The sequence below is a fragment of the Desulfonauticus sp. genome, from assembly GCF_055126295.1.
In genome coordinates this window covers 57,672-104,635 of record NZ_JBSRHE010000007.1, presented here as the reverse complement: position 1 = coordinate 104,635, position 46,964 = coordinate 57,672, and the positions used below count along the sequence as shown (strand labels likewise).

General features: G+C 39.7%; 49 protein-coding genes and 1 tRNA gene (1 of these 50 only partly in view). 19 read left to right on the top strand and 31 right to left on the bottom strand.

Annotated features, from left to right (window positions below):
* The 8 genes from ACTCIM_RS06325 to ACTCIM_RS06290 all read right to left on the bottom strand — a co-directional run.
* Positions 1 to 507 (bottom strand): AAA family ATPase (locus ACTCIM_RS06325; protein WP_472314528.1); only part of this gene is annotated, 507 nt, incomplete at its 3' end.
* Between the two features lie 830 nt (positions 508 to 1,337).
* Positions 1,338 to 2,096: a GAS domain-containing protein gene (locus ACTCIM_RS06320; RefSeq protein WP_464278944.1), complete on the bottom strand. Its 759-nt coding sequence runs from the start codon at positions 2,094 to 2,096 to the stop codon at positions 1,338 to 1,340.
* 20 nt (positions 2,097 to 2,116) lie between these two features.
* Complete coding sequence (locus ACTCIM_RS06315; RefSeq protein WP_464278945.1) at positions 2,117 to 2,974, bottom strand: hypothetical protein; 858 nt, start codon at positions 2,972 to 2,974, stop codon at positions 2,117 to 2,119.
* On the bottom strand, positions 2,959 to 6,477 hold the full coding sequence (locus ACTCIM_RS06310) for a carboxypeptidase-like regulatory domain-containing protein (protein WP_464278946.1): 3,519 nt from the start codon (positions 6,475 to 6,477) through the stop codon (positions 2,959 to 2,961). Before ACTCIM_RS06310 ends, ACTCIM_RS06315 begins: the two co-directional genes overlap by 16 nt.
* A gap of 312 nt (positions 6,478 to 6,789) precedes the next feature.
* Positions 6,790 to 7,299 (bottom strand): 2-thiouracil desulfurase family protein, encoded by a 510-nt coding sequence (locus ACTCIM_RS06305; protein ID WP_472314525.1) that lies wholly within the window; start codon positions 7,297 to 7,299, stop codon positions 6,790 to 6,792.
* Positions 7,296 to 8,363, bottom strand: coding sequence for a nicotinate-nucleotide--dimethylbenzimidazole phosphoribosyltransferase (gene cobT, locus ACTCIM_RS06300; RefSeq protein WP_464278949.1), 1,068 nt, complete (start codon positions 8,361 to 8,363; stop codon positions 7,296 to 7,298). The genes ACTCIM_RS06305 and cobT overlap by 4 nt, the downstream gene beginning before the upstream one ends.
* Positions 8,364 to 8,375: 12 nt before the next feature.
* Positions 8,376 to 10,214, bottom strand: coding sequence for a UbiD family decarboxylase (locus tag ACTCIM_RS06295; protein WP_464278950.1), 1,839 nt, complete (start codon positions 10,212 to 10,214; stop codon positions 8,376 to 8,378).
* 9 nt (positions 10,215 to 10,223) lie between these two features.
* Positions 10,224 to 11,621, bottom strand: a complete 1,398-nt coding sequence (locus ACTCIM_RS06290; RefSeq protein ID WP_464278951.1) for an MATE family efflux transporter — start codon at positions 11,619 to 11,621, stop codon at positions 10,224 to 10,226.
* Positions 11,622 to 11,842: 221 nt separating this feature from the next.
* Between ACTCIM_RS06290 and ACTCIM_RS06285 the strand changes: the two genes are divergently transcribed.
* Positions 11,843 to 12,700, top strand: a complete 858-nt coding sequence (locus ACTCIM_RS06285) for a DNA-methyltransferase (protein ID WP_464278952.1) — start codon at positions 11,843 to 11,845, stop codon at positions 12,698 to 12,700.
* Between the two features lie 13 nt (positions 12,701 to 12,713).
* Complete coding sequence (locus ACTCIM_RS06280; protein ID WP_464278953.1) at positions 12,714 to 13,319, top strand: MvaI/BcnI family restriction endonuclease; 606 nt, start codon at positions 12,714 to 12,716, stop codon at positions 13,317 to 13,319.
* Between the two features lies 1 nt (position 13,320).
* Here ACTCIM_RS06280 and ACTCIM_RS06275 read toward each other — a convergent pair whose 3' ends face one another.
* Positions 13,321 to 14,187, bottom strand: coding sequence for a rhomboid family intramembrane serine protease (locus ACTCIM_RS06275; RefSeq protein WP_472314522.1), 867 nt, complete (start codon positions 14,185 to 14,187; stop codon positions 13,321 to 13,323).
* A gap of 62 nt (positions 14,188 to 14,249) precedes the next feature.
* Here ACTCIM_RS06275 and ACTCIM_RS06270 point away from each other — a divergent pair, with 62 nt between their 5' ends.
* Positions 14,250 to 14,801 (top strand): HDIG domain-containing metalloprotein, encoded by a 552-nt coding sequence (locus ACTCIM_RS06270; RefSeq protein WP_472314519.1) that lies wholly within the window; start codon positions 14,250 to 14,252, stop codon positions 14,799 to 14,801.
* Here ACTCIM_RS06270 and rlmB read toward each other — a convergent pair.
* On the bottom strand, positions 14,798 to 15,517 hold the full coding sequence (gene rlmB / locus ACTCIM_RS06265) for a 23S rRNA (guanosine(2251)-2'-O)-methyltransferase RlmB (RefSeq protein WP_472314517.1): 720 nt from the start codon (positions 15,515 to 15,517) through the stop codon (positions 14,798 to 14,800). The two genes, ACTCIM_RS06270 and rlmB, sit on opposite strands and share 4 nt — an antisense overlap.
* Positions 15,518 to 15,620: 103 nt before the next feature.
* Between rlmB and ACTCIM_RS06260 the strand changes: the two genes are divergently transcribed.
* Positions 15,621 to 17,243, top strand: coding sequence for a lytic transglycosylase domain-containing protein (locus tag ACTCIM_RS06260; protein WP_472314514.1), 1,623 nt, complete (start codon positions 15,621 to 15,623; stop codon positions 17,241 to 17,243).
* On the opposite strand, the gene aroE is transcribed toward ACTCIM_RS06260, so the two are convergent.
* The 16 genes from aroE to ACTCIM_RS06180 all read right to left on the bottom strand — a co-directional run bounded on the left by aroE (position 17,240) and on the right by ACTCIM_RS06180 (position 30,498).
* Positions 17,240 to 18,040, bottom strand: a complete 801-nt coding sequence (aroE, locus tag ACTCIM_RS06255) for a shikimate dehydrogenase (protein WP_472314511.1) — start codon at positions 18,038 to 18,040, stop codon at positions 17,240 to 17,242. The genes ACTCIM_RS06260 and aroE overlap by 4 nt on opposite strands.
* Complete coding sequence (locus ACTCIM_RS06250) at positions 18,041 to 18,601, bottom strand: 2-oxoacid:acceptor oxidoreductase family protein (RefSeq protein WP_029966175.1); 561 nt, start codon at positions 18,599 to 18,601, stop codon at positions 18,041 to 18,043.
* Positions 18,602 to 18,604: 3 nt separating this feature from the next.
* A complete protein-coding gene (locus tag ACTCIM_RS06245; RefSeq protein ID WP_029966185.1) occupies positions 18,605 to 19,354 on the bottom strand; it encodes a thiamine pyrophosphate-dependent enzyme in 750 nt (249 codons plus the stop codon).
* A gap of 1 nt (position 19,355) precedes the next feature.
* Positions 19,356 to 20,411 (bottom strand): 3-methyl-2-oxobutanoate dehydrogenase subunit VorB, encoded by a 1,056-nt coding sequence (locus ACTCIM_RS06240; protein ID WP_472314508.1) that lies wholly within the window; start codon positions 20,409 to 20,411, stop codon positions 19,356 to 19,358.
* The gene (locus tag ACTCIM_RS06235; protein ID WP_464278963.1) at positions 20,404 to 20,643 is read right to left on the bottom strand and encodes a 4Fe-4S dicluster domain-containing protein; all 240 of its coding nucleotides are present in this window, start codon (positions 20,641 to 20,643) and stop codon (positions 20,404 to 20,406) included. The genes ACTCIM_RS06240 and ACTCIM_RS06235 overlap by 8 nt, the downstream gene beginning before the upstream one ends.
* Positions 20,644 to 20,654: 11 nt before the next feature.
* On the bottom strand, positions 20,655 to 21,770 hold the full coding sequence (gene queA / locus ACTCIM_RS06230) for a tRNA preQ1(34) S-adenosylmethionine ribosyltransferase-isomerase QueA (RefSeq protein WP_472314506.1): 1,116 nt from the start codon (positions 21,768 to 21,770) through the stop codon (positions 20,655 to 20,657).
* The gene (locus ACTCIM_RS06225; protein ID WP_472314503.1) at positions 21,748 to 23,100 is read right to left on the bottom strand and encodes a sigma-54-dependent transcriptional regulator; all 1,353 of its coding nucleotides are present in this window, start codon (positions 23,098 to 23,100) and stop codon (positions 21,748 to 21,750) included. The genes queA and ACTCIM_RS06225 overlap by 23 nt, the downstream gene beginning before the upstream one ends.
* A complete protein-coding gene (locus ACTCIM_RS06220) occupies positions 23,093 to 24,757 on the bottom strand; it encodes a two-component system sensor histidine kinase NtrB (protein WP_472314500.1) in 1,665 nt (554 codons plus the stop codon). The genes ACTCIM_RS06225 and ACTCIM_RS06220 overlap by 8 nt, the downstream gene beginning before the upstream one ends.
* 4 nt (positions 24,758 to 24,761) lie before the next feature.
* The gene (gltX, locus tag ACTCIM_RS06215) at positions 24,762 to 26,153 is read right to left on the bottom strand and encodes a glutamate--tRNA ligase (protein WP_464278966.1); all 1,392 of its coding nucleotides are present in this window, start codon (positions 26,151 to 26,153) and stop codon (positions 24,762 to 24,764) included.
* Between the two features lie 82 nt (positions 26,154 to 26,235).
* Positions 26,236 to 26,460, bottom strand: a complete 225-nt coding sequence (locus ACTCIM_RS06210) for a NifU family protein (RefSeq protein WP_029966495.1) — start codon at positions 26,458 to 26,460, stop codon at positions 26,236 to 26,238.
* A gap of 14 nt (positions 26,461 to 26,474) precedes the next feature.
* Positions 26,475 to 26,822, bottom strand: coding sequence for a ferredoxin-thioredoxin reductase catalytic domain-containing protein (locus tag ACTCIM_RS06205; RefSeq protein WP_464278967.1), 348 nt, complete (start codon positions 26,820 to 26,822; stop codon positions 26,475 to 26,477).
* Between the two features lies 1 nt (position 26,823).
* The gene (locus ACTCIM_RS06200) at positions 26,824 to 27,084 is read right to left on the bottom strand and encodes a glutaredoxin family protein (protein ID WP_464278968.1); all 261 of its coding nucleotides are present in this window, start codon (positions 27,082 to 27,084) and stop codon (positions 26,824 to 26,826) included.
* A gap of 18 nt (positions 27,085 to 27,102) precedes the next feature.
* On the bottom strand, positions 27,103 to 27,870 hold the full coding sequence (locus tag ACTCIM_RS06195; RefSeq protein WP_472314498.1) for a sugar phosphate isomerase/epimerase family protein: 768 nt from the start codon (positions 27,868 to 27,870) through the stop codon (positions 27,103 to 27,105).
* Positions 27,871 to 27,914: 44 nt separating this feature from the next.
* Positions 27,915 to 28,580, bottom strand: coding sequence for a CBS and ACT domain-containing protein (locus tag ACTCIM_RS06190; protein ID WP_029966503.1), 666 nt, complete (start codon positions 28,578 to 28,580; stop codon positions 27,915 to 27,917).
* A 77-nt stretch (positions 28,581 to 28,657) separates the two neighbouring features.
* Positions 28,658 to 30,232 carry a cation acetate symporter gene (locus ACTCIM_RS06185; RefSeq protein WP_029966505.1) on the bottom strand — a complete coding sequence of 525 codons (1,575 nt, stop codon included), beginning with the start codon at positions 30,230 to 30,232 and terminating at the stop codon, positions 28,658 to 28,660.
* The gene (locus ACTCIM_RS06180) at positions 30,232 to 30,498 is read right to left on the bottom strand and encodes a hypothetical protein (protein ID WP_029966507.1); all 267 of its coding nucleotides are present in this window, start codon (positions 30,496 to 30,498) and stop codon (positions 30,232 to 30,234) included. The genes ACTCIM_RS06185 and ACTCIM_RS06180 overlap by 1 nt, the downstream gene beginning before the upstream one ends.
* A 184-nt stretch (positions 30,499 to 30,682) precedes the next feature.
* Here ACTCIM_RS06180 and ACTCIM_RS06175 point away from each other — a divergent pair, with 184 nt between their 5' ends.
* A complete protein-coding gene (locus ACTCIM_RS06175; RefSeq protein ID WP_035259978.1) occupies positions 30,683 to 31,693 on the top strand; it encodes a DUF294 nucleotidyltransferase-like domain-containing protein in 1,011 nt (336 codons plus the stop codon).
* Positions 31,683 to 32,867 carry a nickel pincer cofactor biosynthesis protein LarC gene (gene larC, locus ACTCIM_RS06170; RefSeq protein ID WP_472314495.1) on the top strand — a complete coding sequence of 395 codons (1,185 nt, stop codon included), beginning with the start codon at positions 31,683 to 31,685 and terminating at the stop codon, positions 32,865 to 32,867. Before ACTCIM_RS06175 ends, larC begins: the two co-directional genes overlap by 11 nt.
* On the opposite strand, the gene ACTCIM_RS06165 is transcribed toward larC, so the two are convergent.
* From ACTCIM_RS06165 to ACTCIM_RS06145, 5 genes are all read right to left on the bottom strand, one after another.
* On the bottom strand, positions 32,835 to 34,031 hold the full coding sequence (locus ACTCIM_RS06165; RefSeq protein WP_472314492.1) for a peptidase U32 family protein: 1,197 nt from the start codon (positions 34,029 to 34,031) through the stop codon (positions 32,835 to 32,837). The two genes, larC and ACTCIM_RS06165, sit on opposite strands and share 33 nt — an antisense overlap.
* Entirely contained in the window at positions 34,031 to 34,885 is an 855-nt protein-coding gene (locus ACTCIM_RS06160; RefSeq protein ID WP_472314490.1) for a PHP domain-containing protein, read from the bottom strand. Before ACTCIM_RS06160 ends, ACTCIM_RS06165 begins: the two co-directional genes overlap by 1 nt.
* On the bottom strand, positions 34,886 to 35,104 hold the full coding sequence (infA, locus tag ACTCIM_RS06155; RefSeq protein ID WP_029966523.1) for a translation initiation factor IF-1: 219 nt from the start codon (positions 35,102 to 35,104) through the stop codon (positions 34,886 to 34,888).
* 65 nt (positions 35,105 to 35,169) lie between these two features.
* A complete protein-coding gene (locus ACTCIM_RS06150; RefSeq protein WP_472314487.1) occupies positions 35,170 to 38,055 on the bottom strand; it encodes an ATP-binding protein in 2,886 nt (961 codons plus the stop codon).
* A gap of 6 nt (positions 38,056 to 38,061) precedes the next feature.
* Positions 38,062 to 38,391: an Hpt domain-containing protein gene (locus ACTCIM_RS06145; protein ID WP_029966527.1), complete on the bottom strand. Its 330-nt coding sequence runs from the start codon at positions 38,389 to 38,391 to the stop codon at positions 38,062 to 38,064.
* Positions 38,392 to 38,565: 174 nt separating this feature from the next.
* Here ACTCIM_RS06145 and ACTCIM_RS06140 point away from each other — a divergent pair.
* The 13 genes from ACTCIM_RS06140 to dnaG form a co-directional block, all read left to right on the top strand.
* Positions 38,566 to 38,652: transfer RNA gene (locus tag ACTCIM_RS06140), tRNA-Leu, on the top strand.
* A 128-nt stretch (positions 38,653 to 38,780) separates the two neighbouring features.
* Positions 38,781 to 39,284, top strand: coding sequence for a thiol peroxidase (gene tpx / locus ACTCIM_RS06135; RefSeq protein WP_472314484.1), 504 nt, complete (start codon positions 38,781 to 38,783; stop codon positions 39,282 to 39,284).
* A 20-nt stretch (positions 39,285 to 39,304) separates the two neighbouring features.
* A complete protein-coding gene (locus ACTCIM_RS06130) occupies positions 39,305 to 39,823 on the top strand; it encodes a ferritin family protein (RefSeq protein ID WP_464278979.1) in 519 nt (172 codons plus the stop codon).
* On the top strand, positions 39,813 to 40,331 hold the full coding sequence (locus ACTCIM_RS06125) for a TlpA family protein disulfide reductase (RefSeq protein WP_464278980.1): 519 nt from the start codon (positions 39,813 to 39,815) through the stop codon (positions 40,329 to 40,331). The genes ACTCIM_RS06130 and ACTCIM_RS06125 overlap by 11 nt, the downstream gene beginning before the upstream one ends.
* Entirely contained in the window at positions 40,303 to 40,878 is a 576-nt protein-coding gene (locus tag ACTCIM_RS06120; protein ID WP_464278981.1) for a peroxiredoxin, read from the top strand. The genes ACTCIM_RS06125 and ACTCIM_RS06120 overlap by 29 nt, the downstream gene beginning before the upstream one ends.
* Positions 40,879 to 40,942: 64 nt before the next feature.
* A complete protein-coding gene (locus ACTCIM_RS06115; protein WP_464278982.1) occupies positions 40,943 to 41,425 on the top strand; it encodes a DUF2062 domain-containing protein in 483 nt (160 codons plus the stop codon).
* Complete coding sequence (rsmA, locus tag ACTCIM_RS06110; protein WP_472314481.1) at positions 41,412 to 42,191, top strand: 16S rRNA (adenine(1518)-N(6)/adenine(1519)-N(6))-dimethyltransferase RsmA; 780 nt, start codon at positions 41,412 to 41,414, stop codon at positions 42,189 to 42,191. Before ACTCIM_RS06115 ends, rsmA begins: the two co-directional genes overlap by 14 nt.
* 151 nt (positions 42,192 to 42,342) lie before the next feature.
* The gene (locus ACTCIM_RS06105) at positions 42,343 to 42,615 is read left to right on the top strand and encodes an HU family DNA-binding protein (RefSeq protein WP_029966564.1); all 273 of its coding nucleotides are present in this window, start codon (positions 42,343 to 42,345) and stop codon (positions 42,613 to 42,615) included.
* Positions 42,616 to 42,636: 21 nt separating this feature from the next.
* Positions 42,637 to 42,819, top strand: a complete 183-nt coding sequence (locus tag ACTCIM_RS06100; protein ID WP_464278985.1) for a hypothetical protein — start codon at positions 42,637 to 42,639, stop codon at positions 42,817 to 42,819.
* A 108-nt stretch (positions 42,820 to 42,927) separates the two neighbouring features.
* On the top strand, positions 42,928 to 43,128 hold the full coding sequence (gene rpsU, locus ACTCIM_RS06095; protein WP_029966568.1) for a 30S ribosomal protein S21: 201 nt from the start codon (positions 42,928 to 42,930) through the stop codon (positions 43,126 to 43,128).
* On the top strand, positions 43,128 to 43,574 hold the full coding sequence (locus tag ACTCIM_RS06090) for a GatB/YqeY domain-containing protein (protein ID WP_464278986.1): 447 nt from the start codon (positions 43,128 to 43,130) through the stop codon (positions 43,572 to 43,574). The genes rpsU and ACTCIM_RS06090 overlap by 1 nt, the downstream gene beginning before the upstream one ends.
* 12 nt (positions 43,575 to 43,586) lie before the next feature.
* Entirely contained in the window at positions 43,587 to 45,875 is a 2,289-nt protein-coding gene (locus tag ACTCIM_RS06085; RefSeq protein ID WP_472314478.1) for an endonuclease MutS2, read from the top strand.
* A protein-coding gene (dnaG, locus tag ACTCIM_RS06080) for a DNA primase (protein WP_472314475.1) crosses the window boundary here: on the top strand, positions 45,856 to 46,964 show its 5' portion. Its footprint extends 589 nt past the window's final position; 1,109 of the gene's 1,698 nt are visible here — the first part of the coding sequence; its start codon is at positions 45,856 to 45,858; its stop codon lies off the right edge, out of view. The genes ACTCIM_RS06085 and dnaG overlap by 20 nt, the downstream gene beginning before the upstream one ends.

The following is a 46,964-nucleotide window of genomic DNA, read 5'->3' as shown; positions in this document are numbered from 1 at the left end:
AAATTCTCTATTTATCCTGGCCTGCTCCATATCTTCTATAACATCCAGTATGGGTTTATCATACTCATCGATTAAGATTACAACCTTTTGATTGTATTTTTCATAGGTTTTTTGTATAAGATCATTAAAGCATGAAGATGGATTACCTATATTTTCACATTCAATACCAAGTCTTTTCTGATTTTTTTTAAAAATATCTATTGCTCTTTCTTCAACTTTTTGCAGGGTACTTAAATTCCCTGCCCAGCTTATTTTAATTACAGGGTATTTTTCTTCCCACATCCATTTGTCATAGATATATAACCCCTCAAAAAGCCTTTTATTCCCCTCAAAAAGCTCCTTTAAGGTATCCAGAAAAAGAGATTTTCCAAACCTGCGGGGACGGGAAAGAAAAACATACTTATAGTTTATTGCAAGCTCATAGGCTTCAAAGGTCTTATCTACATATACATAATTGCCCTCTATAATCTCACTAAAGGTCTGTATTCCTATGGGTAGTTTTTTCATCTTCTTGCTCCTGAATTTGGTTGAGTAGCATATTGGATGAGTGGATAAGTTGTTGAGTGGAATAGTAGAATAGTGCTTAATTCTTCCTGGTTACTCCTTGCATTCAATCCACTTATCTAATCAACCACTCAACTACTCATCTACTTAACTACTCAACTAATCCTCAACAGCTCATCCCGTCAATCTCTTCCTGGAATAGACTCCACAAGCTTTGATTACAGGGATAAATTCTATCTTTTTTAGCTTTTATAAGGTTTTACTTCTTAAATATACTTTTAACAAAAGATCTACTTCCCAATACCCTAGCATCTGTGAAATATCTACATCTATATCTAAACAAATCCACATTTGTTAATTTAAAAACCTTTTTACGCTCTTCTTTTAATATATCTTTATCTAAAGCTGCTTTTTACTAGCTTTTAAGGATCTTTTTTCAGTTTTTTACAAAATTAAGCTAACTCTATTTTATTCGTTGAGGTACTTTGAAAAAAGAAGGTTAAGTTTTTTTTGCTGTAAATTTTTTGTGCATATGGTATCTTTTCTGAGTTTTGATCTTTCCATGTTATAACTATAATATATGGGATTAAATATCAGCAATAATATTTGATGGTGCAAAAAATCTGTTTGAGTACACTTTTTTACATTATCAGGATAAATCATAAAAACTCTAAAAATTCTCCTCTCGCCTAGGTTGAATTTTACCCTTTTCCCTAGAGAGGAATGGGAACAAGATAAGAAGATTAACACACCCTTATCTTAAACTAGCCTAGGCGACATCTTTTTTGACTTAGTGGATTCTTACCTTTGTATTATCCTAGTTTCTGATTATCCTAAGAGACTGGCTTTTTATCTTTTGGTTCGTTGTTATTTGGCAACTCATCAAAGTATCCCAGAAATCTCAAAGAAATGGAATAGGTTGATTTTTCTAATTTAATTTTTTCTCCTATGTTAATTATATTGTCTTTGGTATAAAAACCACCATCTTTTTGGTCATAATAAAAATTAGCTTTTTCTAAAAATGTAATACCAATTATGTCATTGTCATCTAAAACTATTTTATTTTCAAGCATTAAATAGTTTGGCCCTTCTTTTGCAGTTAGTTCTTTTGACTCTCCTACGCAAAGGTAAGAATCATCTTCCATTTTTCTAAATATTTTTATCTTAAATACTGTTGGTCCAGCAAAGTATCCAGCAATTCCTCTGATTTCATCACCATTTTTAAAATTTTTTCCCAAATAAATTACAGTGGAACTTTTAGAGTAGACCTTACTCCTTTTAATTAATTCTCCTCCTGCATAATCCATAAGGGCTTTTTCATTTGAAAGAGTATCTATCTTTACTAATAGTTCTCTTAAAAAGATTCTAAACTTTACCCTAAGGCTTGAGAGTTCTTGAGAACCAAACTCCTTCTCTTTTGATAATATTTCATTTAATTTTTGGCATTGGTCCAGTTTTTTGTGCAGCTCTTGGTTTTTATGAGTCGCTTGAGTAAGCTCATTTTGTAATCTTTTATTTTCTTTTTTTAGGATTTGCATGTTTTGGGAGCAACCCAAACAAAAGATAATAAGTATTACAAATAGATTTCTCATAAAAAGCTCCTTTAATATATTTATTTTATATTAAAGTTAATTTCTTTGATTTGATTATTTTTGTGGTCTATAATTTTAGCTGTGTATTTACCAGGTTGAAATGGATTTATCTCAGATCTTATCTTGACTTTCTTTTCCTTTAATCCTTCTAAGAATAGTGGAATTTTTCTTAGCTCGTCATGGTTAGATATGTTTGTAACTATTAAATAGCCAATAAAATTATCTTTATTTTTATTTTTAATTAAAAAATTAATATTTATATCTAGATGGTTAACTTCATTTACTATCTTCTCATTTTTTAAAATGTATAGCTCTAAATTATTTGTTAAGGATAAATTTTCATTATCTTTAGACTCATTTTTATCCTCTTCTGGGATTATATCTTTTGAGACTAGATCGTTTAAAACTTTTAAATAGAGCAAGTTTTTTAACATTAAATTGTAATTTACATAATTTGTGATCTGGACAATTTTTGGAGATTCCATATTGGTTAAAATAAATACATAATCCCCTTTCTTTTCAAATTGTTCCTGGTTGTCTTTACTTTTTATCTCGGAATGTACACTTACAGTTGCAAAAATGTAACTTTTATTGTTTTTAATTTCTTTTATTTCTATGTCCTTGTAATGTACATCTATACTCTCAAAAATGAGTTGATGAAGTCTAAGTAGCTTGTTGTATTTTTCTTGGTTTGACTTACTCAAAATCTCTTTTATTATATTTATATTTTTTTCTTCACACGCAGTAAAATATCTTTTAATAATCTCTTTTGGTTTTGTATAATCTTCAGAAAAACAAATAGTAGTGTTATTAATTAAAAATAATAATATTGCTAAAAAAGTATATAATAATTTTAACTTCATCAATTTTTCTTCCACAACTTTACACCAATTTCAATGATTTGAAGGTCATAATATCCCAGTTCGTCTTCTACTTTTATGATAATAGGTAAAAAGTCTATATCTTGGTATGCATAAGCAATACTTTTGTATTGGTTGAAAATATCATAGGTGGTTTTGGCATTGGCATACACAGCCTTTAACACCTCCAGGCTTAGACCGCCTTTTAGAGTATCATTTCCACTTATAAATTTTGATATTTTGTCTAGCTTGAATTTTTTTATTAGTTGTGCGCTTGAATTTTTTAACTTGTCAGTTAGAGGTTTGCTTAAAGCTTCTAACTTATTAACAGTAAAATTTTTACCAGAGATTAACTCACCTACTTTAGTCTCATTGAGAGTGCCTCCTATAAAATCAACTGTACCAATGCTCCAATCCATAATATTTACAGCCGTATCGTAGTTTGCCTCTTTTAGCGAACTTGCGGTACCTTCAGTGGAAAGTTGAATGTCTGGTAAGCCTAAGCCCTTGCTTCCTGCTTTGTATAATTTTTCTAAGTTTTTATAGTTTTTAAAAAATACCTTATTTTCCAAGGGTAATACTTTTTTAGCAGCAATAGTCCCCAGCCCACCACTAGCAGCAAAATCACCAAAAACTCCAATAAAACCTGATAATACTTTTATATTAGTATCAAGATAAGCTTGAAGTTCATTGGGAAGTTCCTGCGTTAAGTCGAGTCCTTCTATCGTACTGGGTTCATAAAAGAATTTAAATTCACCCGTTTCTATTGTCTTTATTAATCTATTACTGTAGAATGTAGAATTTCCTGCTTCCTTTAATCTTCCTTTAGCTGCTATAGTAATTTTTAATTTTGTATCATTGGGATCCTTTATAGATACAACAGACGGTTTTGTTTGCCAGACTCCAGCCTCAAGGCCCGAAGGAATACGGGCTTTAATTTTTGGAGCAGGATTATCAATGGTTATTTTTACATCCTTACAAATACTTTCTCTTTTTTCACAGACAATTAAATTTGCATGTAAAGGGAAAACTATGTCTGCTTCATCTCTTAAAAACTTATCTTTTAACTTAGGTATATTGATGCTTGCTGATAGTATACCTTTGTCATCAGTCGAATAAGTTTTATTGATATAAAATCCATCCTCAAGCCCTTTAGGTTTAAATAGTTTTCCGCTTTTCAAGTAAAATTTATCAATCTTAGCTATCTCAATCTTTTTGTTTTTAAAAGGCTCTCCCCTATCAGATGCTTTTATTTTTATCTGGTAACTTTTACCATCAGGATAAATATTTTCTTGATTAATTAATTCTACTTGCAATTTGCCAATTGCTTCTTTTAAACTGAAATCAAGTTCAATATTATCTTCAACACCATTATTATTTAAGTTAAAAGTTAATTTATATAATCCTTTTTCATCAGTCTTTGTGCTTTTGTCTTCAATTAGAACAGTTGCTCCTTTTAAGGGGTTGCCTTGCTCATCAGAGATAGTCCCTGAAAAATTTAGAATGTTTTTATTGTCTATAGGTACGGTTAATATCCTATTGATTGATTTATAGCCTTCTTTTGTAATTGAGATATTAAAATCTTTTTCTTTAGTTTTTTTAAATTGAGTCCATCCTGTATTAATAACCTCTTTTTTAATAATTTTTCCCTTATCACAAAATCGTAGTTCCGAATAAGGACCTATAGCTTTATTTAAAAGTGCCTCGTTTCTACCTGTAGGGTATAATGGAATTCCAAAGCCAGTTCCAAATAGTAAAGCACCATCTACATCATCAATTGATGCTTTGTAAGATGGTAAATTGCTAAAATTCCCTACCCATTGTTCTGCAAAGGCCTTTACAACATCTTCTTTGCTGGCAATAGGGACATCGTTTAAATAATCATTAAAATTAAAATCGATTATAGTTTCATATGCTTTACAGTTTTCAGGGATATTTTCGAGTATTTCATCTAGATATTTTGAAAATTTTTTTGTGGTTAATTTTTTTTCAGTTCTACCCAAAAAGTCTAAGATTTTTATTTCGTATTTCTCTTGATATTTTAAGGATTTGGATCTTTCTCTTTTATAGTCGCTGTAATAAAGAAAGTTGCTAGCAGTATTAATTTTCCCTGCTTTTTTCAATTTGAAAAATTTTTGTTTATTTATACATGCAATTTTTTGTTTTATGTTTGCTGAAAAAACTCGATTGTATCTAAAAATTCTATTGTTTACATGTATTGGCTTATAATCTCTATAGTATGGTACCTGCCATATGCCATCTTTTATTATTTCATTGTTAAATATATAAATGTCAAAAATAGAGTAGTTTTTATTGTTTTTTATAAAATCTAAAACTGGAATAGATACTAATTGGTTGTTTTCTATTTTATAAAGTGCATTTTCAGGGTTTACATTTGTCATCTTCATGAAAACTAAATTCCCTTTATCGTCTAAAAAGATTTTGTAGCTATCTGAAGGGCTTTTTTTCTGAATCAATTTAACACTTGCAAGCTGGTTTTGCTTGTTATAGCTCACTAGTATGATGTTGTCATTATATCTAATTTCGCCTGATAAATAGTAGTATTCATTGTTTGTTATGTTATAAAGAATATTATCTGGCACATTTCCATTTTTTGGACAGTATTCAGGTTCTTTAAAGATGCTTGCACATTTAAGATTATCTTTTAATTGAATGTCTTCAAAATTTATATCAAATGAGTCTTTGTTAATAACTTTAAACAAAGGTTTATGTCCTTTGATGGATATGACAAGAAGACTTTTGGGAGAAATATTTTGTAAAAGAGATGTTAATTTTTTATCTAAAGGGATGGACAATTGGGTATTTACATGGTTTAACTCAGTATCAAGTATCTTTAATGGTATATTTAAATTTTTGTTATATATTTCACTTGTTTTGTCAAAAAGTTGAATTTTTATATCTGTATTATATTGTTTTGAATCTTTAGAAAAATAATTTTTATCAAAGCACGTTAGAATATAAAGTTTAGTTAAGGTTAACTCTTTTTTATTCAACAATCCTTTTTCGTTTTTTTCTATGTTTTTAAATAGATAGTTTAGTACTAGTTTTCCATCAAAATTGTTGGTAGAAATTATTCTAGCAATATAGTTTTTATATTTAAAAGAATAGGACGCCAACCCTCCTTCTCTATAGATGCTATCCTCTCCAATATTTAGTGGATAGGTTTTTTGTTTGTTTTTTTTGGCAATTTCTAATGTATTTTGCTTATTATTTTCCCAAATATTGCCTACATTAGTGTAATAGCCAATTTGTATATAAATAAAGCTGTCACTATCTACTGACTTGTAATATCTTGCAGATTCGACGCTTCCATCCCCCATTAATTGGTTTTTATAGTTTGGAAAGAATTGATTTTTTTTATCCTGAAATTCCACACCGTATAGCTTTGATATCTCTGAAAGGGAAGGAAGTAAAAGAAAGGTGTTATCTTGGTTGCCAGCAAAAGCAGGGGTAAACAAAACAAAGATAAAAAGGAGTGTTAAAGCTTGTTTCAGTTTCATAGGATTAGGTTAACCCAGTAATGGACTTTTTGTCAATATAAGTAAAATTCTTTCAAGGAAAGTGAATTGATTGAATTTTATGAATTTTTGGTAGAGTATGAGCAAAGGATAGTCAGGAATGTTTATTCAGAGACAAAGAAGGTTTTTGGGTGTTTGTGGGGTTTATTTATAAAAACTATGGGAGGATAGGAAAGTATATTATAAATTAGCTAGTGGGGTTAAGTTTAATTCTATCGCAAGTGAACTATTAAATATTTTACTATACCTTTAAGGGTAATTAAAATGAACTAAAATAGGAACCCAATTTCAAATTTAATAACTACTTTTTTTCAGCTTTTCTTGCAACCTAAAGACCTGATGTAAAAAATTTTCCCTTAGCTTGGGATTGGATAAGTCCTTTTCTTCCAAAATGGGGATAAAGGGAAAGTTTTGGCTAAAAATATAGGCCCAGAGGCCTTGTATTTTGCCTTGAGAGTCCAGGCTTAAATTTAAGCCACAACTGGGGGATTTGCTTTTAAAGACATAACCACAAAGCTGGATTGTTTTTAATTCTTCAATTTTTTTCACTGCCCACTTATGTATTAAAGGGGTAAAGTCTTTTTGGGTCTGATTGCCCAAAAGATATATTTCCCCCTTTTTTTCTTCCAGGTGCATGGGCTCCCTGGGAACAGGAAGCCCACATTCTTTTTCCGGACAGATGGGAAGCAGGTTGAACATTTTTCTTCCCTCTGTATAAAGCCACCAGTTTAACTTGTTTTTGCCGTCATAGCGTACATTGTGGCCCAAAAGACAGGCACTTACCCCTAAAGTGAACTGGTTCATTTTATTTCTTTGGAAACTCCTGCCTGTTCAAAGGTTGCCATGTTATTGAAAATATTGGCTGCAGCTTTGAGCAGGAAAAAGGCCAGGGCTGCGCCTGTTCCTTCTCCCAGGCGAAGGCCTAAATCAAGCAGGGGACGGGCCTTTAGGTTTTTTAATAAGGCCTGGTGATAATTTTCTGCTGAACAGTGGGAGAAAAAGCAATAGTCTTTTACCAGAGGATTGAGATTATAGGCAGCTACAAAGGCTGCAGTGGAGATAAAGCCATCAATGACTACAGCCATTTCTTCCAGCGCTCCACCCAAAATCAGTCCTGTCAGGCAGGCAATTTCCAGTCCGCCCAGGCTGGATAAAATTTCCAGGGGGTCTTGAGAATTTACCTCCCTTTTATGTCTTTCTAAGGCCTGGGCAATAAGCCTGGCTTTTTGTTTAACTTTTTGTTCATCAAGACCTGCTCCTTTACCTGTGCACTCGTAGGGATCTAAATTCAAAAAGGCGCAATAAAGAGCAGTAGAAGGTGTAGTATTGCCTATGCCCATTTCTCCGGTACCCAGGCTTTTAATGCCTTCCTCTTTGGCCTTGCGGGCCAGTTCCAGTCCCAGGAAAAGGGCCTGCAAGCATTCTTCTTTAGTCATGGCCCTGGTTTTTACCAGGTTGTTGGTGCCAGGTTTTATCTTTTTTTGAATGAGGTCAGGATGCTCAGGAAAGGTATCTCCTTTGACCCCTACATCTACCACCTTTAGTTCTACTCCTGAAGTGGCGCACAGCACATTTATTCCTGCACCATTATTTAAAAAATTGAGCACCATTTGTCTGGTCACTTCTTGCGGGTAAGGGCTAACTCCTTCTTCCACCACGCCGTGATCTGCTGCACAGGTGTAAATACGGGCAGGATAGGGCTCTACCTTGCCTTTAGAAAGGGCAAAGAGCCTGGCTGCTATTTCTTCCAATCTTCCCAGGCTGCGGGGAGGCTTGGTAAGATTATCCAGATGAGCATAGGCCTTTTCTTCCAGAGACAAATCCACTGGCTTGATTTGTTGTATAAGTTGTAAAAACTCCTTTTCCATGCCTACTCCTTTTTATAAAATTTTATATAGGGATTTGCCTTTTTCTCCCAATTTTTGAATGCGTTTCAGGACTGCCGGGTCTTCTTCCAGAGGTGGGGCATGATAGCCCTTTAAGCGGCTATCAATAATAATGGCTTTTTGAGCCCCAAAGTGCTTGCAGTGGGTAAATTCTCCCACGCCATAGATGTCTGTGGCTGGATCAGAGCGGGTAAAGGTAACCCAGAGAAAGTTTTCCCAGTTTTTAGCTGTAAATAAGGCATCATTCACCACCACCAGCAGGGGAAACTTTTCTATGTTTTTTTGAGTAAATAAGTAATTAGCCAGTTCTCTAAGCACAGGGTCTTGTTCATCCCTGGGCAGGGTGTGGCCAGGTCCCTGGAGAATGAGAATGCCAGGAGCAAAAAAGGTAAGCTTGCCAAAGGGCTCTGGCAGTTTAAATTGCGCTTCTTCTGCTTGGCCCAGTTCTCTCTTTTTAGGCGCACAGGCTGCTAAAATCAGTTTGGAACCCTGATTTAAGCTAATGCCAGTATAATCTAAAGTATCCATGGTGGTTCTGGTGATAAAGTGTAGGTCACGCCTTAAGTCTAGGCGTTCTAAAAAGGTTTGAAAGTAATTGGGGATATTATAGACATCCAGGGCTTCTCCCTTTTCTTCAGCCTGGATAAAGAGATACTTGCTTAGTGAGGTCTGGGTTTGTCCCAGAAGGGAGAAGGCTTGAGTGAGGATTTCCTGTGGGATGCGCTCTGTACTAAAGGGCACATAGCTTTCTCTACCAACTGCCAGAAGAAGGGGATGTACGCCAGCAGCATCCACTGCATGAATTTGTTTTACGCCAGTAAAGACTGTGGGCACCAGGTCCTTGGTGAGTTCGTGGATAAACTCTCCAAAAAGGGTGTCTTCCTGGGGTGGTCTGCCTACTGTGGTAAAGGGCCAGATGGGCTGGGGACGGGCATAGACCCCGGTTACTTTTAACACCGGGAACGGGTGTTTGAGGCTATAATAGCCTAAGTGATCGCCAAAGGGGCCTTCTGGTTTTACTCCGTCTATATAACCACAAATACAAAAATCTGCTTCTGCTAAAAGGGGCAAGGGGTGTTCCGGGGTCTTGACCAATTTAATCCTCTGGCCTCCCAGCACTCCAGCAAAAAAGATTTCAGCAATGCCCTCAGGCAAGGGCATAATAGCGGCCAGGGTCATGGCTGGTGGTCCGCCCACAAAGATGTTTACTGGTAGTTTTTGTCCCAGATGCAGGGCTTGCTGGTGATGGACGCCAATACCCCGGTGAATTTGATAGTGCAGGCCCACTTCCTGGTCCAGAAGGTATTCATTGCCATCTAACTGAACCCTGTACATACCCAAGTTGGAGTTTTTAAGACCAGGTTTAAAGGGGCTTTCAGTATAGACCTGGGGTAAGGTAATGTAAGCTCCACCATCCCTGGGCCAGGATTTTAACCTGGGTAAAGCACTTATTCTTATTTTGTGTTTTAGAATAGGCCCTTTTTTTACCATTTTGGGCCAGGTGTTTTTCAGGGCTCGAGGCAAGGTCCACCAGTAATGAGGTTTTTTAAAGATTTCCAGAGGGTCAATTTTGAGTTTAAACAGACTTTCCACCTGGGCCAGAGTATCAGCAAAGATAAGCTTTAACCTTTTTTTACTTCCAAAAATGTTTCCTAATAAGGGATAGGCACAATTTTTTACCCTTTCAAAGAGAAGGGCTGGCCCCTGCCTTTGAAATACTCTTCTTTGTATGGCAGCTATTTCCAGCTGGGCATCCACTTCTTCTTTTACTCTGACCAGCTCTCCTTTACTTTCCAGTAAGTGTACCAGTTCCCGGGTGTTTTTGATTCCCATTTTTACCTCTTAACTATAATTTGGGCTTGGGGCTATTTTTTTATTGCGCAAGGCAAATTTAGACCAGTTTTTAAAGTGATAGAAAAATAACATCAAAAGGGCCTGGAAAACCATGGAAATAAACATGGCCAGCCATATTCCTGTAGCTTCTTTAAATACCACATGGCCGAGGATATAAGCTAGAGGGATTCTTACCAGCCAGGCTGAACTGCCCATAACTATCATCTGGTAAAGGGTAGCTCCTGCGCCTGTAAGCGCTCCACCTAAAATCATGGCTGGCAACAAAAAGGGAATAGCTGCCACATTAAAGTAGAGATAGTTGATAGCTTCTTGTCTCACCAGGGGTTCGGGCGCGATAAATCCAGCTACAGGTTCGATAAAGAAAAGGACCAGGCCAGCTAACAAGCCTACTATGAGCAAACCCAGTCCCATGATTTGATAACCAGCTTTTTTAGCTCCAGGTAAATCTCCTGCTCCCAGCAAGTGCCCGACCAAAATGGAGGCTGTAAAATTAAAGGCAAAACCTGGCAAAAAGAGAAAGGATTCTATGCGGATTCCTGCACTCATTCCAGCCAAGGCCTCCACACTGTTTACAGGCAGAGAAGCTACAATGGCATAGAGCACCATGTAAGCAGAATGCCAGACTATTTGCAAGGTGCCTGCTGGCCAGGCCACTTTAAAAAGATAGGGAAGTCCTTTTTTGATCCAGCGCCAGGGAGGAAGGTTTTTGAGAGAGAAGATGTTTTGAGAGAGCAGAAAAATTAAGTTGACCACAAACCCCAGAAAGATAGAGCCAAAAGTAGCCCAGGCCAATCCTTTATAATCTAGTTTGGGCAGTCCCCATAAACCAAGCCCTAATCCAAAATCACCAAGAATGTTTATTCCAGCTACTAAAGCGGTAGAGTAGAGAGGGTAGAGGACTTTTTTCTGAGCACGAAAAAAGGCATTGGTGATGACTAAAAGGTAATAGGCAGGAAGGAGATATAAGGAGATTTTCAGTAAGTACCTGGCAATGGGATAAATTTCTTCTGGTATCTGGAGTAGTTTTAAAAAGATATCCAGGCCCAATAATCCGCCAACCAGGATAATTAAGCCAAAAATAAAGCCAAGTTGAAGGGATAGCCCCATATAGCGCTGAGCCCGCAAGGGCAATTTGGAGCCCAGGGATTGACTGATGGCAGCTACTGAACCATTGCCCACAGCCATGGCCACTACCAGAAAAAAGAACATGGCTTGAGAGATTACTCCCATACAGGCCTGGACATTCTTACCCAGGCGGCCTGCTACAAACACATCAGTAAAACCAATGAGAAAGTGAAAAAACATGGTAAGGATCTGAGGCCAGGTAATGGTCCAGATTTCCTTGAGGGAAAGAGGCCAATTATTGGGTTTTATTTTGAAAAACACAAGATTTCTCCTAAGCTGTCTAAAAGAGAGAATTTGCCTTCTTTTGTGGATTTTAGCAAGGGAATAAAAGGAAGCGAAATTGTAAGAAAATATAGCAAATTAGGTTAGGTAAAAAAAATAATTTAACTTAAATTTTTGAGATTTTTTTAACCTTGAAAAGGGATAGAGGCTAAGTTATGCTTTAAAGAATTAAAAAGCTAATTTTAAGGACAAGTGAACCGATGAAGGCTTATTTTAGTGAAATGGGAGTTCGTCTGTACCTGGGAGATGCTCTTGAAATTTTGAAGCAGCTTCCTGCAGAAAGTATTGATTTGATTTTTGCAGATCCTCCTTACAATTTATCCAATGATGGGTTTACCTGCCATGCTGGAAAACGAGTTTCTGTAAATAAAGGCAAGTGGGATAAAAGCAATGGAGTAGGAAAGGATTTTTTATTTCACTTTAAATGGATAGAAGCTTGTAAAAGAATTTTAAAACCCAATGGAAGTCTTTGGATTTCTGGTACTTATCATTCTATCTATGCTTGTGGTTTTGCTTTACAACGGCAAGGATGGCATGTGATTAATGATATTTGCTGGTTTAAACCCAATGCTTCTCCCAATTTATCATGCAGAATGTTTACTGCCAGTCATGAAACTTTGATCTGGGCTAAAAAAAACAAGCAAGCAAAGCATACCTTTAATTATGAACTGATGAAGCATGGAAACTGGGATGAAGACTTTATTAAAAAGCCTGGTAAGCAAATGCGCAGTGTCTGGGCTATAGGTACAGTTAAGAATGGAGAAAAAAAATATGGCAAACATCCCACACAAAAACCAGAAAGCTTACTGAAAAGAATAATTTTAGCTGCCAGTAAAGAAGGAGATATTGTTTTAGATCCTTTTTGTGGCAGTGGAACTACAGGGGTTGTTGCTTTAAAATATAAACGCAAGTTCGTAGGTATTGATTCTGAAAAAGAGTATTTAGAAGGCTTAGCTATACCCAGACTAAAAGACATTCTTTTTTTAAGAAGACAGAAAAACCTTTTAGGGAGTTTTCAAGTAAAAGAAGAAGAGCCAGGATATGCCTTACTTCCTTAAATTTGGATAAAAGATGGAACGACAAGAAGCAATTGAAAAATTAAAAAAATTAATTGGTAAGGAATTACATTCCTTAGCTGAGGAATTGGGAGTTCGAGTGTATAGTGAGCAAGGAAAGGTAAATAAAGGTTGGGCCGGGCATGTGCTGGAACGATACTTAGAGTTGCCTCTTAACTCTTCCAGGTCTCCTAATTTTGGCTCTTGGGAACTAAAATCTATCCCTCTTAAATACAAAAAAGATGGAAATCTTATCTTTAAAGAAACAATGGCTATAACTATGATTGATCCAGTAAATGTATTACAAAAAGAATTTGAGGATAGTCATTTGTTAAACAAGTTAAAAAAGATTGTGGTTGTGGCTAGAACCGTAGGCAAGAGCGTAGATGAACCCAGCTATATTCATTCAGTAGTGGAGTTTACTCTCCAGGGAAAATTATATCAGGAAGTAAAAGAAGATTATGATTTGGTTAGAAATACTATTAGAGAAAAAGGTGTTGAGGCTTTGACGGGTAAGATGGGAAAATATATTCAGCCTCGAACCAAAGGGAGAGGCCATGGTTCTAAAACCAGGGCATTTTATGCTCGCAAAAGTTTTTTAAGTTTATTTATTAAGCTTTAATTTATTTTTTTAAATATACCAAATAACAACCACAAAACAACAAAAGTATCCCCAGCCAGGAAAGTAGCTGGACCTGTTTTCCTTTTCCAATTTTCTGCAATAGGCCAGAAAACTGGCCTGCCAGAAGTCCTACCATCAGTCCCCAAAAGTGGGCGCCCAGGTCGGTATTTTTCCCTCCAGAAAAAAGGGCCCAAAAGCCCAGGCCAAGGCCCAGGGCCAGGCCAGGGATAGCCTGTTTATTTCCCCTTAAGGTGGCAAAAAGTAAGCCCAAACTTACAAAACTGGCTGTGGAAAAGCCCAAGCTTTTATGGGGAGAACCCAAAAAGAAAAGATTAAGGCCATTGGCAAGTGTGCCTAAGCCTAAAATTATTAGCCAGGTAAACCCTGTTCCATAATACTGGCTTAACAGATAGAGGGGGTAAAAACTAAAAAAGATATTGCCCAAAAGATGGGCAGGGTCTTTGTGCAGAAAAAGGGAGGAAAAGAGCCTATATCCTTCACCTTTAAAGACCTTTTCGCCATCTAACATGCCCAGAGCAGTAAAAGAGGGGAGATGTTGTTGAAGGGTAAAGGAGATTAAAAGCAGGCCAAGCAGGGCTATATTGCTCCAGATAAGTGAAGTTGAAGGAGAAGAAAGAAAGTAAGAGTGTTGGGCTAAAGAAGCTTTTCTTTGACATTCTTGCTCATACTCCAGTAGTTCCCTTTGGGCCAGGGGAAATTGCTCTTTTGCTATAAATACACTTAAACCATGGGTAGTGGTTTTTATCTGCCAGTTAAACCCTAAGGCTTCCAGAACCAACAGTTTTTCCTGGTCCTTGCGGGTATCTTGCCAAGGAAAAAGTTCCTGCCAGTTATCTTCCCTGTCCATACTTGCCCTTTGTAAGCTTTTAGGGCTAAAAGAGTCAAAAAAATTGTAAAGGAGAAAACCGGATGCTAAGTAGAGACGAAGCCCTTGCCTTACTTCAGCAATATATTCAGGAAGAAAGTTTGCTAAAACACAGTCTGGCTACAGAAGGAGTCTTAAGGGAGTTGGCCAGGTTTTTTCAGGAAGATGAAGAACTCTGGGGGATTACCGGGCTTTTGCACGACCTGGACTATGAAAGCACCAAGGACAACCCTCAAAAGCATGGCCTTAAGAGTGCAGAGATTTTAAAAGACAAGTTGCCAGCCGAAAGTATTCAGGCCATAAAAGCCCATAATGGAGAAATGACCGGGGTTGAACCCACAAGCAAGCTGGATTTTGCCTTGCGCTGTGGGGAGACGGTTACTGGCTTGATTATGGCTGCAGCCTATGTTCGTCCCAACAAACTGGAAGGCATGAAGCCCAAAAGCTTGCGCAAAAAAATGAAGGACAAGTCTTTTGCTGCTTCTGTAAATAGGGAGACGATTGGAGAATGTAGCAAACTCAACCTGGAGTTAAGTGAATTTTTGTCTCTGGCTATTGCGGGCATGCAAAAAATTGCCAGGGATTTGGGATTTTAGCCAAACATATATTGGCGTAAAAATTCAGCCATTAAAATGCCACCTGCCTGGGCTACATTTAGGGACTCAAATTCACCAGGCATGGGCAAAGTAAGGTGATAAGGGCATTTTTTTAAGATTCCAGGGCGAATTCCCTTATCTTCATTCCCCAGCACCAGTATGGCGGGAAACTGGAGTCTGGTAGTAAAGGGATTGTCTCCTTCCCTGGGTAAGCTGGCGTAAAGAAAATAACCTTGTTTTTGGGCTTCCAGTAAGGCTCGCCCTAAATTGACCACTCTACTTACACGCAGTTTATAAATTGCTCCAGCTGAGCTTTTGACTACGCCTTCTCCCAGATAGGCTGTTCTGTCCTGGGGCAAAATAAGTCCCTGTCCACCTAAACTCACCAGGGTGCGAATGAGACTGCCGATATTTTGAGGGTCCTGGACACAATCCAGGGCTAAAATGAGCGGAAGTTTAGCTGATGTAGCCAGTAGCTCTTCCAGGCCAAGGGTATTGGTTATAAGCAATCTGGCCACACACCCCTGATGATTGCCGGCAAAGAGTTGATTTAATTCTTTTTCCGGTAAAAATTTATATTTTACTTTGTGTTGACGACAAAGAGTTAAGATTTTTTCTAAATTTTTCCGGCTCTTACTTAAAAAGATACGCTCTATTTGTTCGGGATTGGTTTCCAAAAGTTCTAAAAGGGGTTTTTTGCCAGCAATTATTTTCATATGGCCTCCTGTAAACTAGCATCTAGCTATTAAAGACTTGCTTGCCAAGTGTTTTTGTTTTTACTAGCAGATAGAGAGCTTGAAGGGAAAACAAGGAGTTGTAATGCGATATCTTTTTTTATTGTTTTTGATTTTTTCTTTTTCTGCCTGTGCTCAATTCAATAAGCCAAAAGAAGTTAAGTACTTAGAAAATAAGGCACTGGAGAATGCCACCACTAAAGAAGAAATTTGTCCCCCGGAAACAGATTCTTTACTTGCAGAGCAAAAGGAGCAACCTCAGGAAAATTTAGAGGAAGAAGTTGTTGCCAATCCTGAGGACAAGGATGCCAACTTGCTTCCTCAAGAAGAGGATGTCCTGGCCAAAGAAGATACCCTTAATTTTGAACTGGACCTTTATGAAACCAAGGAATTAAAACTTTACTTTAAGTACTATACTCATTCTAAAAGAAAAATTTTTGTACGCTGGCTAGAAAGGGCTCAGGCCTATCTGCCTTTTATTCGCAAGGTATTTAAGGAGCAGGGGCTACCTGAAGATTTGATTTTTTTGCCCTTTGCAGAAAGTGGTTTTAATCCCTGGGCTTATTCCCGGGCTGGAGCTGCAGGTTTGTGGCAGTTTATGCCCTATACGGCCAAAAAATATGGCCTAAGGGTGGATTGGTGGATAGATGAGCGAAGGGATCCCTATAAATCTACCTATGCAGCAGCTGAGATGTTAAAAGAGCTTTATGCTGAATTTGGAGACTGGTATTTAGCTCTGGCTGCCTATAATGCTGGCCCAGGAAAGATCAGGCAAGCCCTTAAAAAGAGCAAAGAAGATAATTTTTTTGATATTTGTAAGAGCAGAAAAAATAGAAGGTATTTGCGTCTGGAGACCAGACATTATGTCCCCAAGTTTTTAGCTATTTTAAAAATTGTTCGCCATCTGGAAGAATTGGGCTTTGAGCCTTTAAACTGGGAAGAAACCCCAACCCAAGCCAAATTAAGCATTCCGCCCAGCACTGATTTATTGGCTTTTGCTCAAGCTCTGGGCTGGAACTGGAACAGATTTAGGGAGCACAATCCCTTTGTGCGCAGAATGGTTAGTCCTCCAGATGGGGAGATTACTGTTTATTTGCCCCAGGAAAAAGTAGAACTGGCAAGGCAATTTTTGGAAAAAGAAAAGAAGAGTTATGCTGGATTTATTCGCTATAAGGTAAGGTCTGGGGATTCTTTATGGACTATTTCCAGAAGGTATGGAGTGCCTATTGCTGTTTTAAAAAAGATAAATGATTTAAAAAATAATTTACTGCATCCCAATACCCTTCTCATCATACCTCGTGGGGATAGAGAGTCAGAAGAAAATGTGCTTGCTTCAGTGCGAACAAGTGCCCAAAAGCGTGCTAATTACGAGGTAAAAGCAGGAGATACACTGTGGAGTATCTCTAGACAATTTAAAGTAAGTGTAAAAACCTTGAAAATAGCCAATGGCCTTACTTCTTCCAGGCTTTCTATAGGCCAAAAACTGTATATACCGGATTTGGGCGGCCAACAGACCAGGCTGGCTAGGGAAGAAGTGAAAAAGTTTCATCAAGGGCAACTGGTGCGCTATCAGGTACGCAGAGGAGACAACCTCTGGACCATTGCCAAACGCTTTGGAGTGAGCTGGAAGCAAATTGCCCTCTGGAACAATTTGAGTTCGGACAGTATCTTGCGTCCTGGAGATACCTTGAAAATTTATGTGCCCTAAAGGTATTGGCGCAGCAAGAGCATGGCTTTGGCTACGGGAAACTCCTGCCCGGTAAAAAGCCTAAATTGCTCCAGGCCTTGATAGACAAACATGTTTAAGCCAGAAAGGGTGATTAGACCTGCTTTTTTGGCCTGGGTCAAAAATCTGGTTTGTAAAGGAGTGTAGATAAGGTCATAGGCTATCTTTGTGTTTTTAAAGGGATAATCCCAGGGCGTTAAACCTTCCTTATCTCCCTTTAAGCCCAGGCTGGTAGTGTTGACAATAAGTTCAGCCTCTACCTTTTTTCTCTCTTCCCACCTAAGACTAATGAGGTCAAACTCCTGGGCTAGTTTTTTAGCTTTACTATAGGTGCGGTTGCTAAGGTAAATTTCTTTTAGCCCTAACAGTTTTAATCCATAAACCACTGCCCTGCTAGCCCCGCCTGCGCCTAAGATCAGGGCAGAAGAAAGATCTAAATTTAGGTCTTTTAGAGGTTTTAAAAAGCCGTAAACATCTGTGTTTTCAGCTTTCCAGCCCCTGGAAGTTTTAAAGAGGGTATTGGCTGCCTTTATTTCTTTTACCCTCTCGCTTTGTGCCTGCACATGGTTGAGCACAGCTTCCTTTAAAGGTATGGTCACACTAAGACCTTTAATCTGGTATAAATCCAGGTGGCTTAGAAAGGTCTTTAACTCTTCTTTTTTTACTTCCCAAGAACAATAGGTCTTTTCTCTATAGCCAAGATAGTGAAAAGCCCAGTTGTGCAAAACTGGGCTTAGAGAATGCTTGATGGGGGAACCTATGACGCCATAGAGTTCCATTTACAAACTACCTTTTTCCTGAACATAATTGGCACCTGCTTCCAGAGCCTGGCTGTTGGCAGGTATAAGGTGCTGGTAGTGGCTGGAAATTACTTGAGGCAAGGCCTCCTGCACTACCTTTAAGGGAATAATTTGGGTGGCTTCAATGTAAGCCCCCAGGGCTACCATGTTGGCCATGCGGGTATTGCCCAAGGAGTCAGCTATTTCATTGGCTGGAACAGCAAAGGCCTTTATTCTTTTTTTATCTACCAAATCCACATCTACCAGGGAAGAGTTCAAAATAAGGGTGCCCTTGTCCTCTAATCTGGGTTGAAACTTGTCCAGAGAAGGACGGTTCATGATAATTAGACTTTTGGGGTTAAAGATGATGGGAGAGCCAATCTCTTCTTCTGAAATAACTACAGTGCAGTTGGCAGTACCTCCGCGCATTTCAGGACCATAGACAGGGATATAGGTCACATTTAATCCTGCTTCCATACCTGCATAGGCCAGCAAGTTTCCAATAAGCATTACTCCTTGTCCACCAAAGCCAGCTATAATTACATCTTGATATTTGCTCATTGTTTATTCTCCCAGGGTGTTTTTAAATTCGCCCAAAGGAAAGTAGGGAATCATTTCCTTGGCAATGCGTTCGTTGGCCTGTAAGGGAGTCATTTTCCAGTTGGTAGGGCAACTGGAAAGGATTTCCACAAAACCAAAGCCCTTGTCTTCTAACTGGGCTCTAAAGGCCAGCTTAATGGCTTTTTTAGTTTTTTGAATGTTTTTGATGTCATTTAGAGCGGTTCTGGCAGCATAGGCAGTGCCTCCCAAAGAACCAATAATTTCAGCCATTTTAAAAGGTTCGCCTTCCCTATCTTTGCATCTTCCACCAGGGCAGGTGGTGGTTTTCTGGCCTACCAGAGTGGTAGGAGCCATTTGTCCACCTGTCATGCCGTAGATGGTGTTGTTGACAAAAACTACACTAACCCTTTCTCCCCTATTGGCACAGTGCATTATTTCAGCCAGACCAATGGCAGCCAGGTCTCCGTCTCCCTGGTAGGTGAATACAAACTTATCTGGTCTAGCTCGTTTTACTCCTGTGGCTACAGCAGGAGCCCGTCCATGCGGAGCTTCTATGGTGTCTAAAAGTAAATAGTTGTAAATAAAAACAGAGCAGCCAATAGAGCCAACACAAATGGTTTTTTCTGGAAGCTTAAGTTCTTCTAATACCTGAGCCACCAGTTTGTGGGCCAGGCCATGATGACAGCCTGGACAGTAATGGGTGGGCCTATCAGCCAGTACTTGGGGTTTGGGAAACATTATTTTTTCAGTCATTTTACTTCTCCAGGGCCTTGATTATGGGTTCTTCAAAATCATTGGGAGTGGGCAAATTGCCAGGCAAATGCCCGTGAAAATCTGTCTGGGCATAAGGGCAAACAGCCAATTGTACATCCTCTACCATTTGTCCCAGATTGTGCTCAATGGTCAGGAACTTTTTGCCCTCTTTGGCCAGAACCTGTAGGGCTTCACTGGGGAAAGGATAGAGGGTTATGGGCCTAAATAGTCCTACTTTATGCCCTTGTTTTCTCAAAGTCCTGATGGTGCTTTTGACGATTCTACCAATAGAGCCGTAAGCCACCACAATGAGGCTGGCATCTTGGGTTAGAAATTCTTCAAAGAGGATTTCTTTTTTCATCTCAGCATATTTTTGGGCCAGCTTCAGGTTGTGCTTGGCCAAAGCTCCATCTTCAAGATACAGGGATTTGATGACCCTGGGCGGTCTTCCCTTTGCTCCTTCCAGGCACCATTCCTTTGCTTCTTTTTCAGGAACTTCTGGTTCCCAGGGAGTAATGGGCTCTTTCATCTGCCCTAAAATGGCATCGCCTAAAATCATTACGGGGTTTTTATACTTAAAGGCCAGGTCAAAGGCTTTTATGGTCAAATCATAGGCTTCTTGCACAGTGCCAGGACCTAAGACAAGCAGTCTATAATCTCCATGGCCTCCGCCTTTGGTAGCTTGAAAGTAATCTCCTTGAGAAGGGCCAATATCTCCCAGGCCAGGACCACCTCTATTCATATTGACAATAACACCAGGAAGTTCACTTCCTGCCATATAAGAAATGGCTTCTTGTTTGAGGGAAATTCCAGGGCTGGAAGAGGAAGTCATGGCTCTAATTCCAGCACTAACTGCTCCCAGGAGCATATTGGCAGCAGCAACTTCACTTTCAGCCTGGACAAAGGCTCCCCCTTTTTTGGGTAATTCTCTGGACATAAATTCAGGAATGTCATTTTGAGGGGTTATGGGATAGCCAAAATAACACTTACATCCTGCAGCCAAGGCCCCCAGGGCTATGGCTTCATTGCCTTTTACAAAGAGTCTTTTTTTAGACATTTTCTGGCTCCTTTTCCTCTACACTTTTATAAACCACAATGGCTGAATCCGGGCAAACCAGACTGCAGAAGCCACAGGCTATGCACTTTTCCAGGTCTTCTGGTTTTATTTCCACCACCTTGTATCCCTGCTTGTTAAAGCGTGAGGATTGGGTGATGATTTTTTTAGAGCACACCTGAGTGCATAACAGACAACCTTTGCATAATTCTTCCAAAAAAACCACTTTTGACATGTCGCCTCCTCTTAAATGATAAGCATGGCATCTCCATAAGAGAAAAATCTAAACTTTTCCTCTATAGCTAGCTTATATGCCCTTTTTATGTTTTCAAGTCCAGCAAAAGCAGAAACCATTATAATTAAAGAAGATTTTGGCAGGTGAAAGTTGGTAATAAGATGATCTACCACTTTAAATTCATACCCGGGAAAGATGTAGATGTCAGTTACATCTTTTAAGGCCCTAATCTTTTGATGTTTTTGGTAGGCCCCTTCCAGAGTCCTTACTGTAGTGGTGCCAATGGCTATTACAGGACGCTGGTTTTTTTTGGCTTCCTGAATTTTCCTGGCAGTTTGTTCTGGAATTTCAAAATATTCCCCATGCATCTGGTGCTGGCGAATGTCCTGGGTGCGAATGGGCGAAAAGGTCCCATAGCCCACATATAAGGTGATATAAGCAAAATCAAAGCCCAGTTGGGTTAATTTTGCTTGCAGTTCAGGGCTAAAATGTAAGCCAGCAGTAGGTGCAGCTACTGCGCCTATCTTTTCTTCTGCTGCATAAATGGTCTGGTATCTTTCCCGGTCTAAATCCGTGTCTGCTCTTTTGATGTAAGGTGGAAGGGGAATATGGCCTAGTTGTAAAAACTTTTCCTTTAAATCTCCCTGAAAAATCAATTTTACCTTTGCCTGCCCAAAATCTCCTGTTTCCAGGACCTCCAGGGAGAAGTCAGGAGTAAAGACCACTTCCTGGCCAGGCTTGGGTCTTTTGGAGGCCCTTAGCAGTCCTTCTGCTATACACTCTTTAAAATTCTCACGGGTATCCTGGATTTTCAGGAGAGGAAAGGGTGTTAGGAGTAAAAATTCTACTTTGCCTCCCAGATGGTTTTGCTGTTTTTTCCTTCCCCAAATCCTTGCAGGTAAGACCTTGGTGTTGTTGGCTACCAGCAAACTCTTGGGTGGTAAAAAACGGGCTAATTCCTTAAAACTGGCCAGAGTGATGTCTCCGCTTTTTTTATCCAGTACCAGCAGCCTGGAAGTGCCCCTGTTTTTGGGCGGAAGGGAGGCAATGAGTTCTGAGGGCAGGGAAAAATCATAGGTATCCAGGTTGAAGAGGTCAGGCAGGTTATCTTTTTTTGGTAAGTCCATATTTTTTAAGCTTGTATTGCAGGGTTCTACGACTAATGCCCAGGGCTTGGGCAGTTTTTTCTCGATGGCCATTGTTGGCTTTAAGGGCTTCAATAATGGCCTTTTTTTCTGCTTCTTCCAGGTTTTCCTGGATGGCTCTGGAGTTTTTTTGAGGTAAAAGGTGAGGTGGCAACTGGTTGACCTCCAGGGTATCTGAAGGGCAGAGGATAATGGCGCGCTCCAGGATGTTTTCCAGTTCCCGCACATTGCCTGGCCAGTCATAATAGGTGAGCTGCTCCAGAAACTCTGGCGAGACCTTGTGGATTTTTTTGCGATTTTTGTCCCCCAGCTTTTTTAAAAAGTGATTGACCAGCAGGGGAATGTCCTCTTTTCTTTCCCGCAAGGGAGGCAAGTGAATTTCAATAACATTGATGCGAAAATAAAGGTCTTCTCTAAAGTTTCCCTTTTCCACCTCTTGCTTGAGGTCTTTGTTGGTGGCGCAAATAAAACGCACATCTACAGGTACAGAGTGAATAGCACCCAGGGGCTCAATGGTCTTTTCCTGTAAGGCCCTTAACAGCTTGGACTGGAGATTGAGGGGCATTTCTCCAATTTCATCTAAAAAGAGGGTTCCCTTGTGGGCAAGTAAAAAGCGTCCGGGTTTATCCTTGTAGGCGCCAGTAAAGGCTCCTTTTACATAGCCAAAGAGTTCAGATTCCAGAAGGTTGTCTGGCAAGCTGGCGCAGTTTACTTTGATGAGCGGTTCTTTGGCTCGCAAACTCAATTTGTGCAGGGCATTGGCTACCAGTTCCTTACCTGTGCCAGACTCTCCTGTAATCAAGATATTGGCCTCTGACGGCGCTACCTGCCTTACCAGCTGGATAAGTTGTTGCATGATTTTGCTTTGGCCAATGATTTCCAGTTGCTGGTGAAAGCCAGAGGCGTATTTTTCAGAACTGGCCAGAAAATAGGTATAAGCTTTATTTAAAGTACTCTTTAATTCCTCAATGTCTGTGGGCTTGGTGAGAAAGTCAAAGGCACCTTTTTTCATGGCTTCTACAGCCAAATCCACTGTGCCAAAGGCTGTAAGCAAAATTACAGGCAGGTGAGAGTCTATGCTTTGTACTTTGTGCAGGAGTTCCAAGCCATCCATCTTGGGCATTTTGAGGTCAGCTAAAATTACCTGCACATTTTCCTGGTCCAGGATATTTAGTGCTTCTAGTCCATTACTGGCTTCTTTGACCAGCCAGCCTTCTTCTTCCATAACAGCCTTAATGAGAAGGCGCTGGGAAGCTTCGTCATCCACCACTAAAAGGCAGGGAGTTGTTTCTATAAAAGCTTCTTTATTCATAGGGCAGATAAATAATTACTTCTGTTCCTTTTCCAGGCAAAGAATTAATTTTAATTTGGCCTTCATGTCTGGTGATTATTTGTTGCACAATGGCTAGACCCAGGCCCGTACCTTGCTCCTTAGTGGTAAAAAAGGGCGTAAAGGCCTCTTTTAATTCTTCTTTAGTCATTCCCTGGCCATAGTCTTTTATTTTTAAACAAATCTGTTCCCTTACCCTTTCTGCTGCTATTTCAATGATTCCTTCTGGTTTAGAGGCCTGGATGCTATTTAAAAGCAGGTTGATTAAGGCCTGTTTTAAGGAGTCCTGGTCTGCCTTAATAGTTTCTACTTTTAAGTCTAGTTTAAAGTTTAAGTTTTTGTTTTGCAAGTCAAACTGAAGCAAGCGCAAGATTTCTTCCAGAAAGGGTTTTAGCGAAAATACTCTTTTTTCTATTTTTTGCGGTTTGGCAAAGGTAAGGAGGTCGGTTATGACTCGATTCAAACGGTCTGCTTCTTGAACCATGGTCTTAGCATAGGTTTTGGCAGGCTCTTCCTGGGCAAATTTTTGGGCAAAAAATTGGGCAAAACCTTTGAGGGCGTTTAAAGGGTTTCTGATTTCATGGGCCATGCCTGTGGCAAAACGGCCAATGGTGGCCAGGTTCTGGTTTTGAATAAGCTCTTCTTCCATTTTTTTTATTTCAGTTCGGTCCCTTAAGAGAAAAAGCTCTTCTCCACTTAAAGGCACCTTGAGGATTTCTAATTTTTTTGTGCCTAGTTCCAGTTCTTTCCACTGTTGGCTGGGAAACTCAGGGTCAAAAAAGCGGGCTAAAGGCTGGCCAATAATTTCCTTTAGAGGAGAATCCAGGATTTTACTTAGGGCAGGGTTAGCAGCGTTAATGATTCCCTTCTGGTCAATGGTAAGTAAACCATCTGGCAGATTGTCCAGTAATTTGGAGTGAAAGGTTTCCAGACTGGCCAGGCGCTCACTCTTTTCCTGCCTTCTAAGATAAGCTGTGGTAATGGTGATAAGAAAAATGGCCAGTAAAATCAAAAAACCTATTTGCATAAAGAGGGTTTTCTGGAATTTTTGATAGAGGACCAGATGATGAGTAGCATCCAGAACCAAAAGAAGGTAATTTTTAGGTGGAGGAGCAGAAAAGTCATGGGTTTGTTCTGGAAAAAAAGAGCTTACTGGAATACGGGTCTGTTGACTAAAAACTGCCAGATAGTGCTGGTTAAAGGAAAGGATTTTAAACTCTGCTTCCTGAAAAGGCCCCTGAAGGATTTGTTTTAAAGGAGTTTGTAGCTTGTTGTCCCTGAAAATAGGCAGGATGTGTCCCTGATTGTCCGCCAGAATAATGGCCAATACATCACCTTCTTTTACCAAGTCTTCCAGAATTTCTTTGGCCCTGGGTCGTAAAAAGGGAAGGGGTGGATGATGTCTCATCATTTGCTCTCCCATCATCCTTCCCCCCATAAACATCATGCCTCGAAAAAGAGAGGCTTCAATACCCCTGCTGATGGAACTGGAGGCCAGCTTTAAATGCTGATAGATAGCTTTTTTCTGCAAAGTGAGATTTCTCCAGGTAAGGAGAAGTAGGAGAAATCCCAAAAGAATAAAGAGCAAAACCATTAAAATAAGCTGGTTTTTGCGTTTTTGCTGTAAGAGAATATCCATGTCTTTAGGTAGCCAGTTCCAAGGCCCTTTGTAAACGATTTAAGACTTCTTCCTTGCCCAGAACTTCCATGGTTTCAAATAAACCTGGACTTACAGTTTGGCCAGTAAGGGCCACCCTTAAAGGCTGGGCTATGACTTTGAATTTTAACTGGTTTTCCTCCAGATAAGCTGCAAAGATATTTTCCAAGGCTTTTTGCTCAAAATTTGTGAGAGTTGCAATTTTTTCCCTTATCTTTTGCAAGTGAGGGATAACTTCAGGGGTTAGGAACTTTTCCACTGCCTTTGCGTCATAGTCAAGCTCTTTAGCCTCTTTTAAAAAGAAGTGCATTTGTTCAGCCATTTCTTTTAGGGTTTTGGCTCGTGGTTGATACAGGGGCACTATCTTTTCCAGATACGCAAGAGAAGGATTAAAGCCTTCTGGTTGCAAAAACTCCAGTAGAAGTTGAGCCAGTCTTTGCCTGGAGCTTTCTTTGATATAGTGGCTGTTTAACCAGAGAAGCTTTTCAGTGTCAAAGACACTGGGAGATTTGCTCAAGTTTTCTAAGCTAAACTTTTCTATAAGTTCTGCTTTGGAAAAGATTTCCTGGTCTTTATAAGACCAACCCAATCTGGCCAGGTAATTTAGCAGGGCTTCAGGTAAGAACCCCATTTCCTTGTACACCATGACAGAAAGAGCGCCGTGGCGTTTGGATAATTTTTTCTTGTCTGGTCCCAGAATCATAGGCACATGGGCAAACTGGGGAATAGGTGCATTTAAGGCCTTGTAGATTAAAATCTGGCGATGGGTATTGTTTACGTGGTCATCACCTCTAATGACATGGGTGATACCCATGGTAAGGTCATCCACTACTACTGCCAGGTTATAAGTGGGTGTACCATCAGAGCGGCGTAAGATTAAATCGTCCAGTTCCTGGTTTTGAACGCTGATTTTACCTTTAACCAGGTCCACAAAAGAAGTTTCTCCTTCCAGAGGAGCTTTCAGGCGTACCACTCTACCAGGACCAGGGCCTAAGTTTTTTTCTCTGCATCTGCCGTTGTATTTGGGCTTTAATCCCTTGGCCATGGCTTCCTGGCGCATCTGTTCCACTTCTTCGGGTGAACATTCACACCAGTAGGCCTTACCTTCAGCCACCAGTTTATCTATGTATTCCTGATGGATTTCCTGGCGTTTACTTTGAAAATAGAGTTCCTCATATTCTAACCCCAACCATTCCATGGCCTCCAGAATAGCCTGGGTCATTTCTGGGGTGGAGCGTTCCTGGTCTGTATCTTCTATGCGCAGGATAAATTTTCCCTGGTTTTTGCGGGCCCAAAGATAACTAAAAAGCGCTGTCCTTGCGCCTCCAATATGTAAATACCCGGTTGGGCTGGGAGCAAAACGAGTAACCACTGTCATTTACTTCCTCCTGTGTTGGCATTTGAAAAAACAAAAAAGCGGGCTGTAAAGCCCGCTTAAAAGACTTTGTACAAAAAGTAAACTAAACAGCCTCTACACCTTTAAGGGCAGGGATTTCTTTGAGTAAAAGCCTTTCAATACCATTTTTAAGGGTTAGTTGAGACATGGGACAGCCATGACAGGCGCCAGTTAAACGCACCTTGACAATACCGTCATCTGTAACCTCTACCAGTTCCACGTCCCCTCCATCAGCCTGGAGATTGGGACGAATTTTATCCAATACTTCTTGGACCTTGTTTTTTAACATAAAGCCTCCTTGGGTTAATTTTTATTTAATGCTGCTAATACCTTGGAAGCAGGTCTTCTTTCTGGCACCACTTCCAGTTGTTTTTTGCCTTCAACTACTTCTTTAGAAACATAAAGTCCACAAAAGCAACTTCCATATTCCCTGACATCTGCCTCCCGGTAAACACAGGGACAGAGAATGTCCTTATCCAGCTCGTAGTTGCCAGAAGCCAGACGGCAGGGACAGGCCATGTAACCATAGCGTTTTTTGTTGGTTAAAAGACTTTCCAGAAGTTGTTCTACCATCTCCTGGTCAGGATTAAAATAGTAACCTTGCTTTTCTTGAGTTTGCTTTAAAAAAGCATATAGGTCTTTAACCTGCATTTTAGCATCCCAAAACTTCTTTAATTTTATCTTCTTGAAACCCCACCACTACTTTGCCATTGGATAAAACTACCAAAGTGGGAAAAGATAGGTCTGGATTGTATTTTTTGATTTCCTCAATGGCCTTTCCCCTTTCCTCTCCTTCCAGCAGGTCCACATAGATGCAATCATAATCAACTTTTTTTTGGTCCAGGAATTTTTTAGTGTTTTTGCAGTGTATACAGGTGCTTAAAGCAAAAAGAACAATATCTTTGTTCGGCATAAGAACTCCTTTTGAGGTTTAAAGTTGGTTTAAAAAAGATTTTAATTTTGCTATAATCTCTTCTTCCTGTTTTGGCAAACAGGCAGGGCCTACTTCCAGAGTAAGTAAACCTTTATAATTGTATTGCTTTAGTTTAGTTATAAATTGGCTTAGAGGCAAGTCTCCCTGGCCAGGAAAAAGGTGTTCCTTTAGTCCCCTGGCATCAGAAAAGTGGATATTTTTTAGAGCAGTAAAACATTCTGCAAAGACTACTTTTAAGGCCTTTAAAATATTTTCCTTACTTACTCCCAAATGACAGACATCCAGGGTGAGAAAAAGTTTTTTTTCTGCGCATAACTTTAAATAGGTAGAAAAGCCTTTATGATTTAAGGGGTCTTTTTCCATGGTGGGCAGGTTTTCCAGGGAAAGGGGAAGAGAGGAGTTTAAATCCTGAGGTAAATTTTTGCTTTTAGTAAACCACCAGAAATGTCCCAGGTGTCCCAGGCGTAGTAAGGGAGGATGAAGGGTAATGTTTTGGACACTTTCTAGCTTTTGTCCCAGAGTTATGGTCTTTTCCAGGGCCTTTAAATAACCACCCCAAAGACTCCAATTGCGAAAGGGAGCATGGATACTTCGAATGGGAAGAAGGGAATTTACTTTTTTTAACCTTTCCAGGTCCTGGGTTAGTTCTGGAGTATTTAAGATAAGTTCCAGGCCCCTAAATCCAGCTTTTTGTCCTATAGAAGCTATCTGTTCTAAGGGTAAGTGAAAAAGAGAGCCTGTGGAAAGAAGGGGAAGAAAATCCATATTAACTTTTTCAAGGGAAAGCCCTGGGCTTTCCCTTGGTTGGTTTAAGCTACGTGATCTCTTATCCAGTAAAGGAGTTCAAAATTCTTTTCCAGTTCTTCTTTAAGTTTGTTTTCTTCAGATTTTTCCATATCTTGAATGCGAATAAATACCTGTCTTTTCCCAGGAACTGGTTTTTCATAAGAACTTAAAATACTTGTAATTCTAGCATTGTGTTGTTTTAAAACTTCTAAAATGGCTTTGAGGGTGCCGGGTTTATTTTCCAGGGTAAATCCCATTTGGATGCCACCCAGATATACACCAGTAATGTCAATAAGGACTTTGAAAACATCTGTGTCTGTAATGATACCCACTACCTTTTCGTCCTCATCTACTACAGGCATGCCTTCAATTTTTTTCTTGAGCATGGTTATGGCTGCCTTTTCTACGGTATCATTTACATTGATGGTAATGGGATTGGGGGTCATAATATCTTTTACTTTTATTTCTGAAAGCAGATAATAAAGTTCGTGAACATCCAGAGTTGTGGCCTTGGATGGAGAGGCGTCTTTAATATCTCTATCAGTAACGATGCCTATTAATTTTCCCTGTTCGTCAATAACCGGGAGCCTGCGAATATTGTGCTCTTTTAATATTTTAGAAGCCTTAAGCATGGAAGTATCTGGAGTAACAGTGATTACTTCTTTGGTCATCCAGTCTTTGATTAACATTAGTTTCCTCCTTCTGGTTTAACTTAATTTTTTATACAGAAAAGTCTAACCATTATCCATGCTTAAGGCAACCCTTTTTAATTTTTCTCTGGGCCGTGTAATACTCCCATTATTTCTTCCACATCAGGAGGCAGGGCCTTTTCACCTTTTTGGGCCAATTCCAGCTTGGAAAAGAGAATGATGTTTAAAAAGGTCAAAAGCATAACAAAGCCACCTGGGTTTTTAAATTGTAAGATAGAAGGCAGGTAAGATTTGCCCAAAATCATGATAAAAGAACCAATAATACCGGTCAAAAGGCCAGCAATAGCTCCATTTTTGGTCATTTTGGGCCACCATACCCCCATAACCAGAACAGGGAAAAAGGTAGAAGCTGCAATGGCAAAGGCCAGACCCACCAGAACAGCAATTTGCAGGTTTTCAGCAATAAATCCCAAAGGAATTCCCAGAAGACCTATGATTAAGGAAGAAAGCCTGGCAATGCGCACTCTGTTTTTTTCGGGCATATTGGGGTTAAATATGTTTACCACCAAATCGTGGCCAATGGCACCTGCACAGGCAATAATCAGACCAGCTACTGTGGATAAAATAGCTGCAAAAGCGCCTGCCACCACAATACCTAAAAGTATTTGCCCGCCAAAGTAAGAACCAGCTACTGGTACAGCTAAGTTTTTACCGTTTTGAGCCAGCCAGTAGGTAAGGTACTTGGGTAAGTTTAAGGACTCTGCCTGCATGTACACATAGCGGACCACATGCCCTACATAAGGAGATAAGATGTAAAAAAGGCCTATTAACATAAGTACATAAATAACTGTACGCCTGGCAGCCTTGCCATCTGGGGCTGTATAAAAGCGTACCAGGATATGGGGAAGACCTGCTGTACCAAACATAAGGGCCAGGAGCAGGGAAAAGGTATCCTTGAGATTGGTGAGCCAAAAGCCAGGTGCAGTATAACTGGCGCCTACAAAGGTGGTGTCTTTTAAGGGCTCTGGCTGGTTTAAGGAGTGTAAAAAGTTGATAATATCCGTATAGGTATAGCCTTTGAGTACAAAGGGAATAAAGGCAAGTAAAAACATAGCACCAAAAAGAATCCAGAACTGAACCAACTGATTTATGGTGGTACCTTTCATTCCGCCGATGGAGACGTATAAGGTAATGATGATGGCAATCACCACAATAGCTGTTTTATATTCCATATTTAAGAGCAAGCCCATTACCTTGCCAGCGCCAAGCATCTGAGGAGCCATATAAAAGAGGGAGACAAAAAGTACTCCAATTACGCCTAAAACTCTGGCTGTTTTGGAGTGAAAGCGCTCAGAAACAAAATCAGGCACAGTATATTTTCCAAATTTTCTTAAAGGAGAGGCTAAAAATAAGAGCAGAGCAATATAACCCACAAAAAAACCAAAGGCATAAATGATGCCATCAAAGCCTTTTAAAAAAGCTATGCCTGCTACTCCCAAAAAGGAGGCAGCGCTTAAATAATCACTGGAAATGGCTGAAGCATTGATAAAACTATTTACCTTTCTGCCTGCCAGATAATAATCAGCAGAAGTTTTTTGGATGCGAAACATCCAGGTGGTAATCACAGTAAAGGCCAGCATAAGGCCAATTAAAACTAAGGCTGTAATGGGAACCTGATACCCTAATTCCATTATTCTTCTCCTTCTATTTTTTCCAGATTATCTTCCATTTCATTGGCTTTTTTTACATAAAAGCCAAAAACTAACCAGGTAAGAGGGTAAATAAAAATAGCTACCAGGAAGTAATGTAGGGGCAAAGAAAATATTTTTATCTTGATAATAGTTTCTTTGCCAATATATACAGCTAGATACATTACAATTATAAAGAGAAAGTAAGGAATGCCAAATTTAAGAGCAAAGTTGAGCTGTTTTTTTCTTATTTTTTGGACATTAGACATGGTAAACCTCCTTTGTCTTGAGTGAAACAAGACTTAAAACATTAAAGATGCATTTAAATTATAATAATCAATAAAAAAGTCTATATTCTTTCGGTGAATGGAATGGGAAATACTCCTTGACCGTTAGGAGTGAATATGCTCCTTTTAAGGTAAAAAAAAATCCGTTTAGCCAGGGAAAGAAGCGATGGTTTTAACCGAGCGTAAAGATTTAGCCCTTCTTTTAGAAAGTGGACGACTCAAAAAAATTAGAGCCTGGCGTCAGTCCATGGTGATAAAGTTATTAGAAGAGGGCAAAAGTGCTAGAGAGGTAAGTCTGGCTATTTCCAGGTTTAACGAGGCCCTGGCTATAGAGGTCTGTAATTATTTTGCCAGAAGGTTTCCCTGGTTGAAGAAATGTGTGTTTTTAGAATTTGGTTCAGGAGGACGAGGAGAGCAAGTCCTGGGTTCAGATCAGGATAATGGCCTGGTTTTACCAAAAGAAAAACTAGATGAGGCCCAGTTAGAGGAGGTTTGTCAGAGGATAGTTCTGACTTTAGATGGTGCAGGTCTACCTCTTTGTCCTGGCAAGGTGATGATTTCTGAAGAAAAGTGGAGAGGCACCCTTGAGGAGTGGAAAAGGAAAATTTTATTTTGGTTAGAAAACCCTAAGGAAAGGGGACCCTGGCAGTCAGGACTTATTTTGGATTTTAAACCTTTATATGGAGAAAAAGAAAAGATTTTTCAGTTGCGTACAGAAGTTTTAGAAACTATTCGGAAACACCCGGTTATCTGGAGGTTATTGGTAGAAGAAATTTTACAATTCCGTGTCCCTTTGAGTTTTTGGGGAAATTTTATTCTGGAAAAAAAAGGTGAAGAACGGGGAATTAACCTTAAAAAAAGTATTTTGGCCCACCTCATCAATGCTACGAGATTACTTAGCCTGAAATATGGCTTTGTAAAGGCCCATACTTTAGAGAGGCTTTCCTTTTTAATTCAAAAAGGGCATGTGGAAGAAAAGATGGGAAAGGAGTTGCAAAACCTCTGGGAATGGGCCCAGGCCAAGCGTTTAAGACAGGCACTAGAACAAAAGGGAGAAATCAATTTTTTAAACCCTCACTTACTGCCCAAAGAAGAAAAGAAGTTGTTGAAAAAAAGATTAAACTATCTGCAGAAGTTTGTGGATCTGGTTAGTCTGAGTGCAAATTATGGCCTGTAAAAGAGTACTTTTTCTGGACCTTAGCTGGGGCATTAGCGGAGATATGCTGGTATCTGCTTTAGCAGATATGCAGGTGGATTTTTCTGACCTTGTAAGCTCTTTAGAGCAGAAATTAAAGGTAAAAATAGAGTTTAAAAATTTTAGTCGAGAAGGAGTTCTGGGTAAAAAGTTAGAAATTAGATTGGCGAAAACCCACAAAAATAGAAAACTAAGGGACTTGCTGGACTTACTTTCTTCCTTAGAGCTTTCTCCTGAGCTCTTTACCACAGTAAAAGAGGCTCTTTTTAAACTGGCCAGAATAGAAGCTAAAATTCACTCCCAAAAACCAGAAGAGGTGCATTTCCACGAGCTTGGCGGAGAAGACATCCTGGTGGATTTGGTGCTGGCTTTGGGCGGAATAGAAAAGCTGGGAGTAGATAAGGTTATGGCCAGTCCTTTACCCTGGTTGCAGGGAGAAGTGGAGATAGGCCATGGTAAAGTACCTTTGCCTGCTCCTGCCACCCTTGCGCTTTTGCAGGGGAAGCCTTTTTCTGGAAGGTTCTTGGAGTTTGAAGCCATAACCCCTACAGGCGCTCTTTTACTGGATTGGGTGGTAGATGGATTTTCTAAAGCCCCGCAAGGGACTTTGCTGTCCCAGGGAGTTGGCTTTGGCACCTGGGATAAGGGTTTTAATGGCCTGAGGTGTTTTTTGTTGGAAGAAGAAATGGCTTTAGAAGAGGAGGAGGTTTACCTTCTGGAAAGCAATGTGGACCACCTTTCAGGCGAGGAACTGGGGGAGGTTTTTAATACTTTTCTTCAAGCAGGTGCTTTGGATGTACTCTTTTTGCCAGGTCTAATGAAAAAAAACAGGCCAGGAGGCTTGTTGCAGGTGCTTTGCCCTCCAGACAAACTGGCTCCTATCCAATCCCTTTTTTTTAAAACCACCTTTACCCTGGGGGTTAGAATTCGCTTAGAAAGGAGAGTGGTGGTAAAAAGATGGATAGAGAAGGTAAGCACCTCTTATGGAGAAGTAAGGCTAAAGTGTTTTCAACTGCCAGATAAAAAGCAATGGAGAATAGAGGCAGAAGACATTAAAGCAGTGGCAAGGCAAGAGGGGTGTTCCTTTTTAGAAGCCAAAAAACTCTTAGAAGAAGAAGTGGGCTTATACTTCTTCCAGCAAAAGATGGGGAGCTAGGTAGGGAGAGTCGGTTTTAAATACATAGGTTAAGCCAGGATGAGCCAGGCTAACCCTTTCGCCATTTTCTTTTTCCAGGGCATAATCCTTAGGTTCAAGGGTGATTTTTTTTAGGCGGGGCAAGAGTAAGTTTACCTTTTTAGTGGTATCCCAGCGGGATTTTACCTTTAGGGTGTAAGTATTGGAATCTATAGATTCAGCCACCTGGCCCAGGATGGCTTTTTTTTGGGCCAAAGGGTGAAGTAAGATTTTTCTTTGAGAGAGAAAAAAACCCGTACTTAAGGGCCTGGTTAAACTTGGCTCCAGGTAGCTATAATAACGGGGCAAAGAAAATTGCTTTTTCTCTAAATCCAAGAGGGTTGTTTTGTAGGCATCTACAGTTCTTGCCAGATAAGAAGTGGTTTTATTGCGGCCTTCTATTTTTAAGGAATGGATTTTCTTTTTTCTAAACCAGTTCAGATATTTTATTAGTCCCAAATCTTCACTGGCCAAAATTTTGCTAAATTCTTCTTCCTGTACTTCAAAAAGTTCTTGTCCCCGGGTCTTTTCTATTAGCTTATATTCAAAACGACAGGGATGGGTGCACAGTCCCAGATTGGCAGAGCGCTGATTGAGATAACTGCTTAAAAAACAGCGTCCAGAAATAGCCATGCACATGGCTCCGTGGACAAAAACTTCTAATTCTACCCTTTCTCCCACTTGGGCTTTGATTTGGGCTATTTGTCTATGGTCTAATTCTCGAGCCAGGTTGACCCTTTTTACCCCTTGGGATTGCCAGAAGAGGATGCTTGCACTGTTGGAAGTATTGGCCTGGGTGCTTAAATGGATGGGAATGTGTGGAGCTATTTTCTGGGCCAAACTAATTACGCCCGGGTCAGCAATGATTAGGCCATCTACTTCTGTGGCTTTTAATTGTTCCAGGTAAGCTTGTACTTGCGGCAGGTGCTTTTCTTGGGCCAGGATGTTCAGGCAAAAATAGACCTTTACCTGCTGGTTATGGGCAATCTGGATAAAAGAGGAAAGGTTCTGAAGAGAAAAGCCTTTGGTTTTGGCCCTTAGACTTAATTCTTCTCCTCCCAGGTAAAGGGCATCAGCTCCATAGGTTAGGGCTGTGAAAAACTTTTCTTCATCTCCAGCAGGGCAGAGAAGCTCTGGTCTAAACATTAGCAGGGGAGTCCTTGTTTTGAGCGTTGTTCTTTGAGATTGGCTAAAAGGGAATAGGGTAGGTGCAAGTTGTTCTTGCCTACACCCAGGAAAATATCTGGTTTTACCTGTCCATGAAAGTCTGACCCACCAGTGGGTATCAGGTCTAGCTTTTTAGCCAGACTGAGATATTCCTGGGTTAAGCTGGGAGAATGTTCTGTATAAAAAACTTCTAAACCGTCTAAACCCCATTCTTTTAATTTTTTTAATTCCCTGGCTAATTCCTCCAGGTCTAAATTTAGGGAAAAGGGATGAGCTAGAATGACGCTAGCCCCTTCCTTTTTTAAGATTTCAATGGCTTTTTGAGGAGTGAATTTTTCTTTGGGCACAAAGGCCTTGCCCTTGGGTCCCAGGTAGGAATCAAAGGCTTCCTGCACAGAGTTAACCACTTTTTTTTCTATCAATACCTGGGCTAAATGAGGCCTGCCCACACTTCCCTTGGCCTTGGCTTGTACTTCAGCATAAGTAATGTCCAGGCCCAGGGAGTTTAGCTTTTCCACAATGAGTTTATTTCGTTGGTGTCTTTTTTGGCGCAGATAATGCAGTTCCCTTTGTAAAATTTCTGCCTGGGGATTTAGATATAAGCCCAGGATATGGGTTACTCCCTTAAACTGGACGCTTAACTCGCATCCGGGAATAACTTCCAGGTGATGCTCTTTTCCTGCCTCTAAAGCCTCAGCCAGGCCACTTACTGTATCGTGGTCAGTTAGGGCTATGGCTCTAAGTCCTGTGGTCTGGGCTAAGTGTACAAGCTCTCTGGGCTGGTAAGTGCCATCAGAGGCTGTGGAGTGAGTGTGTAGGTCAATTTCAGACATTTATTTAAACCTATAGGTGATTCTACCCCTGGTTAAATCATAGGGAGATAGTTCTACCTTTACCCTGTCTCCAGGTAAAATACGAATATAGTATTTACGCATTTTCCCTGAGATGTGGCTTAAGACCACGTGTCCATTGTCCAGCTTTACGCGAAACATGGCGTTGGGTAGGGCTTCTTCTACTACTCCTTCCATTTCAATTGCTTCTTCTTTGGCCATATAACTTCCTCCTTCTGGTTAATTTTATTGATGTTAGGTAAGGTTAGAAAAGGTGTCAAGCTGGGCTAGGTTTGTAAAACCTGATAGATGTTTTGCAAAAGCTGGTCTAAGTCATAAGGTTTGCCCATAAATCCAGCCAGGCCATATTGCTGAGGATTCTGGGCAAAGGGGTGGTTTAGATAGCCAGAGGTGGGCAATATCTTGCCTTGAAAATTTAAATTTTTAATTTTCTCTACTACTTCCTCTCCCCTGAGTCCAGGCAAGCCCAGATCCAGAAGTACTAAATCCAGATGAGGGTGTTTAGAAACCATTTCCACAGCTTCCTTGCCATTTTGGGCGGTGAGCACTTTAAAATTATGTTCTTCTAAGAAATCTCTGGTCACTTCCAAAATCATGGATTCATCTTCTACTACTAAAATAAGTGGTTGGCGGGTAAAGGCAGGCTGGTTCCAGCTTTGTTTAAAATTAGCTGGTTCCTGTAGGCCAGAGGCTAGTTGAAAGCTCAAAATAAAGGTAGTGCCCTCTCCTGGCCTAGAGTGAAGGGAGATGTTTCCCCCATGTTTTTTAACAATGCCGTAGACCGAGGCAAGCCCCAGGCCTGAGCCCTGGCCAATGGCTTTGGTGGTAAAAAAGGGGTCAAAGATTTTATTTTGAATTTCTGGAGGTATCCCTGGCCCATTGTCCTCTACCTGGAGTAAAACTTTATCCTCCTGGGCAGATAATTTTACTTTAATAAGTCCATTAGAACTTAATACTTCTTTGCTGTTTTTAAGAAGGTTAAACAGGGCGTGCTCTATAAGGGAAGGGTCTCCTAGCAGGTAAAGGTCTGGTTCAATCTCTCTTTGCAGGGTAATCTCTCTGGGAATAAGCTCCTGAAACATATCTAAAGACTTTTCAATTTGCTGGCTTAAGTTGAAAAGAATAAATTTTTCCTTTTCTTCTGCCAGAAAGTTAAAGATTTGTTTAACGAGGTTTTGACCTCGCAAACAGGTTTGTAAGAGATAATCAAGGTTTTTATGGTACTTGGGTAGTTCCTTGCTTAGTTTTTTGAGGTTGTTGCTAAGTATCTGCAAAAGGTTGTTAAAATCATGGGCAATGCCTGTACTCAGAGTAGCCAGGGACTCTAGCTTTTGTTTTTGAAAAAGCTTTTGTTGTAATTCTTGTTCTTTTTTTTCCGCTTCTTTTAGTTTATGAATATCTATGTGTGTACCTACAAGGGTTAGAGGTCTATTATCTTCACTTACCTCCCCTAAAACAGCCCGGGATAAAATCCAGCGCCAGGTCCCATCCTTGGCCTTTAAACGCACTTCTGTCTCTGAAAAGGAAGTTTCTCCTTTAAGGAGTTTGCTATCATTTGCTATTATTTTAGAAGTTTCTTCTGGGTGGAGCAGGTCCCAAAAGGGGTCTTTTAATTGCTCCAATTCTTCTTTGGTGTAGCCCAACATCTGGGCATACTCTTGGTTTATGGTGAGTTTGCCGGTGCTAAGGTTCCTTTCCCAGAGCCCTACTTTGCCCCCACTAATGGCTGCATCTAATTTTTTTTGCGTGTGGTGAATATGTTCTAAATTCTTTTTATGCTCTATAATCAGGGCTACATAGTGAGAAATAGACTTTAAAATTTTTAACTCTTTGACTGTAAAATACTCAGGGTCTTCATAGTCCTGGATTACCAGAGCACCAATGGCTTTATTTTGTACTATCAGAGGGACTCCTATCCATATTTTGGAAGAAGTTCCCACCCAACCCAGGATACCTTTTTCCTGGAGGATTTTTTTATGCTCTTCTTTTAAAAAAAGGGGTTTTTGACGCCTAATAACAGCTAGAGTCATACTTTGGGTTTGAGGATTGCTGATGTCTTTTATTTCATAGATTTTATCTTTTTCATCAATAAAAACAGGAAATATGAGTCTATCTTTGTTTTCATCAACTAGAGCTACAAAGAAGTTTTTGCTCTTCAAGTGCCTATTTATTTCTTCGTATATCCTGTATAAATAGTCTTCTAGGGATACTTCTGGTTTAAACTGGGTAATAATACTGGAAAGGAGCTGGGCGGTAATTGTATAGTGTTTTTCTTTGGTTGTATCCTTTCTTAACAGGATAATCTTTTCCCTGCTTTCTTTTAACCAGGATTCCTGGACCCAATACCAGTACTTTTTTACCTTAACCCTATATTCAATGGTTAATTCTGTTTTTTCTGAAGCTAAAAAGGAAAGTACTTGTTTTTTTACTTCTTCTTGCTCTGCTTTGTGGATGGAATTAAAAAATTGCTCCAGAGAAAAACTGGCAAGAGAGCTAAAATGTTCAACCCAGTTTTGCTCGGGGAAAAATGTTTTTTGTTTGGTAAAGTATATGCAGGTAAAAAGACTATTTTTAGCCAGGACAAAGTTAAGTAAAAAGTTTTTCTGCCTTAATTTTTTTAAACTAAGATTTTGAGCTTTTAATTCTCTTTGTTTGCGTTCCAGTTCTTTCAGGCTGCCTAGGGCCAGGCTCGTAATCTGACTTATGTTATTTAAGAGCTTAAAATTTATTGTTTGGGGTTTTTTTAAAAAATAGAGGTTAATGGTAGCTAAGGGTTTGTCATAAAAATAAAGAGGGAGGTAGAGAGCAAAGGTAATGCGTTCCTGACGCAAAAAATCCAGGGCTGGAGCAAATAAACTATCTGTAGTTTCTTTTATCTTGTGCAAGGCTATTTGCTTTTGGGCCAGAGCTTTTCCACTTAAAGACCCCCTGAAGGGTAAAAAATGGAGGTGTTGAGGAGGAGGGGAATCAAATCCCATATGGTAAATGGCCTGGAGTGACTTGATGTGGGGCTGGTAAAGGAAAAAAGCTCCGGCTTTGGCCTGCAGTAACTCCAGGAAAAAAGAAGTGGTTAATTGCGTTAAATCTGCAAAAGTCTTTACTTCAGATAATTTTTGCAGCAAATTTTCAATTAAAACTTTACTCTCAGTCATTAAGATTTAATCTTTTGCCTTTTGAAAAAGTTTTTTAAATTTTTCTTCCAGTTCCAAAAGTTTTTTATCTATCTCTTCAGGGTCTAAACTTTCTATTTTTTTGTACAAATTAGCTGCCATTTCACCCAGGTCATTTAAGCGCAGGTTAAAGGAAGTGCCTTTTAGTTTATGTAATAATTTTTTAGCCTGGGAAAGGTCTGCTTCTTTTATTTTTTGCTTGATTTCCTTTAGCTCTTTTTCTGTGTTTTCTTTATATTTTTCCAGGAGATCTTCTATGATTTCTTTTTTTAATTTTAATTCTTTTTCCAGTTTTGCTTTGATTTCTTTTAAATCCATTTGTTTCTCCCTGAGAATTTTTCCAGTTTAAATCCATTCTAAAAAAATAGTTTTTTTGTCAAATGGTTTGCTCTGTAAAAGGGAAAAGGTTTAGAGAAAAGGGGGTACCTATTTTAGTAGGGGCAAAAAATGAACTTGACTTTTTTTAGGCTTTGGATAGAAAAGAAACTCTTCGCCGGGGTGGTGAAATTGGTAGACGCGCTGGACTCAAAATCCAGTGGACTTCGGTCCGTGCGAGTTCGAGTCTCGCCCCCGGCACCAGGAAAAAAAGCCCTTAAGGATTTCACCTTAAGGGCTTTTTTGTTTTTTTCTTTTTTTTGTTTCTCCTCTTTACTGAGAGGATGGTTTTGGCTTATATAGTTTTAAAAATAGCAAAAGGAGAGGATATAATGACTAAAGTAACTTTACAGGGAGCTCCCTTTGAACTGGAAGGCACTTTTCCTTCTGTGGGTACAAAGGTTTCTTCCTTTGTAGTGGTGGACAATGACCTTAAGGAAGTTAAGCTGGAGGATTTTGGGTCTGAAATTCTGGTTTTGGTCAGTGTTCCTTCTCTGGATACACCTGTTTGTGATTTAGAAGCAAGGCGCTTTAATGCTGAGGCCAGCAAGCTCAGTTCCAAGGTAGAGATTGCCATTGTTAGCATGGACTTACCCTTTGCTCAAAAGCGCTGGTGTGGTCAATTAGAAGGACAAAAGGTGCATACCTATTCAGATTATCGCTATGCTTCCTTTGGTAAGGCCTTAGGGGTGTTAATTGCGGATTTGCGTTTGTTGGCCAGGGCTATCTTTGTTTTGGATGGCCAGAGGAATCTGGTTTATAGCCAGCTGGTTCCAGAAGTAGCCCAGGAGCCAGATTATGAGGAAGTTTTGGAAGTTATCTCTAAGTTAACTTAAAAGTTTTGCAGGAGTAAAAGATGCAAGAGTTACAAAAGTGGTTTTGTAAAGCCCTGGAAATGGAAGAAAGGGGATATAATTTTTATGCCAGCATGTTAGAAAAATGTAATGACCCCTATACCAGAGAAGTTTTTACCTTACTTAGGGATGAAGAGCTAAAGCATATAAAGAGGATTAAGGAAATAGTGGCCAAACTGGAGAAAGGGATAGAGGTGGAAGTGGTTTGCAGGGAATGTCCCTTTGAGCCAACTCCCAATGAGGTTTTTCAGAACCTGGTAAAAAAGTATAAAGATAAAAAAAGCGTATGTACCCAGAAGTTAGAAGCTCTGGATATGGGGATAGAATTTGAATTGAATTTGGTGGATTTTTATTCCCAGAAATTACAGGAAGCCCAAAGTGCAGTGGTAAAAGAGTTTTTAACTAAAATGGTCCAGGAAGAAAAAATGCATTATATTTTGCTTTCTGATTTAAGTTATTACTATGAAGACCCAGAAGGATGGGCTATGGGTAAAGGAGGTTTTAGTCTTGATGGCGCGTAAGTTTTTTGCTTTAGTTTTGCTACTTTTGGGGTTGCTTCCAGTCAATAGTTATGCCTGGGAAAGGGGGGAGATTTTCCCTAACCTTTCTTTAGAAAACGGGCTTGACCCTGCTTACCAGTTTAAAAGCCTGGATGAGATTGAAAGCAAAGTGGTGGTAGTGCAGATTTTTAATATGTATTGTCCCCACTGCCAGAAAGATGCTCCTGTGGTCAATAAACTCTATGCCAAACTAAGAGCAGATTTTCCTGCTTCTAAAGTGACCTTGCTGGGCCTGGGTATTGGGAATACCAAAAGAGAAGTAGAGGTCTTTAGAAACTCCTTTAAAATTGAATTTCCCCTTTTTTGGGATGAGCAAAACCGTTTTTTAGAGCTTTTTGGCAATTTAGGTACTCCCTATTTTTTTGTGTTAAAGAAAACAGATAAGGGGTTCCGGGTTGTTTATATGCATGCAGGAGAATTACAGGATTGGAAGAAATTGTATGTTCAAATTAAAAACAATTTTTCTTAGTGTGGTGATTTTTTTCTCTGCCTTTTCCTTAAGCCAGGCCTTAAATATCTATCAGGTGGGTAAACTAAAACCGCGTGATAGTGTGCTTAAGGTCAAAGTGGGAGAGCTGGCTCCTGATTTTGAACTTCCTTCTATCTCAGGGAAAAAGGTGCGCCTTTCTTATTTTCGGGGTAAGAAGAATGTATTGCTTTCCTTTGTGCCTGCTGCCTGGACGCCAGTGTGTTCGGATCAGTGGCCAGGGTATAATCTGACTAAGTTTATTTTTGACCAGCACAATACTGTTATTCTGGGTATTAGTGTGGATAATGTACCTACCCTTTATGCCTGGGTAAAGGAGATGGGTGGAGTATGGTTCCCTGTGCTTTCTGACTTTTGGCCCCACGGTCAAGTGGCTTCTACTTATGGAGTGCTTAGAGGCGATGGAGTGGCAGAAAGGGCTTTGTTTTTAATTGATAAACAGGGGATTATTCGCTGGATTTATGTAGAAGATATCAACAGACGCCCGTCCCTGGAAGTTATTGAACAGGCCCTGGATTCTTTACCCTAATTTTTGTTTGACCTGCCTGGAAAATCTTCTTAATTCCTCTCTATTCCAAATAACAGAGGAAGAGGTGAGTACGCTTTTTTATAGGTTGAAGAGGTATGTCCGCTATTGGTATTTGAGGATTTTAAGAATTAGAGCGCATCCCCATAAAGTGGCCCTGGGTTTAGCTGTGGGTGTTTTTGTGGGATTTTTACCCATAGTGCCTTTTCAAATAGTGACTGCAGTAAGTCTGGCCTTTTTGGTTAAAGGCAATAAACTGGGTGCAGCTTTGGGTACTTGGGTCTCCAATCCTTTAAATATCCCTTTTTTGTATTATCTTTTTTATCTGGTAGGGAAGTTTTTCTGGCCAGGAGAAGTCGCCTATAGTTTAACTTCCTTTGAGATGAAAGAGATATTAAAGGCTGGCTGGGATGTCTTTGGAATGATGTGTTTAGGTGGTGCTATTTTGGGACTACCTGCGGCTATTTTAACTTATTTTATCTTTGTAAAGGTTTTAAAAAAGTATAACCAAAAGAGATTGGAGAAGAAATATAATCTTGTTAACCCCTAATTTTCCTAAAAAGAGTTTAGGACAACACTTTTTAAAAGATAAAAATATTTGTGCAAAAATCGTAAAGGCCCTCAATCTAGAGCCAGAAGATACTGTTTTAGAAATAGGCCCGGGCAGGGGGGCACTTACTTTTCTTTTAGAAGAAAGTCCCTATAGATATTTTTTTGCTCTGGAAAAGGACTGGGAGCTTTGCTTAGCACTCAGGCAGAAATTACCACTTTTAAGCTTAATCTGTGCAGATGGCCTGGTTTTTGACTGGAAACGTTTAAATAGATTTGAAAAATTAAAACTAGTAGGGAACCTTCCCTACAATGTGGCTTCTCCGCTGCTGTGGAATATTTTTAGTGAACTTTTTAGTTATGAACTAGCTGTATTTATGGTGCAAAAGGAAGTGGCAGAAAGGATTGTAGCTAAGCCAGGCAACAAGCAATATGGTTTGTTAAGTGTTTGGTTACAGTTTTTTAGTAAACCTAAAATTCTTTTTTCTGTACCTCCTGGAGTTTTTTTCCCTCCTCCCAAGGTCTACTCTTCGGTTTTAATTTTTTATCCTCGAAAAGTTGAAATAGATACAAGGGAAAAAAAATCTTTACAAAAGTGTTTAAAAGTGGTTTTTCAGCAGAGAAGAAAGCAATTACAAAGAATCCTGCGTAATTATCTGGGATATAAAGTGGAAAAAGAACTAGAAGAATTAAACCTGGACCCCAGAGTTAGACCAGAAGACTTAAGTAAAGAGGATTTTTTTAGGTTGGCACTAAAATTTTTTTAGAAAAAAGATAACTTTTTAGCCAAAAACCTAAATTTATCTTGACTAAACCTTAAAAATTTTGTTTTGGCTAGCTTTGTAGTTGTTTAAAAAGGCATAATCAAAGGGGTAGGGATATTTTTTGGTCTAAAAGTTTTAAAAGGAGGAACTGATAATGACTAAAGGCGATCTTATTGCCATGATTGCAGAGAAATCAGGTTTAACAAAGGCTGCTGCTGAAAAGGCTTTAAATGCTTTTTTGGCTTCTGTGGAAGAGGCTTTGGTCAAAGAGGGGAAATTGACCTTGACCGGTTTTGGTACTTTTGAGGTAGGCGAAAGAGCAGCTAGAACAGGTCGCAACCCTCGTACAGGAGAAGAAATTCAAATTCCTGCCTGTAAGGTGGTAAAGTTCCGCGCTGGCAAGATGCTTAAAGATGCTGTTAAGTAGTTTTTAGGAGGTCAGAAAACGATGTTACATGGTGAGACCATTCAAAGCATGTTGCCCCAAGACCTTCCCTGGTGGTCTCCAGACCATGCCATTTTCTTTGGCGTGCTTTATGGAGTTTTAGCTGTTATTGGCACAGGGGTAGCAGTTGTAGTTTTTAAATCCATTGCCGATACTTTGAAAGAGAAAAGAAGTAAGGCTCATTAAAAGAATTGGTTATTTTTAGGCAAGGGAAAAGGGGAGTCTTTTTCCTTGCCTTTTTCTTTTTTCAGCATTAAAAGAGAACGATTTTTTTAGATAAAGGGGGTGATTTTTTTGCCAGGAGTTTTTTTAAGCGGAGAAGAGAATTTTGAGTTTGCCTTGCGTAAGTTTAAGAAACAGGTGGAAAAAGCTGGGATTCTTTCTGAGTTGAAAAAAAGGCAACACTACGAAAAGCCTGGCGTGCAGCGCAGAAAAAAAGAAGCTGCAGCAAAGAAGCGCTTGATGAAAAAATTGCGCAAATTAAGGTCCATGTAATGTCTTTAGTTACTCAACTGGAAAAAGACTTTTTGCAGGCCTTAAAGGCTAAAGAAGAATTAAAAGTGGCTGTCTTGCGTATGGTCAAGACAGCCTTAAAAAACAAACAAGTAGAATTAAAGCGTCCTCTGACTGAGGAAGAAATTCTAAAGGTTTTAAGTAAAGAGGCCAAGCAAAGAGAAGATGCTGCCACTCAATTTAGGCAGGGTGGTCGAGAAGATTTAGCCTTAAAAGAAGAACAAGAACTGGAGATTTTAAAGTCTTATTTGCCTCAAAAGATGTCTGCCCAAGAAATGGAAGAGGCGATAGAAAATGCCCTTAAGGAGTTAAAGCCTGCTGGTCTTAAGGATATGGGCAAGGTAATGTCTTATCTAATGCAAAAGTATCCTGGCCAGGTGGATGGTAAGCAACTAAGTCAATTGGTTCGAGAAAAACTTTCTTCTTAAAATCCATATACTATGCACCCCAAAACCTTAAAAGCCCTGGAGCTAGAAAAGGTGCTCCAGTTTTTTCAGCAAGGAACCTCTTCAGAGGGAGGGAAGTCTTTTTTTAGTAATTTAAAACCCTATTCTTCCCTGCAAGATATCAATGAAAGTCAGAATTTGCTTCGGGAATTTTGGGAGCTTTTTGTTCATCAGCCCCTTAATTTGAATTTTTTTCCAGATTTATCTCCTCTTTTCTCTTCTTTAGAGAAAGAAATTTTTATTTTTAGTCTGGAAGACCTCTGGGGGTTGCAAAGTTTTTTTGTAGAGCAAGACAAGGTTTTTAGCTGGTTAGAAAAAGGGAAATCCCTCTCCCTTTCTCTTTTAACCCAGTATTGGGAGAGCATAGAAGAACCTCTTAAACTAAAACAGGCTATTTTTCGTTGTCTATCTAAGGAAGGTGAACTGCGGGATGAGAGTTCTCCTGGTCTTTATGCGGTGCGCCAGGAAATTAGAAGCATTCACGCCAGGTGCAGGAAAAAGGTAGAAAGGTTTCTCCAGGATGAAAAGATCAGTCACTACCTGCAGGATGAGTATTTGACTCTGGCTGCTGATAGATATGTTTTGGCCTTAAAAACTAACTTTAAAGGTAAGTTGCAGGGTATTGTCCATGACTATTCTCAAAGTGGAGAAACCTGTTATTTTGAACCTTACTTTTTGGTGGAGCTAAATAATCATCTGCAGCAGTTAAAAATTACAGAAAAAGAAGAGCAGAGAAAGGTCTTAGAGTATTTGAGCCAGCTGGCAAGACAGGAAAAAGAAGCCTTGCATGCCTGTTATAACTTTCTGGTGCTGGTGGATGTATTTTTGGCCAAGATAAAAGTGGGGATAAAACTACAGGCAAATCCTCTTAACTTAACAAGTGAGGAAAAATTAGAGTTAAAAGAGGCCAGGCATCCACTTCTGGTGCTTTTAAAGCAAAAGGTTGTACCTGTAGATATAGTTCTGGAGCCAGGACAAAAGGGTTTGATAATAACCGGGGGCAATGCAGGAGGGAAAACCGTTTGTTTAAAAACCCTGGGGCTCATTGCCCTTATGGTTAGCTGTGGCTTACCTGTCCCTTGTGCTAAAGAAAGTAAGCTCCCCTATTTTGCCCATATCTGGACTATAATTGGAGATGAACAAAGCCTGGAGGAAAGCCTTAGTACTTTTACTGCCCAGGTTAGTTTTTTAAAAGAATGTTTGCCGGTCTTGGACTCTTCTTCCTTGCTCATTTTAGATGAATTTGGTGCTGGCACTGACCCGGCCCAGGGGGCTGCCTTGGCTCAGGCCGTTATGGAATATGCTCTGGAAAAAGGTAGCTGGTTGCTTTGTGCTACCCATTTCCCTGGAGTGAAGTTGTATGCTGTAAGTTCACCTGAGTTGAGGGTGGCTTCTGTCCTTTTTGACCCTCAGACCAAAAAGCCCCTTTACCAGCTTACCTATGACCAGGTGGGAGCCAGTTATGCTCTGGAGGTGGCTAAAAACATTGGACTGTTGCCAGAAGTACTGAACAAGGCCAGTAAACTTTTAGGAGGAGAGGGTAAGCAACAGGAAGCCTTGCTGGAGAGGCTTAATAAGCTGGTATGGATGAAAGAGCAGGAGCTGGAAAAGTTTAAGCAAAAAAGAGAAAAGATTGTTAGCAAACTGAAAAAGGCCTTAAAGCGATTAAAAGAAGAAAAACATTCCCTGGAAAAAGAAATTCAAGAGGCCAAAACTACTATTTTAACCCAGTGGAAAAAAGAAAAACTGTCTCGCAAGTTGGCCTTAGAAAAATTGAGCAAGTTAAGAGATAAGGTAAAAGAGCCGAATAAAATACAGAAGAGCAGAGAAGCTTTTGTACCGAAAAAAGATACTCAATGTTTGTATTTACCCTGGAATAAGGAAGCTAAAATTTTGGAAATAGATGAAAAAAAACAGCAGTGTAAGGTGGATTTGGGCGGAATTAGTTTGTGGAGTGATTTTTCTAATTTGGCGCCATTAACAAAAAAAGAGCAAAAAGACCAATCCATTAAAGTCAAAGTGTCTGCCTCCAGCAGGTTGCCTTTAAAACTGGATGTACGCGGCCTTACAGTGGAAGAAGCCTTAATGGAAGTAGATAGATACATAGATGGTGCTCTTTTAAAAGGAGTTCAAGAATTAGAAATAGTCCATGGCAAGGGAACCGGAGTTCTTAAACAAGCTGTTCATCAACATTTGCGTAATCATTCTGTGGTCAAAGAGTTTTCTTTTGCTCCTTTAGAAGCAGGCGGAGAAGGAGCAACCATTGTCAAACTCAAAAACTAATATGGATTTAGAAGAATTAGTAACAGAAATTAAAGAACGTCTGGATATTGTTCAAATTGTAGGTCGTTATGTAGAATTGCGTCAGGTAGGGGGGCGATATGTAGCTCCTTGCCCCTTTCATCAGGAAACCAAACCTTCCTTTAATGTAAATCCAGAGAAGGGTTTTTTTTATTGTTTTGGCTGTCAGGCTGCTGGTGATGTTATTTCCTTTTATCAGAGAATAAATGGTTTGGAGTTTAAAGAAGCTTTAAAAGACCTGGCTGAAGAAGCAGGGATTAAATTTTATCTTGGTAAGGGAAAAAGTAGTTCCAGAAAAACTTTTTTCGAACTTTATGAGCTGGCTACAGATTTTTTTAAAAAGCAACTGCAATCTTCAAATGGAGTTAAGGCCAGAAAATATTTAGCTTCTAGACAGGTATCAGAGCTGGTGCAGAAAACTTTTCTTTTGGGATATAGTCCTGCTGACTGGCATGGTTTGGAAAAATATTTTCAAAGCAAGGGCATAGATATTAACCTGGCTGTCCAGAGTGGACTTTTGGTCAAAAATGATAAAGGCCAGGTTTATGACCGTTTTCGAGATAGGTTGATGTTCCCCATAAGGGATTTACAGGGGAGAACCATTGCCTTTGGAGGAAGGGTTTTAGGGGAGGGAGACCCCAAGTATTTAAATAGCAATGAAAGTCTTATCTACAAAAAAGGTGAGCATTTATACGGCCTTTATGAAGCCAGGTCCCATATTCTTAAAGAAAAAGAAGCTATTTTGAGTGAAGGTTATCTGGATGTTTTGGCTTTGGTGCAGGCTGGATTTAAAAACAGTTGTGCTATTTTAGGGACCAGCTTGACCAGGGAGCAGGTCTTAAAGCTTGCCCAATTGGCTTCAAAGGTGATTTTGCTTCTGGATGGAGATGCTGCAGGGAAAAAAGCTGCTTGGCGCAGTGCTGAAATGTTGCTGGCTGAAGGAATAAATTGTGCAGTGGCTCTGCTGCCAGAAGGAGAAGATCCGGATAGCTTTTTAAAAAAATATGGTCCAGAGCATCTGCAAGAAGTTCTCTCTCAAGGTCAGGAAGGTCTTGCCTATTGTTTAAAAAT

Excerpts from the sequence above, each read along its gene's own strand:
- ACTCIM_RS06320 (WP_464278944.1), bottom strand. The coding sequence starts at position 2,096 with ATGAGAAATCTATTTGTAATACTTATTATCTTTTGTTTGGGTTGCTCC.
- ACTCIM_RS06310 (WP_464278946.1), bottom strand. The coding sequence starts at position 6,477 with ATGAAACTGAAACAAGCTTTAACACTCCTTTTTATCTTTGTTTTGTTT.
- ACTCIM_RS06305 (WP_472314525.1), bottom strand. The coding sequence starts at position 7,299 with ATGAACCAGTTCACTTTAGGGGTAAGTGCCTGTCTTTTGGGCCACAAT.
- cobT (WP_464278949.1), bottom strand. The coding sequence starts at position 8,363 with ATGGAAAAGGAGTTTTTACAACTTATACAACAAATCAAGCCAGTGGAT.
- ACTCIM_RS06295 (WP_464278950.1), bottom strand. The coding sequence starts at position 10,214 with ATGGGAATCAAAAACACCCGGGAACTGGTACACTTACTGGAAAGTAAA.
- ACTCIM_RS06285 (WP_464278952.1), top strand. The coding sequence starts at position 11,843 with ATGAAGGCTTATTTTAGTGAAATGGGAGTTCGTCTGTACCTGGGAGAT.
- ACTCIM_RS06280 (WP_464278953.1), top strand. The coding sequence starts at position 12,714 with ATGGAACGACAAGAAGCAATTGAAAAATTAAAAAAATTAATTGGTAAG.
- ACTCIM_RS06275 (WP_472314522.1), bottom strand. The coding sequence starts at position 14,187 with ATGGACAGGGAAGATAACTGGCAGGAACTTTTTCCTTGGCAAGATACC.
- ACTCIM_RS06270 (WP_472314519.1), top strand. The coding sequence starts at position 14,250 with ATGCTAAGTAGAGACGAAGCCCTTGCCTTACTTCAGCAATATATTCAG.
- rlmB (WP_472314517.1), bottom strand. The coding sequence starts at position 15,517 with ATGAAAATAATTGCTGGCAAAAAACCCCTTTTAGAACTTTTGGAAACC.
- ACTCIM_RS06260 (WP_472314514.1), top strand. The coding sequence starts at position 15,621 with ATGCGATATCTTTTTTTATTGTTTTTGATTTTTTCTTTTTCTGCCTGT.
- aroE (WP_472314511.1), bottom strand. The coding sequence starts at position 18,040 with ATGGAACTCTATGGCGTCATAGGTTCCCCCATCAAGCATTCTCTAAGC.
- ACTCIM_RS06250 (WP_029966175.1), bottom strand. The coding sequence starts at position 18,601 with ATGAGCAAATATCAAGATGTAATTATAGCTGGCTTTGGTGGACAAGGA.
- ACTCIM_RS06245 (WP_029966185.1), bottom strand. The coding sequence starts at position 19,354 with ATGACTGAAAAAATAATGTTTCCCAAACCCCAAGTACTGGCTGATAGG.
- ACTCIM_RS06240 (WP_472314508.1), bottom strand. The coding sequence starts at position 20,411 with ATGTCTAAAAAAAGACTCTTTGTAAAAGGCAATGAAGCCATAGCCCTG.
- ACTCIM_RS06235 (WP_464278963.1), bottom strand. The coding sequence starts at position 20,643 with ATGTCAAAAGTGGTTTTTTTGGAAGAATTATGCAAAGGTTGTCTGTTA.
- queA (WP_472314506.1), bottom strand. The coding sequence starts at position 21,770 with ATGGACTTACCAAAAAAAGATAACCTGCCTGACCTCTTCAACCTGGAT.
- ACTCIM_RS06225 (WP_472314503.1), bottom strand. The coding sequence starts at position 23,100 with ATGAATAAAGAAGCTTTTATAGAAACAACTCCCTGCCTTTTAGTGGTG.
- ACTCIM_RS06220 (WP_472314500.1), bottom strand. The coding sequence starts at position 24,757 with ATGGATATTCTCTTACAGCAAAAACGCAAAAACCAGCTTATTTTAATG.
- gltX (WP_464278966.1), bottom strand. The coding sequence starts at position 26,153 with ATGACAGTGGTTACTCGTTTTGCTCCCAGCCCAACCGGGTATTTACAT.
- ACTCIM_RS06210 (WP_029966495.1), bottom strand. The coding sequence starts at position 26,460 with ATGTTAAAAAACAAGGTCCAAGAAGTATTGGATAAAATTCGTCCCAAT.
- ACTCIM_RS06205 (WP_464278967.1), bottom strand. The coding sequence starts at position 26,822 with ATGCAGGTTAAAGACCTATATGCTTTTTTAAAGCAAACTCAAGAAAAG.
- ACTCIM_RS06200 (WP_464278968.1), bottom strand. The coding sequence starts at position 27,084 with ATGCCGAACAAAGATATTGTTCTTTTTGCTTTAAGCACCTGTATACAC.
- ACTCIM_RS06195 (WP_472314498.1), bottom strand. The coding sequence starts at position 27,870 with ATGGATTTTCTTCCCCTTCTTTCCACAGGCTCTCTTTTTCACTTACCC.
- ACTCIM_RS06190 (WP_029966503.1), bottom strand. The coding sequence starts at position 28,580 with ATGTTAATCAAAGACTGGATGACCAAAGAAGTAATCACTGTTACTCCA.
- ACTCIM_RS06185 (WP_029966505.1), bottom strand. The coding sequence starts at position 30,232 with ATGGAATTAGGGTATCAGGTTCCCATTACAGCCTTAGTTTTAATTGGC.
- ACTCIM_RS06180 (WP_029966507.1), bottom strand. The coding sequence starts at position 30,498 with ATGTCTAATGTCCAAAAAATAAGAAAAAAACAGCTCAACTTTGCTCTT.
- ACTCIM_RS06175 (WP_035259978.1), top strand. The coding sequence starts at position 30,683 with ATGGTTTTAACCGAGCGTAAAGATTTAGCCCTTCTTTTAGAAAGTGGA.
- larC (WP_472314495.1), top strand. The coding sequence starts at position 31,683 with ATGGCCTGTAAAAGAGTACTTTTTCTGGACCTTAGCTGGGGCATTAGC.
- ACTCIM_RS06165 (WP_472314492.1), bottom strand. The coding sequence starts at position 34,031 with ATGTTTAGACCAGAGCTTCTCTGCCCTGCTGGAGATGAAGAAAAGTTT.
- ACTCIM_RS06160 (WP_472314490.1), bottom strand. The coding sequence starts at position 34,885 with ATGTCTGAAATTGACCTACACACTCACTCCACAGCCTCTGATGGCACT.
- infA (WP_029966523.1), bottom strand. The coding sequence starts at position 35,104 with ATGGCCAAAGAAGAAGCAATTGAAATGGAAGGAGTAGTAGAAGAAGCC.
- ACTCIM_RS06150 (WP_472314487.1), bottom strand. The coding sequence starts at position 38,055 with ATGACTGAGAGTAAAGTTTTAATTGAAAATTTGCTGCAAAAATTATCT.
- ACTCIM_RS06145 (WP_029966527.1), bottom strand. The coding sequence starts at position 38,391 with ATGGATTTAAAAGAAATCAAAGCAAAACTGGAAAAAGAATTAAAATTA.
- tpx (WP_472314484.1), top strand. The coding sequence starts at position 38,781 with ATGACTAAAGTAACTTTACAGGGAGCTCCCTTTGAACTGGAAGGCACT.
- ACTCIM_RS06130 (WP_464278979.1), top strand. The coding sequence starts at position 39,305 with ATGCAAGAGTTACAAAAGTGGTTTTGTAAAGCCCTGGAAATGGAAGAA.
- ACTCIM_RS06125 (WP_464278980.1), top strand. The coding sequence starts at position 39,813 with ATGGCGCGTAAGTTTTTTGCTTTAGTTTTGCTACTTTTGGGGTTGCTT.
- ACTCIM_RS06120 (WP_464278981.1), top strand. The coding sequence starts at position 40,303 with ATGTTCAAATTAAAAACAATTTTTCTTAGTGTGGTGATTTTTTTCTCT.
- ACTCIM_RS06105 (WP_029966564.1), top strand. The coding sequence starts at position 42,343 with ATGACTAAAGGCGATCTTATTGCCATGATTGCAGAGAAATCAGGTTTA.
- ACTCIM_RS06100 (WP_464278985.1), top strand. The coding sequence starts at position 42,637 with ATGTTACATGGTGAGACCATTCAAAGCATGTTGCCCCAAGACCTTCCC.
- ACTCIM_RS06090 (WP_464278986.1), top strand. The coding sequence starts at position 43,128 with ATGTCTTTAGTTACTCAACTGGAAAAAGACTTTTTGCAGGCCTTAAAG.
- ACTCIM_RS06085 (WP_472314478.1), top strand. The coding sequence starts at position 43,587 with ATGCACCCCAAAACCTTAAAAGCCCTGGAGCTAGAAAAGGTGCTCCAG.